The organism is Streptomyces sp. NPDC097640 (assembly GCF_040302705.1).
In the GTDB taxonomy this organism is placed as follows: domain Bacteria; phylum Actinomycetota; class Actinomycetes; order Streptomycetales; family Streptomycetaceae; genus Streptomyces.
Genome location: NZ_JBEOSB010000022.1, coordinates 109428 through 166291 on the forward strand (window position 1 = coordinate 109428; position 56864 = coordinate 166291).

A 56864-nucleotide genomic window follows, 5' to 3' on the forward strand; every position below is an offset into this window, starting at 1 on the left:
CTCGCCGGGGTAGCCGTGCGCGGACAGCAGCTCGCGCACCTCCAGCTCGACCAGGTCGGTGAGTTCGGAGTCGCCCGCGTCGGCCTTGTTGAGGGCGACCACGATGTGGTCGACGCCGACCTGACGGGCGAGCAGCACATGCTCGGCGGTCTGCGGCATGACGCCGTCGAGCGCCGAGACGACCAGGATCGCGCCGTCGAGTTGGGCCGCACCCGTCACCATGTTCTTGATGAAGTCGGCGTGGCCGGGCATGTCGACGTGCGCGTAGTGGCGCGTGTCCGTCTCGTACTCGACGTGCGCGATGTTGATGGTGATGCCGCGCGCCGCCTCCTCCGGGGCGCGGTCGATGCGCTCGAAGGGGACGTAGGTGCCGCCGGCGCCGCGCTCGCTGAGGACCTTGGTGATGGCGGCGGTCAACGTGGTCTTGCCGTGGTCGACATGGCCGATGGTGCCGATGTTCAGATGCGGCTTGGTGCGCAGATAGGCCTGCTTGGACATGGATCCGTTCCTCCTCGGAACAGCGACGCTGAAAGGAGGACCCCAGGGCCGGACCGACCCTCCCCTGGCGGGGTCCCGTCGGAGGTGTCCGAGGAGGGTCAGAGTCGGGCGCCGTCGACGCAGGCGGACGCGCATGCGGCGATCGGAGGTGCGACCTGAAGGACGGCAGCCTTCGGCGCGTCCGCGACTGCGGACGTCGTCACGAGGAAGGACTGCCGGAACATACCGCTGATCGTCGCGTATCGGGGGGCGCCCGTCGAATGGTTTTTCCTCGCCTGGTTCTTCGTCGCCGGGCCCGGCGGCGAACGGCGGCCGACCGCCGGGGGACGGCCGCGGAGCCGCCCAAGGACCGCTTCGGATACGCTCCTTCGATGCTGGATGTCGCCGCCCCGCCCGCCACACCGGCCGAGCGCCGCGCCCGTGCGCTGCTCTCGCCGCGGCTGCGCCTGTGCCTGCTGGTGGCGTTGCTGGCGGGCGCCGCGGGCGCGGTCTGGGCGTGGCAGCCGCACCGGCTGCTGGCCGAGGGGTGGCCGCCGCAGCTGTCCGGCGGCACGGCCGCGGTGATCTTCGCGCTCGCGTACGGGGGGTGTGCCGCGGCCCTGGTGCCGCGGCCGCTGCTGAACCTGGCGGCGGGCGCGCTGTTCGGGGCCTCGACCGGGCTGGCCGCCGCGGTGGCCGGGACGGTGCTGGGCGCCGGGATCTCCTTCGGTCTGGGCAGGCTGCTGGGCCAGGACGCGCTGCGGCCGCTGCTGCGCGCCCGCTGGCTGGTGGCGGCCGACCGGCAGCTGAGCCGGCACGGCTTCCGGTCCATGCTGGCGATCCGGCTGTTCCCGGGCGTACCGTTCGCCGCCGCGAACTACTGTGCCGCCGTGTCACGGATGGGCTGGGTCCCGTTCCTGCTGGCGACCGCCCTCGGCAGTGTGCCGAACACCGCCGCGTACGCGGTGGCGGGCAGCCGCGCCACCACCCCGACCTCGCCGGTGTTCCTGGCCGCGCTGGCCTGTATCGCGGTGCCCGCGCTCGTGGGATGCGTCATGGCGTGGCGCAGGCGGGGCCGGCTGGGCGGCACACGCGAAACGGTTCAGGACACCACCCGGGCCGAGCCGACACCGGCCGAACCGGGTCCGCCCATGGCCGGAAGGCAAGGGCATTAGTAGGCCTCTTACCCGGGGACGGTACGCTGCCCCGACGACCGGCGCTGATCCACAGCGGCCGGTCCTCCCCGTCGGCCACCCCGCCTGACCCGCCGCTGCGCCGGTCAGTGCATGATCAGGCTTTGGATAGTAGACGCGATGTCGTGGTTCGAATCATTCATTCTCGGACTGGTCCAGGGGCTGACCGAGTTCCTGCCGATCTCCTCCAGCGCCCATCTGCGGCTCACCGCCGCCTTCGCGGGGTGGAGCGACCCCGGGCCCGCCTTCACGGCCATCACCCAGATCGGCACCGAGCTCGCCGTGCTGATCTACTTCCGCAAGGACATCGCCAACATCGTCTCGGCGTGGTTCCGCTCGCTCTTCAACAAGGAGTGGCGCGGCCATCATGACGCCCGGATGGGGTGGCTGGTGATCGTCGGCTCGATACCCATCGGCCTGCTCGGCGTGACCCTCAAGGACCAGATCGAGGGGCCGTTCCGTGATCTGCGGCTCACCGCCACCATGCTGGTGGTGATGGGCCTCATCCTGGGCTTCGCCGACTGGCGGGCGGCCCGCGACGAGAAGGGCGGCAAGCACCGCGCCCCCGTACAGCGCAAGACACTGCGCGAGCTCGGTATCAAGGACGGTCTGATCTTCGGCTTCTGCCAGGCGATGGCGCTGGTGCCGGGCGTGTCCCGCTCCGGCGCGACGATCAGCGGCGGTCTGCTGATGGGCTACACCCGCGAGGCGGCGGCCCGTTACTCGTTCCTGCTCGCGGTGCCCGCGGTGCTGGCCTCCGGAGCGTATGAGCTGAAGGACGCCTCGGACGGCCACACGGCGTGGGGCCCGACGATCTTCGCAACGGTTATCGCTTTTGTTGTGGGATACGCGGTTATCGCATGGTTCATGAAGTTCATCACCACCAAGAGCTTCATGCCGTTTGTGGTCTACCGGGTGCTGCTGGGCATTGTGGTGTTCGCGCTCGTCGCGCTCGGCGTGCTGAGCGCGCACGCGGCCGAGTCCGCGGGCTGAGCGTTTGGGGGTGGGCCGCCGGCCGAGGAGGGAGGAGTCCGGCGGCCCCTTCGCCCAGGCCTGGCGCACCTGAGCGGGCTGTATGAAGACTCAACCACCACGCCGCGGGGCGCGGGAGGGTGTGCGGTAGATATATGCATGCACTCTGATCACACGGGGTGCGAATTCATCACACCCCGTGCGAGCCTTACCCAACGCTCCGCGCCGCCCCGATCACCCGGACCAGCTCGGTCAGCGAGTCCACGCGCCAGTCCGCCAAGGCCGCGTCGGCCGAGTCCGCCCACAGACACCCCCACGGTCCGCGCCTCAGATGCGCCGCCCGCAGCCCGGCGGCCTTGGCGGGGCGGACATCGAGCGCCGGGTAGTCGCCCACGTACACGGTCTCGTGGGGCGCGGCCCGGGCCAGCTCCATGACATGGCCGAAGAAGCGGGGATCGGGCTTGGCCACGCCCCATCGAGCCGAGGTCGCGATCTCGTCCACCGGCAGCTCCAGCGCGCGCAGCAGCTCACCCGCGCGCTCCGTCTGGTTCCCGGCCACGGCGACCCGGACCCCGAGCGCCCGCAGCGCGTCCAGCGCCGGCCGCACGTCCGGATACAGATCCGCCTCCTCCAGGTGCTCCCCCCGCCCGGCCGCCTCGCGCGCCCGCCACTCGGCCCGCACATCGGCCCCCGGCCGTGCGAGCCGGATCGCCTCCGTGTCGTCCCGCCCCCGCGCCACCACCGCGCCGACCAGCGCGGACAACGTATGCCGGGGAACCCCCAGCCAGTCGGCCCACGACGCCCAGTACCGGTCCTCACGTACCAGAGTCGAGCCGATGTCGAAGACGATCGCCATGGGCATGGGCATGGGCACGGGGCAGCGCGCCCTACATGCCGCTCCGCGCGCCGCCGCCCGCGCCGCCCTCCCAGTCCGCGTACCGGATCCGGGGGCGCTCCAGCACATCCCCGAGCGTCGCCCACTCGTCCTTGCCCAGCCGGGCCAGCGGACGCAGCCTGGTCACCTCGGGGTGGCCGTCGTCCATGACGTGCTCATCGACGGCGGCGTGCACCACCCGGCCGAACACCACGGTGGAGTCCCCGAGCCGCACCGTGCTGTGCAGCTCGCACTCCAGCGCGACCGACGAGGCCGCCACCCGCGGCGGCTTCACCCGCAGACTCGGCTCCCGCGCGATGCCCACCGCCTCGAACTCCCCGACCTCGGGCGGAAAGTCCGTCGCCGTCTCGTTGATCTGCTCAAACAGCTGCTCGGGCGCGAAGTTCACCACGAACTCCCCGGTCTCCTCCACATTGCGCAGCGAGTCCTTGCGCCCCACGGAGGTGAACTGCACGATCGGCGGGGCCACACAGGCGACCGTGAAGAAGGAGTGCGGCGCCAGATTGCAGGTCCCGGCGGCCGAGACGGTGGACACCCAGGCGATCGGCCGGGGGACGACCACGGAGGTCAGCAGCTTGTAGAAGGGAGTGCGACCTACAGCGTCGGGATCGAATTCAATTCGCATACCGCCCAGTATCCGCACATACGGCGGCCCATCCCAAGGGCGGCTCGCGGTCTCATCCGTCCTGTGGGGAAAGGGGCGCCTCTAGAGGGTCCACGTCCCGACGCGTGCCGGGTCGAGCCCTGTGCGGTCCATCTGCCACGTCACGCTCGCGATCTTCGCGCTCTTCGGCACCTCGAAGATCACCCAGCCGGTGGCCCGTTCCCCCTGCGAGAGAGCCATCGTGATGCTCAGGGACTCGCCGTCGGTGGGATCCCCGGGTTTGCCGTTGTGTGCCGTTCCGGCCGTGTCGACGACCGTCGGCGGGGTGTACGGGGCGTCGCTGTAGGTGGCCTTGCCGGTGTTCACGATCGTGAACTCCGCTGCGACCAGGCGGTTTCCGTCGGCGGCCTCGAAGTAGGCGCCCTGGGACTTCGCGTTGTCCACGAACTTGTTCAGCGTGATGTCGGCCGTGGGCGCGGTCGTTTCACCCAGGCCCACGATTCCTACGAGCGAGAGGGTGTCGCCGAGCTTGCCGGCCGTCGAGCTCGCCTGGCTTGGCGCGGCCTCCGGCGACTTCTCACCGCCGGGTTCGGCGGCGGCGCTGGAGTGGGTGCCCTTCGTCGACCCGGCCTTGTCGCCGTCCCCGTCCGAACCCCCACATGCGGTGAGAGCGGCGGTGAGCGCGACGACCGCCGCGGCGGCAGCGATGGAACGGTGCATGGAATCCCCCGTACATACCGTGAAATCAGATCGGTGGCGACATCCCCAAATTCTTGTACACAACAGTGTGCTTGGGATGTTCGTTCCGTAACTGAACGGTGCCAAACCGGGGTGGGGCGCGAGAGCCGTGCGGCCCCGCGCCCCGGATCGGTCACTTATTGGTCTTGGGCAGGCCCGGCGGGTTGATCTCCGACTTCTCGATGGCCTCGGCCGACAGGCCCCAGCGCCCCAGCACCTTCGCGTAGCTCCCGTTGTCGATGATCTCGTTGAGCGCCGAGTTCACCGCCTTGACCAGTCCGTTGTCCTTCTTGGTGGTGGCCGCGATCAGGCCCTGGAGGGTGGCGCCGGCGCCGGAGTAGGTGCCGACGATCTCGGTCTGCCCGGCGGAGGCCACATGGTAGGCGGCGGTCGGGTTGGGGCCGAGGAAGAGCTCGATCCGGCCGGAGGCGAGCGCGAGGTAGGTGTCGCTCTGGTTCTGGTAGTACTTGATCTTCACCGGCTCACGGCCGGCCTTCACGTTCTCCTCGCTCCACTCGACCAGCAGCTTCTCCTGGTTGGTGCCGGTGTCCACCGCTACGGTTCTACCCGCCACGTCCTTGGGCCCGGTGACCTTCAGGCCGCTGCCCTTCTTCGTCTCGAAGGCCAGGTCGTCCTTGCGGTAGCTGGCGAAGTCGTACTTCTCCTTGCGCTCCTCGGTGTCGGTGATGTTGCTGAAGCCGACGTCGTACTTGCCGCTGTCCAGGCCGACGAAGATGTTCTCCCACGACACGGTGTTGATGTGCGGCTCGAGGCCCAGCACATCGGCCACCAGATAGGCGAGGTCGGGCTCCACTCCGATGATCGTCTTGTTGTCGGTGGCGTAGAAGGTCAGCGGCGCGGCGGAGTCGGAGGAGTCGACGATCTCCAGGGTGCCTCTCCTGCGTATCTCCGCGGGCACCTGCGCGGCGATGGAGTCCACCTTGGGGGTGGTGATGCGTTTCTGGTCCGCACTCAGGTTGATCTTCGTACGGGTGCCGTCCTTGGCCGCGACCTCGGTCGTGCCGCCGTCCGAGGGGTTGCCGCAGGCGGCGAGGGCAAGGGCCGCGGCGAGTGAGAGGGCGGCGGTGGCGAAGCGGCGGGTGGGCATGGTGGATCTCCTTGCTCTACGAATACGGGGATGCGGGCGAGGGCCGGGCCAGGGCCGGTCACAGGACCTTGGAGAGAAAGGCGCGGGTGCGCTCGTGGCGCGGGGCGTCGAGAACAGCCGCGGGCGGACCCTGCTCCACGACGACACCGCCGTCCATAAACACCACCGTGTCGGCGACCTCACGGGCGAAGCCGATCTCATGGGTCACCACGATCATCGTGGTGCCGGTCCGCGCCAGGTCCTTGATCACATCCAGGACCTCGCCGACCAGTTCCGGGTCGAGTGCCGAGGTGGGCTCGTCGAACAGCAGCACTTTGGGTTCCAGGGCCAGCGCGCGGGCGATCGCCACCCGCTGCTGCTGTCCGCCGGAGAGCTGCCGTGGGTAGGCGCCCGCCTTGTCGGCGAGCCCGACCCGCTCCAGCAGCCGGGCGGCGCTCGCCGCGGCCTCCTTGCGCGGGCGGCGGAGCGCGGAGACAGGGGCCTCGACGAGGTTCTCCTCCACGGTGAGGTGCGGGAAGAGATTGAAGTCCTGGAAGACGAACCCGATATGGGTGCGCTGCCGCAGAACGTCCCGCTCCTTCAGCTCGTACAGCCGGTTTCCCGATCTGCGGTAGCCGATCAGCTCGCCGTCGATGCTGATCCAGCCGCGGTTGACCTTCTCCAGGTGGTTGATGGTGCGCAGCAGCGTGGACTTCCCGGATCCGGACGGGCCGAGGACCACGGTGACCTCACCGGTGCGCACCTGGAGGTCCACGCCGCGCAACACCTCCAGCGGCCCGAAGCTCTTGTGGACCCCGCGCACCTCCACCATCACCTCACCCATGACCGCCTCCCAGGGGTGCGCTCGGCGCCACGGGCGAAGTGGCGCTCGACGTAGTACTGCGCGACCGAGAGCACGGAGGTCAGGAACACATACCAGGCGGTGGCGACCATCAGCAGCGGGATGACCATGCCGTTGCGCCCGTAGATGACCTTGACCTGGTAGAAGAGCTCGCCGATGGCCATCACGTAGACCACCGAGGTGCCCTTGAGGAGGCTGATGATCTCGCTGCCCGCGGTGGGCAGGATGGCCCGCATGGCCTGCGGCAGGACGATCCGCCGGATCTGCTGGAGCCTGGGGATGCCGAGCGCCGCCGCGGCCTCCAGCTGGCCCCGGTCGACCGAGAGGACACCGCCGCGGACGATCTCGGCGCAGTACGCCGCCTGGTGGAGCGTCAGGCCGATGAGGGCCGCGCCGATGGTGCCGATCAGGTCGTTGCTGCTGACGGACCAGAACACCGGGCCGAAGGGGATGCCGATGCCCAACTGCCGGTACAGGGCGCCCAGGTTGAACCAGAAGACCAGCTGGACAATCATCGGGATGGAGCGGAAGATCCAGACGTACGTCCAGGCCACGGTCCGCAGCACAGGGCTGGCCGACAGCCGCATGAACGCCAGCACCGTGCCGAGGACGAAGCCGAGCAGCATCGAGTAGGCGGTCAGCTGGAGCGTCACCCCCACGGCGGTGACGATGGTCTCGGACAGCACGTATTCGCCGAAGACCCGCCACTGCCAGACGGGGTTGGTGACCAGCCCGTGGAGGAACTGGGCGGTGAGGACCAGGACGGCGAGGGCCGCGGCCCAGCGGGCGTAGTGGCGGGTGGGCACGACCTTGAGCGAGGCCAGGTCGTCGTGGTCAGCGTCGTGATTCTCGTGTCGGTCGGTGAGGCGCTTTTCGAACGGGAGCGGGCCGATGGTCTCCGGGTCGGCCTCGGTGTCGAACAGCGGGGTGTAGCCGGTGGCCAGATACAGCCCGCGGGCCTCGGGCTGACGCGGCCCGGTGGTCAGATAGATCCGCTGGTAACCCCGGGCGCCCGCCTCGCGCTCCAGCTCGGCCACGACCCGGCGGGCGAGGCCGCGCCGTCGATGCCCGGAGTGCGTCCAGATCCGCTTCAGCTCGGCCGTGTTCTCGTCGTACCGGCGGAAGGCGCCGCCCGCGACGGGTTCGCCGTGCTCCAGCAACAGCAGCAGCACCCCGCCGCGCTCCGTGGTGAACTCCTCGTCGGGGTAGCGGGCGAGTTCGGCGTGGGCGTCCTTGCCGTAGCGGGCCGAGTACTCCTCGCCCAGCTCGCGCAGCAACGGCCGCACGCGCGGGTCGGACACCGGGGCCTGGACGACCGTCAGCTCGGGCGGTTTCAGCCGGGAGGGCGGCGGTTGCGCGACGGAGGTCATCCGTGCTCCCGGGCCGGACGGGGACTTTCCACGGGCATGGGAGTGGCCTTTCGGGGAGGTGGGCGCGGAGCGGGCGCGGGGAGAAGACATGGGTGACCCGGGCGCGGCGGCGCCAACGTGGCCGCGGCGCGCGCGTACGGGTTCAAGGCGCCGTCCGGCCGCGAGTCAGTGCTCGTCCACGGGAACAGCGCGCGATGCGAAGGCTCGGACCGCGACGGTCACGAGCGGAGGTGGACCACTTCGGCGGTCCGCTGCCGAGTCAGGCGCAACAGGTGGCGGACCACACCCGACCGAAGTCGATGTGGCCGCGGGTGACCAAACGCTGCTGGGCAGTCATGGCCATCATTCAGCAGGAGATCGCGCGCCACGTCAACCGCCGGTCGCATACTGGACCGTCGGCGGGTGCCCGTGCCATGAGCCGCCGTCAACTGGCTCCTTGACGGCCCCGCGGAGCGCCACGACACTGGTGGCGACGGCTTCGCGACGCGCGAGCCTCGATGATGGGACCGGTGGAAATGCCCTGGACTGTCGGCATGAGCGGGGAAGCCCGGCGGCTTCTCCAGTCGACGCTCCCGCTCCGCCCTCGCTCCCTCACCCGGCGGCTGCACATCGACCTGCTGCGCGTCTGCGCCGCCTGAGTCCGACCGCCTGACCGAGACCGGTCGACGACGACCGGTCATCGAGCCCCGGCCGGATCGCGGCCTGATCGCGGCCCCATGGTCGCCCGGACACCGGGCCTGCCCTTCCTCCCGCTCCCTCCCGCCCAGCCATTTCGCACGTGGAGAGCCATGCCCGAGACGATTCCGCGCAGTTCAGGACCGGCGGCGCTGCTCGACCCCCGCCCCGGCCACAGCTTCCGCAGCCGCATCGGCGTCGATGTCGCCGGCGGCTTCTACCCGGCACCGCACCGCTATCAGGTGTTCCTCTCCCAGGGCTGTCCGCGCTCACTGCGCGTCTCGATCACCCTGGACCTGCTCCGGCTCCGCGACTCGCTCACCACCGTCTGCCTCCCGTCCCCGGCCGCCGCCCAGGGCCTGCGCGAGGCCTACGAGGCCACCTGGCACCGCTACGACGGCCCGCTGACCGTGCCCGCGCTGTGCGACCGCTGGAGCGGGCGTGTCGTCAGCAACCACACGCCCGACATCCTCCGCGACATCGCCGACCACTTGAGCACGCCCGGCCACGGCCATCTCCCCCGGCTGCGCCCGCCGGCCCTCGCCGCGGAGATCGACGCCGTCGGGGAGCTCATCGAGACACGGATCACGCGGGCCGACCGCCCCGCGACGTCGCTCGCGGCGCTCGATCTGCTCGACCGTCGGCTCGGGCCCGGACCGTATGTCCTGGGCGAGGAGTTGACCGCGGCGGATGTGGATCTGTGGGTGGCGCTGGTCCACTCCGACGCCGCGCCGCTCGTCCCCCGGTACGACCGGCTGCACGCCTACGCACGCCGCCTCGCCGGCCACCCGGCCTTCCCGAAGGGAGTCAGTGGCTGCGGGTACGCGGGGAGCGGTACTGCTCGTCGGTGACGTGCTCGAGCCAAGTGGCCTCGGGCCGGTCGTCGTCGGGTGCGCCGCCTTCCCACAGAGCGAGGTGCTGCATGAAGCGGTCCTCGGTGGCGCCGTGCCAGTGCTCTTCGCCGGGCGGGCAAGCGACGGTCTCGCCGGGGTGGGCCTCGTAGACGGTGCCGTCACGGGTGCCGATCAGGGCGATCCCGGCCACGACGTGGAGGGTCTGGCCGACGACGTGGTGGTGCCAGGCGGTGCGGGCGCCGGGGGCGAAGCGCACCATATTGGCGCGCAGGCGGGAAGGCTCGGTGCCGGCCTGGATGACGTCGAACCAGACGTCGCCGTTGAACCAGTCGGCGGGGCCCTTGCCGGTGGGTTGCGGCTTGACGAACTCCATGGGGTGCTCCTTGCTGTGATGCGGGTCGTACGGGTCGTGCAAAGCGCCAAGTCTGGTCAGCGGTCGACCGGGGCCGCGGCGTCGACGGCGGCCAGGGCGTTGAGGGTCCGGGGGTAGCCGATGAACGGCAGCAGGCCGGTCAGGACGGCGATCAGGGTGGAACGGGGGTTGCCGACGTGGAGGTTGGCCGCGACATGTCCCCTCACCTGTGCGTCCGCTCCCCCGAGCGCGGCGAGCATCGAGAAGGTGAGCAGCTCACGCGTGGGCACGTCGATGCCGGAGCGGGTGTAGTGGTCGCCGAAGCAGTTCCCGCTCAGGAACCGCTGGATGTGCTGCTCGTCGGCCGGGGCGTTCGCGTACATGGCGTCCACGGCCCGGTCGCCGACGATTCTCTTCTGCACCGCCAGGCCCTGTTCCATCCGGGTGTCCGGGCTGGTGGTGGACTGGCCCTCGAGGGGCAGCTCGACGCCGCGGCCGGTCAGGACGTCGTTGGTGGCGTGCAGGAAGTCGAAGACGCGGGCCATCCCGGCGTACGGGACCGCCTGGTACACGATCTCCTTGGTCTCCACCGGTGTGACGCCGGCGGTGAGCGCGGCGCCGAGCATCACCCGGTACTCGGCCACCGCGCCGACGGCGATCATCGCCGCGAGCTGCGTCATCAGCCGGGTGCGCTCGTCGACGTCGCCGGTGTGGCGCAGGACCTCGTCGAAGGCGAAGTTGTCGAAGTACTCGATCAGCTCCGGATCCGTGACGGCGAGCGTGGAGATGTGGCCGGGGAAGAGCCGCTCGTGCGCGGCCGTAGCGGCGGCGTTGGGCTTGCGGGCGGTCACGGGCGCACCAGCACCTTCAGCCGGCTGCGCTCGTCCATGGCCCGGTAGGCGTCGGCGACCTCGTCCAGGGCGACCTCGGCGTCGAAGACCCGGCCCGGGTCGATGCGACCGGCGAGCACATCCGCGATGGCGGGTTCGAGGTAGGCGCGCACCGGAGCAGGTCCGCCGGCCAGCTGGGCGTTCTTCCCGAACAGCGACCCGAAGCCGACCGGGGCCTCCTCGTACTGCGGGACGCCGACGCGGGAGATGATCCCGCCGGGGCGGACGATGGCGTAGGCCTGTTCGTAGGCGGGCATCAGGCCGACGGCCTCCAGCACGACGTGGGAGCCCTCGCCGCCGGTCATGTCCATCACCTTGGCGATGCCCTCCTCGCCACGCTCGGCGACGACATCGGTGGCGCCCCACTCCCGGCCGAGGTCGGTGCGGGAGGTGTGGCGGCCCATGAGGATGATCTTCTCGGCGCCCATGCGCCGGGAGGCCAGCACCGCGGACAGACCGACGGCGCCGTCACCGATCACGGTTACGGTCTTGCCGGATTCGACCCGGCCCATGTGGGCGGCGTGGTAGCCGGTGAGGTACACGTCGCTCAGGGCGAGCAGCGACGGCAGCAGCGCCGTGTCGACGTCGGTGGGGATCTTCACCAGGGTGCCGTCGGCCTGGGGTACGCGGACGGCCTCGGCCTGCGCGCCGCCGACACCGCCGGCGCCGTACCAGCCGCCGTGCGGGCAGGCGGTCTGGAAGCCGTCCCGGCAGATCGGACAGGTGTTGTCGGCGAACGCGAACGGGGAGACCACGAAGTCACCACGCTTGAGACCGTGCACCTCGGAGCCGGTCTCCTCGACGACGCCGAGGAATTCGTGCCCCATCGGCACGCCGTCGTCGGTCTTGTCCATGGAGTGGTAGGGGTGCAGGTCGGAGCCGCAGACACAGGCCAGGGTGATGCGGACGACGGCGTCCGTCGGCTCGACGATCCGGGGGTCGGGCGCGTTCTCGACCCGGACGTCTCGGGGCCCGTACATGAAGGTGGCACGCATGGAAGATCTTGCCTTTCGTGACTTGCGGTGGCTCTGTGAGCCGGGGTGAAGGCCGTCGCACGGGTGCGGGCGGCCCTCGGGGTCAGCGCGGTTCGAGGCGCAGGGTGGAGGCGCGGGCGGCAGCGGTCAGGACGTGCTCGACGATGCTGGTGTAGTGCCCGTACTTCTTCCGGTAGGCGGCGTCCACGCCGGCGTACTCGCCGGGGCCGGCCGCGTGGAAGGTGACGTCCGTGCGGATGCCGCCGGCGTCGATGCGGCCCTGGTGACGGGAGCGCGTGCCCCGGTACCAGGGGCCGTCGGTGCCTTTGACCGAACGGACGTACAGGTGGTCGCCGGAGCGGACCATCCACATGGTCACCGGGTGCCGCAGGGTGCCGTCGGCGCGTTCGGAGGCGAGGTCGAGCTCCTCCGCCGCGGCGATCTTTTCCAGGTCCGTGGCGTTCCAGTCCGTCATGGTGGTTCCTTTCGCGTCAGCGGCGCCGCTGGTCGGCCCGTAGCTCGAAGTCGCCGTAGCTGTTGTCGGCGGGGTTGACGGTCACCCCGGGAGCCACGATCTCGTCGATGCGGTCGAGTACGTCGGCGGAGAGCGTGACGTCGGCCGCGGGAAGGAACGCTTCGAGCTGTTCCATGGTGCGCGGCCCGATGATCGCCGAGGTGACGCCGGGGTGGTTGATCACGAAGGCGACGGCCAGCTCGATCAGGGAGAGGCCGGCCTTCTCGGCCAGGAGCGCGAGCTGCTCGACGGCATCGAGCTTGCGCTGGTTGGCCGGGCTGCTCATGTCGAATCGGGCCTGCGGGCGCGCGGCGGAGGCCGGCCCGGAGGAGGCATCCTTGCGGTAGCGGCCCGAGAGCCAGCCGCCGGCCAGCGGGCTGTAGGTCAGCGTGCCCATGCCGTGGCGGCGCACGGTGGGCAGGACGTCTTCCTCGATGCCGCGGACCAGGATCGAGTACGGCGGCTGCTCGGTCACGAACCGCTCCAGGCGGCGGTCCCGGGAGAGCCACTGGGCTTCGACGATCTGGGAGCCGGAGTACGACGAGGAACCGATGTAACGGATCTTGCCCTGGTGCACGAGGTCGGAGAGGGCGCCGAGGGTTTCGGCGACGTCGGTGTCCGGGCTGGGGCGGTGGACCTGGTAGAGGTCGATGTAGTCGGTGCCCAGGCGGCTGAGGGAGTTCTCGACCTCGCGGATGATCCAGCGCCGCGAACCTCCCCGCTGGTTGGGGTCGTCGTGGTTCATCGGCATGAAGAACTTGGTCGCGAGGACCACGTCTTCGCGCCGGTTCTTGAGCGCCTTGCCGACTATGTCCTCCGAGACCCCGCCGGAGTACACGTCCGCGGTGTCGATGAAGTTGATGCCGGCGTCGAGGGCGCGATGGATGATCCGTATCGAGTCGGCCTCGTCTTCGTTGCCCCAGGGGCCGAACATCATCGCGCCCAGGCAGAGCGGGCTGACCTGCACGCCGGTGCGGCCGAGCGGTCGGTAGTCCATGAAGGTGTTCTCCTTGTCGCGTGGTCAGTCGTTCCGCGAGGGGACGACCGTGCCGGTGCTCGCCCAGCTGGCGAGCAGGCTGAGTGCCTCCCGCTCGGGCGAGTCCGGTTCGGGGGTGTAGAAGTTGAGGCGGAGGCCGGGGTCGGCCGGCAGGTCCATCGCCTCGTAGGGCAGCGCGAGATCGCCGACCAGCGGATGGCGCAGGTTCTTGACGCCGGAGCGGTGGATCTTCACATCGTGACGCGCCCACCGGCGGGCGAAATCGTCGCTCTTGGTCGTGAGCTCCCCGACCAGGTCGGTCAGCGCCTTGTCATGCGGCGCTCGGCCGGTCTCGGTGCGCAGAAAGGCGACCGAGTCGTCGGCGCCCTTGTCCCAGTCGACCCAGAAGTCCTGGCCGGCCGGGTCCAGGAACAGGAAGCGGGCGGTGTTGACCGGCCCGCGCTGGGCGAACAGCGGGGAGTCGAAGACCGGCGCGTACAGTGCCCGGCCCAGCGCGTTGGCGGCCAGGATGTCGAACCGTGCGTTGCGTACATACGCCGGCACGTCGGTCATCGAGTCGAGCAGCCGCAGGATCGTGGGCCGCACGCGGGAAGCGGTCACCGTGGGACGCCGGCCCGAGGGTGTTGACGCACGGGCCAGGTCGTAGAGGTAGGTGCGCTCCGCCTCGTTCAGCTGAAGTGCGTGAGCGAGGCCGTCGAGCACCGAGTCCGAGGCGCCGCTGAGGTTCCCGCGCTCGAGCCGGACGTAGTAGTCCACGCTCATTCCCGCGAGCAGGGCGACCTCCTCGCGGCGCAGGCCCGCGACGCGGCGGTTTCCGCCGTAGACCGGCAGCCCGGCCTGTTGCGGGGTGATCCGCGCCCGCCGGGTGCTCAGGAAGTCGCGGACCTCCGCGGCCAGGCTCTTCTTGTCGATGTCAGCCATGATCAGATCTCGAGGACTTCCTCGGCGGCCCCGATGAGTCGCCGGGCTGCTGTCGGGCGGAAATCCGGGGGCACGGGTGACTCCTCTTGATCGGCGTGATTCTTGTGCCGGCTCCTTCACCGTAAATGCGTCGGGGAGGGCCTGCGAGGTACTGCCATTACCTGGAAGAGCAGTGACTCCCACCTGCGCGCCGTCGCGCGGTTTTCTGGAAAAGGCCCAGGAATCGCAGTCCGAATCCGGGTCTGAAAGCCGCAATCAATCTGAAGGAACACTGTGCGCGCAGCACTCATGTACGCAGCAGGCGACGTCCGCGTCGGGGACGTCGCCGACCCGGCTCTGAAGGAGCCCACCGACGCGCTGGTCCGCATCACCACCGCCTGCATCTGCGGCAGCGACCTGCACCCCTACCACTCCATGTCGGCCTCCGACGGCCCGGTCCGCATGGGCCACGAGTTCATCGGCGTCGTCGAGGAAATCGGTGGCGACGTCACCTCGGTGAAGAAGGGCGACCTGGTCGTCGCCCCGTTCGCGTACTCGGACGGCTCCTGTGAGTTCTGCCGGGCCGGGCTCCAGACCTCCTGCGTGCACGGCGGCTTCTGGGCGAGGAACGGCATCGACGGCGGCCAGGGGGAGGCGGCCCGCGTGCCGCTGGCCGACGGCACCCTGGTCAAGCTCCCGGTCGGCGCCGACGACGCGCTCATCCCCTCCCTGCTCACTCTCTCCGATGTTCTGGGCACCGGGCACCATGCCGCGGTCCGCGGTGGGGTGCGGCAGGGCAGCACGGTCACCGTGATCGGGGACGGCGCCGTCGGCCTGCTCGCCGTGCTCGCCGCCAAGCGGCTCGGGGCCGAGCAGATCGTCCTCATGGGCCGGCACACCGCCCGAACCGACCTGGGTCGCGCGTTCGGAGCGACCGACGTGGTCGCCGAGCGCGGCGCCGAGGGCATCGAGAAGGTTCGCGACCTCACCGGCGGCGGCAGCCTCATCGTCATCGAAGCGGTCGGGCACCGCCCCGCCTACGAGCAGGCCTACGGAGTGGTCCGCCCCGGCGGCACCATCAGCCGCGTGGGCGTACCCCAGTACGAGGAGGCCCCGATCGGCTTCGGCACCCTCTTCGGCCCCAACATCACCCTGACCGGAGGCCCCGCCCCGGCCCGCGCCTACATCGACGAGCTCCTCCCGGACATCCTGGAGGGCCGTATCGAGCCCGGCCGGGTCTTCGACCGCACCGTCGGCCTCGACGGCACGCCCGAGGGCTACCGGGCCATGGACGCGCGCGCGGCCCTGAAGGTGCTGGTACGGCCGTGACCAGGCAATCTGAACTACGACGATGAGGCTGGTGACGCGATGACCATCACCGCACAGCGCACGTCGGTGTCCGCTACGGAGAAGTCGGCCGCGGGGCCGGTCCACGCGACGCTGATCCTCGCGATCATCTGCATCAGCTACTTCATGGTGATCCTCGACAACTCGATCGTCTTCACCGCGCTGCCGCAGATCCGCTCCGCCATGGGATTCTCCGAGACCGGCCTGTCTTGGATCACCAACGCCTACGTCCTGGTCTTCGGCGGGCTGCTCCTCCTCGGGGCCCGGGCCGGTGACCTGTTCGGACACCGCAAGGTGTTCCTGTTCTCCCTCATCGTCTTCTCGTCGACCTCACTTCTGGTGGGGGCCGCGCAGAGCCAGTGGTGGCTGATCGGTGCACGAGCGCTCCAGGGCGTCGGCGCCGCGGTACTGGCCCCCTCCGCTCTGTCCCTGCTCACGCGCAGCTTCGCCGAGGGCCGGGCCCGTAACCGGGCGATGGCCGCCTACAGCGCTGTCGCCGGTCTCGGCGCGGCCCTCGGGCTGGTCGTCGGAGGGCTGGTCGCGGACCTGATCTCGTGGCGGGCCGGATTCTTCCTCAACGTCCCGATCGGCATCGTGATGATGGTGCTGGCGGTGCGGTTCCTGCCCGAGACCGTCCGCTCCGTCCGCCGGCGAGGCCGCTTCGACGTCGCCGGGGCGCTGCTGGCGACGCTGGGCTCGACCGCTCTGGTCCTCGGCATCGTGGACGCCGCCGACGTCGGCTGGACCGCTCCGGCCACCCTGATACCGCTGGTGGCCGGGGTGGTGATGCTGGGACTGTTCGTCCGGGTGGAGCGGCGGGCCGCGCAGCCGATCGTGCCGCTGCGGCTGTTCGCCGGCCGGGAGCGCAGCGGCGCCTACCTCACCCGCATGCTCTACATGGGCGCGATGATGGGGTTCTTCTTCTTCACCGCGCAGTTCGTGCAGAGCGTCTACCACTGGACGCCGCTCCAGGCCGGCCTCGCGTTCCTGCCGATGACGCTGGTCAACTTCGTCTTCGCCGTCCAGGTGCCGAGGCTGCTGGAAAGAGTCCGACGGCCGCTGGTGCTCCTTACCGGCGTCGTCCTGACCGCGGCGGGTATGGCGTGGCTCAGCCGCCTCGGCCTGCACACTTCCTACCTGACGGGAGTGGCGCTGCCGATGCTGCTCATCGGCGCCGGTCAGGGGCTCACACTGGCGCCGCTGACCTCCAGCGGTGTCGACGGCGTCGCCCCCGCAGACGCGGGGGCCGGCTCGGGCCTGGTCAACACCGTCCATCAGATCGGCAGCGCGCTGAGCCTGAGCATCCTGACCGCCGCAGCCGCCGCCGTCTCCACCGGCCACGCGGCCGCCGACATCGCGGCCCGCTCGGGTGCGGCCCTGACCGGCTCCGCCGTCCTGCTGGCGCTGGCCGTCGTGGCCGTCGTCACGCTCATCCTGCCCTCACGGGCAGCCCACATCGAAAGGTCTCTGTGATGCAGATACTCACCCTCAACAACGGCGTCGAGATGCCCGCCCTCGGACTCGGTGTCTTCCAGACCCTGCCCGAGGAGACCCGGGCCGCGGTCACCGCCGCGCTTGAACTCGGCTACCGGCACATCGACACCGCCGCGGCCTACCGCAACGAGCGCGAGGTCGGCCAGGCCATCCGCGACTCCGGGGTCCCCCGCGACGAGATCTTCATCGAGACCAAGATCTGGATCAGCGACTACGGGTACGAGGAGACCCTGCACGGCTTCGACAAGAGCGCCGCGAAGCTCGGGGTCGACCAGATCGACCTGCTGATCCTGCACCAGGCGCTGCCGTCGGACTTCGACCGGACTCTCGCGGCCTACCGCGCCCTGGAAAAGCTCCTGGCCGACGGCAAGGTCCGCGCCATCGGCGTCAGCAACTTCATGGTCGACCACCTGACCGCACTGCTCGCCGCGGCCTCCGTCGTCCCCGCGGTCAACCAGCTGGAGATCCACCCCTACTTCCAGCAGCGCGCCGTCCTCGACTTCGACGACCAGCACAACATCCTCAACCAGGCCTGGTCACCTATCGGAGGCATCACCTTCTACCCCGGCTACGGCGAGAACCGCAGGAGCGTCCTCCAGGACCCGGCTGTCACCGCCATCGCCGACGCCCACGGCAAGAGCCCGGCCCAGGTGCTGCTGCGCTGGGGGCTCCAGCGGGGACGCTCGGTCATTCCCAAGTCGACCAAGCGTGAGCGGATCGCCGAGAACATCGACGTCTTCGACTTCGAGCTCAGCGCCGACGAACTCGCCGCCCTCGACGCCCTGGAGACCGGCCGACGCGGCGGCCCCGAGCCCGAAGCCGTGACCCTCGCCGCCTACGGCCGCGCCATCCCCGAAGCCTGAGTCGCCGCCGTGACGCCGGCCCGCACGGCGTCACGCTCGACAAAATCGGTGGAACCGCATCCCCGTGTGCCGTTACGGTGCTGTCGCCCGCAGTCACCCTGTCAAGGACATGCCGTTGTACACCACGTGAGACTCCCCAAGCGCTGATCCGTCGCGCGTCGCACCTGTGCGCCGTGCTCCTTCTCGCTGCGATCTTCTCACTGGAACGGTGTAACTCTGTGTCCAAGAACTGGGCGTTCATGCCCATCTGCCTGCCGATAGCCGGGCGCCGCGACGTGGGCGGCCCGGGTCGAACCGACCGGCCGGTCTGGCAGTCGCCATACGGTCCACCGCCGCACCGGGCACACCGCGGCCGGTGGGCGCCTGTGCCGGGGCTGGCCGGGTCTCGGTCCGCTGTGCGGCGTGGATACCCGTGCGGCCGGTGCGACTGATCGCTCGTCCGCCGGACAGGTCACTCGTGTCCTGAGTCGGTGTCCGCGCCGGGCGGGCGGCGGCGCCAGTGCTGGGTGGCCTGCTCGAAGGCGTGGCCGATCTGGAGGACGGCGAAGTCCGCCCGGTGCGGTCCCACGATCTGGAGGCCGACCGGCAGCCCCTCGGGGGTGAATCCGGCCGGTACGGACAGCGCCGGGCTGCCGGTCGAGGTGACCAGGTAGGCCGAGCGCATCCAGTCCAGGTAGTCGGTCATGGGCACACCGGCCACCTCGGTCGGGTATTCGGCCGTCACATCGAAGGGCGCCACCTGGCTGACCGGCAGCAGCAGCACGTCGTACCGCTCGAAGAACGCGCGCACCCGGTGGAAGAGCGTGGTGTGCGCCACCTCGGCCCGGCCGAGGGCGGGACCGGTCAGCCGCCGCCCCACCTCCGTGTTCTCGCGGATGGTGCGCTTCAGCGCGTCGGGGTGGTCCTCGGGGCAGCGGTCCATCAGGGGGCCGAAGGAGATCTCGAACAGCCAGGCGCGCAGCGTACGGAACACCTCCTCGCCCTCGGTGAGGTCCGGGCACGCCTCCTCCACCGCACACCCGAGGTCCTCGAAGACCTTCGCCGCCGACTCGACGGCGCGGGCCACGGCGGGCTCCACCGGGACCAGCCCGCCCAGGTCGGGCGACCAGGCCACCCGCAGCCCGCGCAGATCGCGGTCGAGCGGGCGGGCGAAGCGGGAACCGGGTTCGTCCAGGGCGATGGGCGAGCGCGGGTCGGGCCCCGCCATGGCGGACAGCAGCAGCGCGGCGTCGCTCACCGTACGGGCCATGGGGCCCTTGACCGGGAGTGTGCTCCAGGCCGCCGAGGCGGGCCAGGCGGGGACGCGGCCCGGCGACGGGCGCAGGCCGACGACATTGCAGAACGAGGCCGGGTTGCGCAGCGAGCCGCCGGTGTCGCTGCCGTCCGCGAGCGGGACCATGCCGGAGGCCAGCGCGGCGGCCGCGCCGCCGCTGCTGCCGCCCGCGCTGCGGCCCAGGTCGTACGGGTTGTGGGTGGCGCCGAAGATGGGGTTGAAGGTGTGCGAACCGGCCGCGAACTCGGGCACGTTGGTCTTGCCCAGGGTGATCGCCCCGGCGGCCTTGATCCGCTCGATGACCAGGTCGTCCTGCTCGGGCACGCCGTCGGCGAGCCGCGATCCGTGGCTGGTGCGGATGCCCGCGGTGTCGTGGGTGTCCTTGTGGGCGATCGGCAGCCCGTGCAGGGGCCCCAGCGCGGCCGGGTCCGCCCCGGCCGCCAGCCGCTCGTCGGCCTCCTGGGCGGCTTCGAGCGCGCGGTCCGCGACGAGGGTGACGATCGCGTTGACCGCGGGGTTGACCCGCTCGATCCGGTCGAGGTGGGCCAGCAGCAGCTCGCGCGCGGACAGTTCGCGGCGGCGCAGCAGGCCGGCGAGGTCCAGCGCGGGCAGGAAGCAGAGGTCGTCGTCGTTCGGCACCCGGGGGTCACTCTCCCTCTCGTTGAACGCGGCCCACGCGGCCCACGCGGCCTCCGCGGCCTCCGCGCGGTACGTGGCGTCGTACGTCACAGGCTTCCCCGTTTACAGCACCCCGCCCGCCTCGTCGTGGAAGACCTCCGGCCAGTAGCGCCAGTCGTCGTCCTCGCCCGTCGGGCGGCAGGCCACCGGGTCCACCGAGGCCAGCACGGCCGCCATGGTGTCGGCCAGTGGCTGGTACATGTCGTCGGTCAGGTCGTGTTCCTCGTCGATCGCGGCCTCGCGGCGCAGCAGCCATGTCGTGAAGGCCAGCGTGGAGATGTCCGCGTTCAGCGGGCGCAGGGCGGCGTCGGGGATGAACCAGGCGTGGATCGCGCCGGTGTCCGCGTCGATGAGGACGTCCGTGTCCTCGACGAGGTATCCCAGGCGCAGCAGCCGGTCGGGGGCGACGGCCATGTCCTCCGGGAAGCCGTAGAACTCCTCTCCCCGCTCGTCGTCCGCGCGGCACCGGGCGAGCGTGGGCAGCCGCGGCACCTCGGTGTCCGGGTGGAACATGAGGCCGTCCTTGGGCAGCCCGGTCCCGGCCAGGAAGCGCCGCGTCGGCTCGTGGACGAGGGCGGCGGGCAGCTCGGCCGCGTCGAAGCGCACGATCTCCTCCGGCCCGAACTCCTCCTCCAGCAGCCCCTCGGGCAGGTCGAGCAGCAGGCCGCCGCCCGGCCCCGCGATCAGCGCGAGCGGACGGACGAGCGCGACGATGCGCCAGAGCGCGGGGAGGGCGTGCTCCCACTCCTCCGGGTCGCCCGCGCTGCCCCAGCCGCCGCCGTCCCAGTCCGCCTCTTCGAGGACCGACAGGTACAGCGCGGAGGCGTCCGCCACCGCCCGCGCGCCGAAGCGCCCGGCGAAGGGGGCGAACCGGCCCCGGAGCCCGGCCAGTTCGGCGGCCGCGTCGAGGAAGCGGGTGAGGGCTTCCACCGACGGCGCCAGGGGCAGGACCTCGAGCAGGCCGGGGTCCTTCTCGAAGAGCAGCATGCTGAAGACCCGCCCGGTGGCCCCGTCCAGCAGGACGTGCTCGGCCTCCTCGCCCTCGATGAGGAGGTGGCCGATGGCCAGCAGGCCGCCGATGTGCTCGTCGAGCTCGGCCGGGTCGGCGGAGCCGGCGAGCAGCCGCGGGACGGGCACCGGCCGCCCCTCGGCGAGCGGCCGGAACCGCATCAGGTCACTGTCGCCCGGCAGGCCCGCCCCGCTCAGCCACCGCCGCGTCGCCCCGTGGGTGATCGCCGGATGCGACTCGCTCTCCGGGACCCTGATAACCGCCGCTGCCATGCAACCCCCGTGCCGCCCCGGCGCGGTGCCGCCCCGGGTCTCCCCTGCTTGCTCGAAACGTCCTTGCTCGGACGCTCTTGCTCGAACGCTCTTGCCCGAAAACCCTACTGCGCGTCACCGACACTCCGGCGGTCGGCGTTCACACAGGGTTCTTTCCGGATTCCGCCGTCCCCCGTGGCGCGGTCCCGCCAGGGCGGGCGAGACTGCCCCGGTCCCCTGCTCCACCCGGACGCCGAGGAGAGTGGCCGTTCATGTCTTCCCTGGACCGTAGACGATTCATGCAGTTGGCCGGCGGCAGTGCCGCCGCGATGTCCCTGCTGTCCGACAGCATCGCGCGGGCCGCGGAGATCCCCGCGAACCGCCGCACCGGCACCCTGCGGGACGTGGAACACGTCGTGGTCCTGATGCAGGAGAACCGCTCCTTCGACCACTACTTCGGCGCCCTGCGCGGGGTACGGGGGTTCGGCGACCCGCACCCGGTGTCCCTGCCCAACGGCAAGCCGGTGTGGTACCAGCCGGACGGCGCGAAGGACGTGCTGCCCTTCCGGCCCGACGCGAAAGACCTCGGCCTCCAGTTCCTCCAGGGCCTCAACCACGACTGGAACGGCGGCCAGTCCGCCTTCCACCAGGGTGCCTACGACAACTGGATCCCGGCCAAGACCGCCACCACCATGGCGTACCTCACCCGCGAGGACATCCCGTTCCACTACGCGCTGGCCGACGCCTTCACCCTCTGCGACGCGTACCACTGCTCGATCATCGGCTCCACGGACCCCAACCGCTACTACATGTGGAGCGGTTACACGGGCAACGACGGCGCCGGCGGCGGCCCGGTCCTCGACAACGCGGAGGCCGGCTACTCCTGGACGACGTACCCCGAGCGCCTGGAGAAGGCCGGGATCTCCTGGAAGATCTACCAGGACGTCGGCGACGGCCTCGACGCCGCGGGCAGCTGGGGCTGGATCCAGGACGCCTACCGGGGCAACTACGGCGACAACTCGCTGCTGTACTTCCATCAGTACCGCGGCGCCGCGCCCGGTGACCCGCTCTACGACAAGGCCCGCACCGGCACCGACGCCAAGAAGGGCGACGGGTACTTCGACATCCTGCGGGCCGATGTCAAGGCCGGCCGGCTCCCGCAGGTCTCCTGGATCGCGGCGCCCGAGGCCTTCAGCGAGCACCCCAACTGGCCGCCGAACTACGGCGCCTGGTACATCGCCCAGGTCCTGGACGCGCTGACCTCGAACCCGGAGGTGTGGAGCAAGACCGCGCTGCTCATCACCTACGACGAGAACGACGGCTTCTTCGACCACCTGGTGCCCCCGTACCCGCCGTCCTCCCCGAGCAAGGGGGCGTCGACCGTGGAGACCACCGGGGAGCTGTTCCCGGGCTCCGCGTCGAAGGTCGCGGGCCCCTACGGCCTGGGGCAGCGGGTGCCGATGCTCGTGGTGTCGCCGTGGAGCACCGGCGGCTGGGTCTGCTCCCAGACGTTCGACCACACCTCGATCGTCCGGTTCCTCGAGCGGCGCTTCGGGGTGACCGAGCCGAACATCTCGCCGTGGCGGCGGGCGGTGTGCGGCGACCTGACCGCGGCGTTCGACTTCGCGCGGACCGACCCCGGCCTCCCGGCCTTCCCGGACACCAGCGGCTATCTGCCCCCGGACCGCGAGCGCCACCCCGACTACAAGCCCAAGCCCCCGGCGCACGGCTCGCTCCCCGCGCAGGAGCCCGGCACCCGCCACGCCAGGCCGCTGCCGTACGACCTGGCCGCCGACGCCACGGCCGTCGGCGACGCCCTGCGGATCGGCTTCGCCAACCCGGGCCGGGCGGGCGCACACTTCCACGTCACCTCCGCCACCGACGGCGACGGCCCCTGGGGCTACACGGTCGAGGCGGGCAAGCGGCTGTCCGGCAGCTGGTCCACCGCGGAACGGGAGCAGGGGGCCTACGACTTCACGGTCCACGGCCCCGACGGCTTCCTGCGGCGCTTCACGGGCCACACCGCCGACGGCCGCCGGGGGCCCGAGGTGAGTGCGCGCCACGACCGGAAGACGGGGCAGGTGCGGCTGACCCTCACCAACGGGGGCGACACGACCGTGACGCTGACGGTGACCGACGCGTACGGCAAGGCCGCGCCGGCCGCTTACCGGCTGCGGCCGGGCGCGCACGCCGTCCACACGGCCGACCTGCGCCGCAGCCACCAGTGGTACGACCTGTCGGTCGCCTCCGACCACGACCGCGGCTTCCTGCGCCGGCTGGCCGGCCATGTCGAGACGGGGCGGGCGGGGATCAGCGACCCCGCGATCGCGGCCGGCTGACGCCTCCGGTCATCACGCCGCCCGCGCCTCAGGCGCGGGCGGCGTCCATCAGCACCCTGGCGGCCTCGCGGGCCTCGCGCGCCGGTTCGGGGGAGCCCGATATGGCGGCCGTGGTGATCGCGCCCTCGGCCAGCAGGGCGAGGTGGGCGGCCAGCGGGGCGGGCAGCCCGGCGGTCGCGACGAGGCCCGCCACGTACTGCCGGAAGGCCTCCTTGTGGGCGCGGGCGGCCGCGGCGACCTCCGGTGTGGTGGCGCCCAGCTCGCCGTAGGAGTTGATGAACGCGCAGCCCCGGTAGTCGGGCTCGCCGAACCACTCGTACAGCCAGTCGAAGACCGCGGACAGCCGCTTCTCGGGCGGCCCGGGGACCGCCTCGACATACCGCGCGAGCCCGTCGAGCAGGCGGGCGTCGCGGCGCCGCAGATACGCCTCGACCAGGGCGGACTTCGAGGGGTAGAGCTGGTAGAGCCGCTTGAGGGAGACGCCGGAGGCGGTCCGTACGGCGTCCATGCCGACCGCCTGTACGCCGCGGCCGTAGTAGAGCTCCTCGGCCGCGTCGAGGACCCGCTCCTTCGTCGCTTCGAGATCCACCGTCATCCGCCCCTACCGCAAGAGAACCATCGTTCTCCCCACGGTACCTCAGGAGTCCGGCGGCAGGTGCGCGCGGACCGGCGGCGGGGGCTCGGGCCCGTCGTACGGCTCGACCTCCACCCGGGCCAGCTGGCCGGTGCACCCCTGGGCCAGCCGCGAGGTGCCGATGTCGCGGGTCAGCGCGTTGGGGTTGCCGTGGACGCAGGTGGCCACCTCGGGGGCGGACGGGTCGAACCACGCGCCGGTGGCCAGCTGCGCCACGCCGGGGCGCAGCGCGTCGCTGATCACCACCCCGGCCAGCAGGCTGCCCACGGCGCTGCGCACCCGCGCCACATCGCCCTCCCGGAGCCCGCGCGCCGCGGCGTCGTCGGGGTGGAGACGCAGCGGCTCGCGCCCGGCGACCTTGGAGGCGGCGCTCAGCGCGCCGTGGTCGAGCTGGCTGTGCAGCCGGGTCGCCGGGTTGTTGGCGATCAGGTGCAGCGGATGGGCGTCGTCGTCCTCCGGCTCGGGCGGCAGCCAGGTGGGGTGGCCGGGGCAGTCGTCGTAGCCGTAGGAGGCGATGGTGGCGGAGTGCAGCTCGATCCGGCCGCTGGGGGTGGGCAGCGGGCAGGCGTCCGGGTCGGCGCGGAAGCCGGCGTACAGCGTGTGGCGTTCGCGCCGGCCGCGCAGCGCGATGCGGCCGGCCCGCCAGAAGGTGGCGAAGTCCTCCTCGGGCGCGTACTGCGGGTCGAGCCCCGCGCGCCAGCTCTCATAGAGGTGCTCGAGCCAGGCGCGCTCGTCGCGGCCCTCGGTGAAGGCGGCGCCGACGCCCAGCTCATGGGCCAGGTCGCCGAGGATCCGGTAGTCGTCGCGGGCCTCCCCCACCGGTTCGGCGATCCTGTGCATGGCGATGAGCGCCGCGTCGTCCTTGGCGCCGCCGAGGTCGTCCCGCTCCAGGGTGGTGGTGGCGGGCAGGACGATGTCGGCGTGGCGGGCGGTGGCCGTCCAGTGCGGCTCATGGACCACGACCGTGTCCGGGCGGGTGAAGGCGCGGCGCAGCCGGGCCAGGTCCTGGTGGTGGTGGAACGGGTTGCCGCCGGCCCAGTGGACGAGGCGGATGTCCGGGTGGACCAGCCGCTGTCCGTCGTAGTCGCAGAGGGAGCCGGGGTGGAGCAGCAGATCGGCGATTCTGGCGACCGGGATGAAGTCGGCGACCGGGTTGTCGCCCTGGGGCAGGGTGGGCAGCTTGTACGGCAGGCTGCCGGCGCCGATCCCGGCGGTCGCCCCGTATCCATGGCCGAAGCCGCCGCCGGGCAGGCCGATCTGGCCCAGCAGACAGGCCAGGGCGATGCCCGCCCACAGCGGCTGCTCGCCCCGGTGGGCGCGCTGGAGCGACCAGCTGAGCGAGATCATGGTGCGGTGGCGGGGCAGCTCGCGGGCGAGGCCGGCGATGCGGGCGGCCGGGATGCCGCAGATCTCCTCGGCCCAGCGCGGCGTCTTGGCGGGTGACCCGTCCAGGCCCAGGACATGGCGGCGGAAGGTGTCGAATCCCGCGCAGTAGCGGCGGCAGAACGCCTCGTCGTACCGTCCCTCGTCGATCAGCACATGGGCGAGCGCCAGCATCAGCGCGGCGTCGGTGCCCGGCACCGGGGCCAGCCAGTCGGCGTCCAGCTCCGCCGCCAGGTCGTCGCGCAGCGGGCTGACCAGGACGAAGCGCGCGCCGCGGGCGCGGGCCGCGCGCAGCGCCGCCGCGGTGGAGTGGCGGCTGATGCCGCCCGCGTTGACCTGGGAGTTCTTGGCGGGCATCCCGCCGAAGCAGAGGAACAGGCCGGTGTGCTCGGCGAGCACCGGGAAGGTGGTGGGGGCGGAGATCGGGGCGTCGTCGCCGACGACATGGCGCAGCAGCGTACGGGAGGCGCCCAGGCTGTAGGTGTTGACGGACCGGGTGTAGCCGCCCAGGCAGTTCAGGAACCGGTGGATCTGGCTCTGCGCGTGGTGGAAGCGGCCCGCGCTGCCCCAGCCGTACGAGCCGCCGAAGATCGCCCGGTTGCCGTGCCCGGCGCGGACCCGCTCGAACTCCCCGGCCAGCAGGGGAATCACGGTGTCCCAGGAGACCGGCACATAGGTGTCGGCCCCGCGGGCCGGGTCGGGCCCGGGGCCGCGCTCCAGCCAGCCACGGCGGATGTGCGGGCGCAGCACCCGGGCGCGGGGGTCGAGGGCGGCGGGGAGGTTGCGCAGCAGTGGCGAGGGCTCGGGGTCGCCGGGGTCCGGGGTGACCTCCAGGCCGCCGCCGGGGCGGGCGGCGGCGGTGAAGGCGCCCCAGTGGGAGCTGTGCGGGCGGGGCGTGCCGGGCGCGGCGTGGGCGCCGTGCCCACCGTGGCCGTCGTAGGGCGGGCGCTTCGTCACGCTCCCCTCACCCCGCCTCTCCGTCGACCGTCCCGAGGCTCAGCATCAGGCGGTTGGCCCAGCCGAAGAACGACGCGCAGTGTACGAGGTCGACCAGGGCCAGCTCGGAGATCCCCAGCTCGCGCAGCGCCTGGACATCGGCGTCGGCGGCCGTGGCCGGGACCGGGGCAAGTCCGGCGGCCAGGCGGACGATCAGCTTCCAGCGGCGGCCCAGGACGGCCGTGCTGCCGTACTTCAGCAGGCGGTCCACGGGCTCCGGGTCGCCGTGCAGCTGGGCGGCGCGCCGGGCGTGCACCGAGACGCAGTACACACAGCCGCTGTGCAGCGACACGGCGGTGGCCGCCAACTCCCGCTCGGCGCGTGGCAGTCCGCCCTCGGCAGTGAAGGCGGCCAGGTCGATCGCGGTCCGCACGGCCAGGATGCCGAGGTCGTGGCCCAGGGTGCGGAAGTACGGCGTGTCGGGTCGCTTGCCCGCCAGCGCCGTGCGGTGCGCCTCGGTCAGCTCCTCGCGGGCCAGCGGGCGGATGGCGGGGCGCCAGGTCAGCACGTCGGTCGTGAACCGCGGCCCGCCGTCCACCGTCGTGGACGGCGCGCCGGGGTCGGTGCCGGTGCCCGACTCGCCGGTGGCGAGCAGCTGGAGCCCGGCGGCCAGCTGCATCTGGTGGTGGGCGAAGGCGGCGGCCTGGGAGACGGTGACGATCTGCGGGTCCGTGAACCCGGCGGCCCGCAGGGCGTCCAGGCGCGCCTCGGCGGGGGCGCGGGTGAGCTGCCGGGCGTGTGCGACGGCGGCGGCGGTCCGTGGCGGCGCGTGCCCCTCCAGCGGGGCGCGGGCCACGATCCGCTCCGCCACGCCCGGGTCCCTTGTGAGCAGCGCCCGGTAGTGGGACACGGCCGGGGCGCGGCGGTGTTCGACGGCCACCGCGAGCGCCGCGGCGGCGCGTTCGGCGACCGACACACCGGTGCCGGTGCCGGTGCCGGGGCTCTGCGGGTGGAACAGCTCGTCGTACGCGCGCTGTTCCAGGCCGACCAGTTCGGGGCGCAGCGCGCGCAGCCGGGTCACCTCCGGCGCGGCGCCGGCGAACCGGTCCAGGACGTCGTGGCCACGCGTGACCGTTATGGACATGGCTGTGCCTCTCATGACGCGCGGTGGGCCGGGGCGGGCATCGCGTCCAGCAGCGCGCGGGTGTGGTCGCTGACCGGGCGCTCCATGATCTGGTCCCGCTCCCCGACCTCGACGATCCGGCCCCGGTGCAGCACCGCGATGCGTGAGCACATGTGCCGTACGACGGTCAGGTCGTGGGACACGAACAGCATCGCCAGGCCCCGGCTGCGGCGCAGTTCGGTGAGCAGGTTGAGCACCTGTGCCTGGACGGAGACGTCCAGCGCGGACACCGGCTCGTCGGCGACCAGCAGCCGGGGCTCCAGCGCCAGCGCACGGGCGATGCCGACGCGCTGGCGCATGCCGCCGGAGAGCTCGTCGGGGTAGGCGTCGGCCAGCGCGGGATCGAGACCGACCTCGCCGAGCAGGGACGCGACGCGCTCGCGGCGCCCGGCGCGCGAGAGGTCGGTGTGCAGGGCGAGGGGGGCGCCGATGGTGTGGCCGATGCGGCGGTCGGGGTTGAGCGAGCCGTACGGGTCCTGGAAGACCATCTGGACGGCGGGCGCCCGGCCGCGGCGGCGGGCGGGGCGGGTGATGTCCTCGCCGTCGAAGACGACGCTGCCGTCGTCGGGGCGGCGCAGGCCCAGGAGCACGCGGGAGATGGTGCTCTTGCCGGAGCCGGACTCGCCCACGAGGCCGAAGGACTCGCCGGGGGCGATGTCGAAGCTGACGCCGTCCACGGCGCGGTGGGGGGTGCGGCCGAGGCCGCCGCCGGGGAAGGTGACGGTGAGGTCGCGCACGCGGAGGAGGGGGGTGGGGGTGTTCTCCCCGCCCCGCCCCTCCCCACTCCCCGGGGCTCCGCCCCGAGACCCCCCGTCGCTCCGGGCAGCCCCCGGGCTCCGCCCGGAGGCGGCCCGAGGCCCCGGCACATCACCCCGGACCGCGCCCTCCGCCCCGCCCGAGCGGGCCTCCCCCGCCCGGCCGCCAGAGGCGGCGGGCGCGGGGGCGTCGGCCGCCGGGGCCACGGGCGTCTCCGCGGACGCGACGGCTGCCACGGGCGCCGAAGACGGTGCGCCGTCGGCGGAGGACGAAGCGTCGGCCGCCGAGAGTTCGGCCGCAGCGGCCGACACCTCGGTGTCCGCCGCCGGAGCCGGCGCGGCGTCGGCCGCCGGGGGCGTGCCGGTGGGCGCGGGCGACGCGTCACCCGTCGGCGCCGGGTGCCGTGCCTGCGGGATGCGGAGGGCGGGGTCGGCCAGGGACTCTTCGTCTACCGGGCCGATCAGGGACGCCACCGTTTCGGGGACGGTGGGCAGGCGGCTGCCGGGGGTGTCGTCCATGCGGGGGACGGAGGCGACGAGCGCGCGGGCGTACGGGTGGTGGGCGGCGGTCAGGATCTGGGCGGTGGGGCCCTGTTCCACGACACGGCCCCGGTACATGACCACGACGCGCGAGCACATCTGGCCCACCACCCCGAAGTCGTGGGTGACCAGCACCACCGCCATGCCCATCTCCCGCTGGAGCTCGGTGAGCAGCCGCAGGACCTGGGCCTGGACGGTGGCGTCCAGGGCGGTGGTGGGTTCGTCGGCGATGACCAGGTCCGGCTCGTTGACCAGCGCGGCGGCGATCATGACGCGCTGCCGCATGCCGCCGGAGAACTGGTGCGGATAGTCCTTCGCGCGCCGCTCGGCGCGGTCGATGCCGACGCGTTCGAGCAATTCCACCGCGCGGGTGCGGGCGGCGGCCCGGGAGGCGTCGTGGTGCAGCCGGTAGGCCTCGGCGATCTGGGCGCCCACCGGACGGTACGGGTTGAGCGCGTCGAGCGCGTCCTGGAAGATCATCGAGACCCGGCGGCCGCGGATCCGGCGCAGCTCCCGTTCGCCGGCGCCGACCAGTTCCCGTCCGTCGAGCCGGATGCTGCCGGTGATCCGCGCGCCCGGCCCGTGCAGGCCCAGGACGGCGAGTCCCGTGGCGCTCTTGCCGGAGCCGGACTCCCCCACCAGGCCGATGGTCTCGCCGGGGTGCACCTCCCAGGACACGTCGCGCACGGCCCGGACTCCGGCGCCCGGGAAGGCGACGCTCAGGCCGGAGACCTCCAGCAGCGGGTTCACCAGTGCCGTCCTCTCTGTGGGTTGGGCTCAGACCTGGATCAGGTCGCGTCGGGTGTGGGTGAGGAACTCATGGCCGTCCTCGGTGATCACCAGGCTGTCCGAGTGCTGGAGCCCGCCGAAGCTGGGGATGCGCAGGTTCGGTTCGAAGGTGAGGGCCATGCCGGGGGCGAGGACGAGGTCGTCGTGCGGGCCCAGGCTCGGCTGCTCATGGGGGCCGAGGCCCAGGCCGTGGCCGATGCGGCCGGGGAGGTAGTCGCCGTAGCCGTGGCGCACATAGCTCTCGCGGGCCGCCTCGTACACCTCGGCGCAGCTCAGGCCGGGCCGCAGATACGGCTGGACCTCCTCGCGGATGGCCAGCAGCGCCTCGAAGGCGCGCTGCCGCTCGGCGGGGAGCCGGCCGACGGCGACGCTGCGCTCGTTCTCGGCGTGCATGCCGTCGATGGCCGTCCAGATGACGGTCCACTGGATCTCGCCGTCGACCGGGCGGCGGGCGGTGGGCGGGGCGGAGTTCATCGGGACCCGGTCGCCGATCAGGGAGTAGGACCACAGGGCGTTGAAGACGCCGCCCTCGAGGTTGCCGAAGTCCATGGCGAGCCGGTCGGGGTAGAGGCTGCTCCAGACCTCCTGCATGGTGCGCATGGCCGCCGAGGCGACCTCGACCTCGCTGCGGCGCGCGGCGACCGCCTCCAGCGCCGCGTCCATGCCCGCGTCGGCGATCTCGCTCGCGACGCGCAGCGACTCCAGTTCGGCGGCGTCCTTGACGTAGCGGGCGCGCATCAGGGCCTGGCCGGTGTCGGTGAAGGTGGCGGCGGGGAGCGTCTCGGCGAGCCTGCGCTGGTAGTTGTACGGCAGGAACTCGCCCTCGATGCCGATCCTGGCCTCGGTGAGCCCGCGCTCGGCCATCACCTCGGCGAGCACCTGCCACCAGTGGTCGGGGCCGATCTCCTTGGCCCAGCGCCCATAGGGGCGGATGTCGGTGATGGCGGACACCTTGCGGGAGCTGTGGGCGCGCAGGGCGTGCAGCACGAAGACCGGTTCGCCCTCGGCGGGCAGCACGACGAGCACCGGGTGGGAGTAGATCATCGGCGTGTAGCCGGAGAGGTAGAAGGTGTTCTGCGGCTTGACGACGACCATGGCGTCGACGCCCTCGGCGCGCAGATTGGCCTGGACGCGGGCCCAGCGGGCGCGGACGGTGTGGGTGTCGGGGGTCATGCGGTGGTGCTCCTCTTCTCCGAAGCCGGGTTCGCCGTCGCGGTGTTCTTCACGGTCCTGACCGGGCGGCGCCCCGGTCCGCGCCCGGCGAGCCGCTCGCCGAGCAGATTGGCGCCGATCACCAGCGCCACCAGACCCAGGCCCGGCAGCACGGCGACCCACCAGGCGCCCAGCAGCTGGCCCTGGCCCTCGGCCACCATCAGCCCCCAGTCGGCGGCGGGCGCCTGGGCACCGAGGCCCAGGTAGGTGAGGCCGGCCTCCATGAGCACGGCCCGGGACAGATCGAGGGTGGCGGTCACCGCGACCAGCCCGCGCACACCGGGCAGCAGGTCGTACAGCAGCACCCGCCAGGTGGGCATGGACTGGGTGAGGGAGGCCTCGACGTACGGCATGGTGCGCAGGCTGAGCACGCGCGAGCGGACCAGCCGGAAGTACGCGGGCCAGCCGGTGAGCGCGATCACCAGCACCAGCACGGCGGTGCTCTGCCCGCCGAAGGTCAGCACCAGCAGGGCCAGCAGGATCGAGGGCAGGGCGAGTTGGATGTCGGCGAGGCGGGAGAGGACCTGGTCGGCCCAGCCGCGGGCGAAGCCGGACGCCAGCCCGAGGAGGGTGCCGAAGACACCGCCGCACACCACGGCGACCACGCCGACCAGCAACGGGGTGCGGGCGCCGTACAGCAGCCGGCTGAGCAGGTCGCGGCCGAGCTGGTCGGTGCCCAGCAGATAGCCGTGTTCGCCGGGCGCGGCGTTGGTGTGCGCCAGGTCCTGGGCGAGGGGGTCGTGCGGGGCGAGCAGCGGCGCGCACACGGCGAGCAGGGCGACGAGCCCGAGCAGCGTGGCGCCGACCGCCCCGGCGCCGCCGAGACGCGGCAGTCGGGCGCGGCGGCCGCGGGCCGCGGGCGGGGTCTGCGGCTTCAGTGGCAGCGGCTGCAGCGGGTTCATCGGGGTCCCCTTCCCTGGTGGCGGACCCTGGGGTCGAGTACGCCGTAGAGCAGGTCCACGATCAGGTTGACCAGGACGAAGGCGAGGATCAGGAACGTCAGGTCGGCGAGGACCAGCGGGTAGTCCTGGTTCTGGAGCGCGGTGACGGCGAGCTGGCCGACGCCGGGCCAGGAGAACACGCTCTCCACGATCACGGTGCCGCCCAGCAGCGCGCCCGCCTCCAGGCCGAGGACGGTGACGGTGGGCAGCAGCGAGCCGTACGCGGCGTGGCGCACCACCCGGGCGCGGCTCATGCCGAGCGCGGTGCCGGTGCGGGAGTACGGGCGGGCGAGTTCGCCGCGCAGGTTGTTGCGGAACACCCGGGCGAGCGGCGGAAGGACGCCGCAGGCGAGGGTGGCGGCGGGCAGCACGACGCTCGCGGCGGTGGTGGCGCCGGAGGTGGGCAGCCAGTGCAGCCGCACCCCGAAGATCCACACCAGCAGGACGCCGACGTAGAAGCCGGGCACCGACTGGGCAAGGAACACCAGCCACATGGGCCACTCGCGGCGCGCCCCGCCGTCTTCCCGCGACCCGGTCCACAGGCCGACGGCCAGGGCCAGGAGCGCGGCGGCGGCGAGCGCGACACCGGCCAGCAGCGTGGTGGCGCCGAGCCGCTGGAGGACCACCTCCATGGCGGGCTGCTGGAAGGTCAGCGAGTCGGGGAAGTGGCCGCGCAGCGCGTCGCCGAAGAAGGAGAGGTACTGCTCGGCGAGCGGCCGGTCGTAGCCGAGGGCGTGGCTGAGCTGCGCCACCTTCTCGGGCGGGGCGCCGATCGGGGCCATCATGACGGCCGGGTCGCCGGAGGAGTGCAGCACCAGGAAGACGGCGGACAGCGCGCCCCAGACGGCCAGCAGCGTCAGGGACAGGCGGCGGGTGAGGAAACGGATCATCCCGCGGCCCCCTTCCAGGACATGTCGGCGGGGCGCACCCAGTCGTCGGGCCGGGCGCGCCAGTCGAGGCGCTCGGCGGTGGCGGACACGCCGGGCTGCGGGAACAGGAAGAGCACCGGGGCCTGGTCGCGGGCGCGCCGGGCGGCCCGCGCGTACAGGGCGTCGCGCGCCGCGCGCCCCTCGGTGCGGCGGGCCTCGGCGACGGCGCCGGTGAACTCCCGGTCGTCCCAGTAGGCGTACGGGCTGTCGGAGACGAACAGACCGTAGAGGCCGCCGGCCGCGAGGGTGGGCCAGGCCTGGGTGATGTACTGCATGTCGGGCATCGCCCTGTCTTGCAGGTACTTCTGCATGTAGACGGTGAACGGCACGCTGTCGATCTTCACGCTCACCCCGGTCTCGCTCAGCTGTTGCGCCACCGCCTGGACGACCAGTTCGCCCGCCACGTACTGGCCGCTGGGCACGCGGAGGGTCACCTTCAGCGGGTTGCCCTTGCCGTAGCCGGCCTCGCGCAGCAGCGCCCTGGCCCGGTCCGGGTCGTGGGGGTAGCCGTTCAGGCCCTGGGTGTAGCCGGAGTAGTAGTCGGTCAGCAGCTGGCCGGGGCTGGGCCTGACGGTGTTCTTGAGCAGGCTCGCGGTGATCGCCGCCTTGTCCACCGCGTAGTTGACGGCCCGCCGCACCCGCACGTCCCGCATCGGGCCCTTGAGGGTGTTGAGCTTGATGAACGCCATCCGGGTGGTGTCCAGCCGCTGGGTGCGCAGCGCCCGGTCGGCGCGCAGCCGGTCCAGGTCCTGGGGGTCGAGCCCGGCGACGGCGTCGAGTTCGCCGGAGAGCAGGCCGGAGACGCGGGCGGGCTCGGACGGGGTGATCCGGAAGGTGACACGCCGGATGGCGGGCCTGCGGCCCCAGTAGTCGTCGCGGGCGCGCAGCTCGACGGTGCCGCCGGGGCTGTAGTCGGTGATCTCGTACGGGCCTGAGCCCATGGCCTGGGTGGCGGGCTGGTGGCGGGCCGCCCAGCGGGGGCTGAGCAGATAGAGGAACGAGAGCGCGCCGAGCAGGTCGGCGTCCGGGGTGGCGGTGATGAGGTCGACGGTGTGCCGGTCGACCTTGCGCGCCGCCTTCAGGCTGGGGAAGTTGGAGGTCATCCGCAGCGCGTTGGCGGCGTCGAGCAGCCGCTCGACGTTCCAGACCACCACGTCGGCGTCCAGCGGGCTGCCGTCGGCGAAGGTGGCCTTCCGGTGGAGCGTGAACCGCCAGCGGGTGGGTTCGGCGCGCCGCCAGGAGGTGGCGGCGTCCGGGCCGATGGTGAGGTCGGGGCGTCGGGTGACCAGCGAGGAGTACACGCTGGAGAGCACGGACAGATCGGTGCCCACCGAGGTGGTGTTCATCGGGTCGAGGGTGGTGACGGCCGCCGACAGACCGATGGTGACGCGCGAGGCGCCGGCCCGGCCGCGCGGGGTGTCGCCGGGCAGACAGCCGGCCAGGGCGGGGGTGAGTGCGAGCCCGGCGCCGAGGCCGAGCGCACCGCGCCGGGTGAGGCGCCACGGGTGCGGTGCGGACAGGTCCGGGATGGACGGGCTCGGGGTGGGCGGGTGCGGTACGGCGGCGTTCATATCGCGGCCTCCTGGTGTGCGAAGACCGCGCGGTCGGAGGCGCAGGGGTTGCCGAGGGTCACATAGAAGGCGCGGTCGGGCAGCACCGCGATCGACGCGTAGGTGGTCTCGGACCCGGCCCCGTCGATCTGGTGGCGGCACAGCGAGTCCTGCGGATAGCCGTCGTGGTCGGCGAGCAGCTCGGCCAGGGCGCCGGGGGTCAGCCCGCGGGCGGCGTCCAGGGCCCGGCCCGCGGTGTCGGCGCGGTGGTACGAGGAGGAGTTCTCGTCCGGGCCGGGCGCGAGCGGGGCGGTGACCGGACACACGTAGTGGTTGGTGAGCACATGGTGGTCCGCGTCGTCGCGCACCGTCACCCCGGTGGCGGTGGCCTCCAGCGCGAGCCGGCTCCGCGGGTCGGCGAGCGCGATGTTGAGTCCGCTGAGCCTGGGCTGATCGCGCAGCAGGCCGGCGAACTCCTCGGCGGTGCGGGCCCGGCGCAGCAGGTCATGGGAGTTGATGAGGATCCATCCGGTGGCCGAGGCCCGCCAGTCGACGTTCGTGCGCTCGCTCCACACGCCGGAGGTGGACATCGCGAGCCCCGAGTCGTTGACGCCGCTGCCCGGCCACAGCACGCTGCCCGCCACGGTGACCTCGACCAGCCGCCGCCCGTCGGGGTAGCGGCGGCGCAGCACGACGTGTTCGACGAAGTGGCCGGCCATGTCACGGGTCTTGGCGAGCAGCGTGTGGCCGGCCGCGGCGCGGTCCCCTGCGGCCACCAGCTGGCTGCACTCCTGGAGGACCCAGCGCAGCACCATGTGGGCGGGCAGGTTGAGGGCGAGGATGTCGTCGAGCGGGACGTCGGCGCCCTCGGCGATGCCGAGCAGCTCGGCCCACTGCTCGGGGTCGGTGTGGCGGACAAACTCGGCGTTGGCCTCCAGGCACTGGCGGTAGCGGGCGACGGACGCCTCGTCGGCGCACAGCTCGGCGATGTCGCGGCGTACGGCGGCGATGTTGGCGGCGATCGCGTCCCGGGCGGCGCGCCCGTGCTGCCGGCCCTGTTCGGCGGCGTCGCCCGCCAGGTCGAGATAGGCGGGGTCGGCCGCGGCGGTGGCCGACCCCGGGGCCAGGCCCCACTCCTGCCAGCGGCCGGGGTGGGCGGCGGGGACGGCTGCGGCTGCGCGGGTCACGGCTGGCTCTCCTCGATCTGGGGGTATCCGGCGGGTGCGCGGCCTCGGCGTGCGGTGCCACTCGCGCCGACGTCCGCGGGAGCGGGAGCGGGCGGGGGCGGGGTGAGGCCGCGCAGCAGCTCCCGTGCGACGCGGTCGGTCTCGTGGAAGAAGTCGGCGTCGGTGCCGGGGCGGGCGCCGATGGCGGTGGTCCAGCGGACCCCCTCCAGCGGCACGCCGACGGCGAACAGCGCGTGGTGCACGGTGCCGTCGGGGCGCCGTATCCGGCCGTCGCGGGCGCGGACGTCGAGCGCGCCGGTGGGCAGCGGCGCGGCGCCGGGCGCGGCCGCGGGCAGCCGGTGGGCCCGGCCGAGGCCGTCCGCGATCAGGCGGCGGACGAGTCCGGGCCCGTCGGCGCCGACGTCGGTGCCCGGCAGCCAGGCGTCGATCACCGCGTCGGGCCGTACGGTGAGGTCCTCGACGACCGCGGAGGCCGCGCGGGTGCCCGGGCGGACCGGGCCGAGCAGGGCGACCACGCCCGCCGCGAGCAGCGCGCGCAGCTGGCGGACGCGCAGCGCGGGCGGGCCGCCGGAGACGAAGTTGGCGAAGCCGTTGAACCAGCCGAGCACATCGCGCCGGTAGGACTCGCCGCTGAGGTTTCCGGCGGTGATCAGGGTGCGCAGGGCGGGGCGCGCCTGGCGTACGGCGACGGCGAGGGCGGCCCTGGGCGGCAGCCGGGGATCGGTGGCGGCGGCCAGGTCGGCGTCCAGGTGCCCGGCCCACCAGGCGTTCAGCTCCGCGGGGTCGGCGAAGTGGCGGCCGCGCAGCGGTTCGGCGATCGCGTCCAGGTCCAGGCGCAGCGGCTCGGGCACGGCGGCGCGCAGCACGTGGCCGCGGTCCGGGCCCGGCGGCAGGGCGGTCAGGCCGTGGCGCAGCGCGTCGGGGTCGGGCAGGGCGTCGGCGTGGAGCGTCAGCACCCGGTCGTACCAGGCGAGTTCGAGGTCGGCGGTCAGCCAGGGCACGACGTCGGCGTGGAAGTCGAGGCGCTCGCGGGCGGCGAGGGCGGCGACCCGCTCGGGGGTGAGGAAGGCGCTGGGGACCCGGACGCCGGGGGTGTCCACGCGGGCGTGGAAGGGGACACCGCGCCGGGTGGTGATCCAGATGTGGGGTTCGCGGCCGCTGGGGGTGTAGCCGTGTTCGTCGAAGCGGCCGCCGCGGCCCAGGGTCAGCAGGGCCAGCACGTCAAAGGCGTTGAGGCCGCCGCCGCGCAGCAGCACCTCGGCGCCGGGGGCGATGGAGTCGAGGGCGTAGTCGGCGGGGTGGCCGCCGGGCAGCCGGAGCACCTCGGGCGACGGGCCCTCGGGGGCCGGATACGGCGCCTCGAGGTGGCCGGTGGCCAGCACGGCGGCGCGCGCGGTGATCCGGGTGCCGTCGTCGAGCGCGATGTCGTAACCGCCGCCGGAGGAGCCCGCGGAACCCGAAGAGGCCCCGGAATTCCCGGATTTCGACGGGCCCGGCACCGGGGTCACGCTCCGCGCCGCGGCCGTGCGGACCTCGATCCGCACCCGGTCCCCGCCGAGGGCGCGTATCCGCTCCAGGGCGTCCATGAGATAGCTGCCGTAGACCCGGCGGGGCGCGTAGTCGCGGTCATCCGCATGCGCGGCGAATTCCGCGGCGGCGGAATCCAGATGGCCCCGCGCGGCGATGTCCCGGAGCCATTCGGAGAACGTCGGCCCGGTGGCGACGGGCGCGTCGAGACGCACCGATCCATCGGGGAAGACGGTGTTGTCGGCGACCATGGTGTTCATCAGGAGTTGCGGCGGCTGGCCGCGCCACCACACCCGTCCTGCGCCGGGCGGATACGGGTCGACCAGCGTCACCCGCAGCGCGGGGCCGGTCACCGGGGCCCGCGCCACCAGCCGTTCCAGCACCGAGACACCGCGCGGGCCGGCCCCGAGCACCACGGCGTCGGCCGTGGCGCGGGCGGGCCCCGGCGGCGGTGCGGCGGAATCGTTCATAAAGATGTCACATTTCAGGGGCTGTTGATGAAAGGCGGCAGGCCAGGGAATTTTGCGGTCGGCACACCGCCGCGTCAAACGCCCGCTTGGGCAATCTCAAATGCTGACTTGGGGCCCGTCGGGAAAACCCCGGGAGAACGCGCGCTAATCTGATGCATCAGATTTCCCGGCCGCCGGGAATGGCGCGACGGCCCAGGCTTTCGGCGTTGTGTCGGCCGCCGCGCGGCCGCACCTGGTGCATCAGGTCGGCGGCTGTGTGGTCCGTCACACCGGCCCGCCCGAGCCCGGAGGAGACGGAAGAACCGCGATGACCGAACCACCCGCCTACCTTCGTGTGGCCCGGGATCTGCGCCGCCAGATCGAGGACGGCCTGCTGCCCGCCGGGGAGCGGCTGCCCTCCCGCGCCCGCCTCGCCGAGGAGTACGGCGTCGGACCCAATGTGGCGGTGGCCGCGGTGCGGGTGCTGATGGCCGAGGGCCTGGTCTACGGGCGCGCCGGCAGCGGGGTGTACGTACGCGAGCCCGCGGCGCTGCGGCGGATGGTGCGTTCCTGGCACGACGGGAGGCTCAGCGGCGCTCCGTATGTGCTGGACCTGCCGGACCACGGCGCGGGGCGGCGCGAGTGCAGCTCCACCACGGTGGCCGCGCCGCCGGGGATCGCGGAGCGGCTGGGTCTCGCGGCGGGCGCGCAGGTGGTGCGCAGCGCGTATGTGTTCTGGACGGACAGCGCCCGCAGCATGGTCTCCACCAGCTGGGAGCCGCTGGAGCTGACCGGTGGGACGCCGGTCGTGCTCCCGGAGGCGGGTCCGCTGGCCGGGCGGGGGGTCGTGGCGCGGATGGCGTATATCGGGATGCCGGTGGACCGGGCGGTGGAGGCGGTGGTGGCGCGCACGGCCTCGGCGGAGGAGGCCGGGCTGCTGGAGATCGCGGCGGGCTCGGTGGTCGAGGCCCTGGAGCGCACGTACTACAGCGGTGACCGGGCGGTGGAGACCGCCGACATCGTGGTCACGGCCGGGCGCTATCAGCTGGTGTACGAGTTTCCGGTCGCCCCCTGAGGGCCGACGGTCGGTTTTTCCTCCGAGCGGGTATTCACTGGAGAGAGCGGTGGATGGGCAGATGGCCGGATGAGCAGCCGATGCATACTTGAACACGCGGTCAGGTAGCGGCGTGCCTGCTCTCACGACCTCGGCCGGATGTATCCGGCCCGGATGTACCAGGCAGCGTGGGATGAACGACCATGAGGCGACCGGATTCCACACGGGATCGGCCCGTCCGGTCGGCCGACCTCTTTGACGAGGCGGCCACGGCCCGAGCCACCGTCGACGAGCGTGGCATCGTCACGGGGTGGAGCGAGGGGGCCCGCAGGCTCCTCGGCCACCCGAGCGCGGCGGTGGTGGGCAGGCCCGCCGCCCTGCTGCTCGCCGACGGGGCGGCCGCGGACCTGCCCGGTTCCCTGGAGCGGCTGGGCAGGTGGAGCGGGAAGCTGACGCTGCTCCGCCACGATGGCAGTGCGCTGCGGGTCGGCCTGCTGGCGCACCACAGGACGACGGCCGACGGCGGCGCCGAGTGGCTGGTGGTCTCCCCGCTGGACCGTACGGAGCCGGCCACCGACGACGACGGGCTGATCAGGGCCGCGTTCGCGCAGGGTCCTTGCACGACGGCGGTCTTCGACCGCCGGCTGCTGCTGCGCTGGGCGAACGCGGACATGGAGCGCGTGCTCGGGCTCGGCCAGGACCAGATGCGCGGACTGCGCATGTCGGAGATCGTGGCCGACGGGCGCGGCGCCGAGATCGAGCGGCAGATGCGCGAGGCGCTGGAGACGGGCCTGCCGCAGAGGCTGAGCCTGCTGCCGTCGCGCGGCAACGCGGCCTGGACGACCCTGCTGGCCCCGGTGCGCGGCGCCGACGGCCGAGTGCTGGGCGTGGTCCTGTCGGGCCACGACGTCACCGTGCGGTACGAGGCGCAGCGGCGGCTGGCGCTGCTCAACGAGGCCGGTGTGCGGATCGGCACCACCCTGGACGTCGCGCGCACCGCGCAGGAGCTGACCGATGTGGCCGCCCCGGGCTTCGCGGACTTCGCGGTGGTGGATCTGCTCCCCTCGATCCACCCCGGTGGCGACGGGCCGCCCCCCGGCCCGGTGCCCGGCACCGTCGTACTGCGCCGCGTCGCCGCGCAGTCGGCGCTCGAAGGCAGGCCGGACATGGTGATCGAGCTCGGGAAGCTGGCCGTCTACCCGGAGCACACGCCCGCGGCCGAGTGCCTGGCCGCGGGGCGCGGGGTGCTGCTCGAGGTGACACCCGAGGCCGTCGCCCGGTGGGAGGAGGACGACCCCGCACGGGCCGCGCGGCTGCGTGAATTCGGCTTCCACTCCACGATCGCGGTCCCCCTGCGCGCCCGCGGGGCGACGCTGGGCGTCGCCGCCTTCGCCCGCCACCGGAGCCCGGAGCCGTTCGGGGAGGACGATCTGCTCTTCGCCGAGGAGATCACGGCCAGGGCCGCGGTGTGCATCGACAACGCCCACCGCTACACCCGCCAGCGCGAGGCCGCCCTGGCCCTTCAGCGCAGCCTGCTGCCGCGGAGCCTGCCGCGCCACGCCGCGGTCGAGACCGCCTTCCGCTATCTGCCGGCCGGGTCGCTGGCGGGGATCGGGGGCGACTGGTTCGATGTGATCCCGCTGTCCAGCGCCCGGGTGGCGCTGGTGGTGGGCGATGTGGTCGGCCATGGCGTCCAGGCATCCGCCGCCATGGGCCGGCTGCGTACGGCGGTGCGCACGCTGGCCGATGTCGATCTGCCCCCGGACGAGCTGCTCACCCATCTCGACGACCTCGTCACCCGGGTGTCCGCCGAGGCGGGGGGCGAGCCGGGCGGCGATGTCACCGGGGTCACCGGCGCCACCTGCCTGTACGCGGTGTACGACCCGGTCTCGCGGCGCTGCTCGCTCGCCCGCGCCGGCCATCCGCAGCCCGTGCTGACCCGGCCCGACGGCACCGCGGCATACCTGGACCTGCCCAGCGGGCCGCCGCTGGGCCTGGGCAGCCTGCCCTTCGAGTCCCGCGAGGTGGAGCTGGCGGAGGGCAGCGTCCTGTCCCTCTACACCAACGGCCTGATCCAGGCCCCCGACCGCGATGTGGACAAGGCGGCGGAGGCGCTGCGCGCGCTGCTCACCCGGCCCGCCGAGTCCCTGGACGAGCTGTGCGGCACGGTGCTCAGCACGCTGGTCCCCGGCCGCCCCGCCGACGATGTGGCCCTGCTGATGGCCCGTACCCGGGCGCTGGACGCGAGCCAGGTGGCCACCTGGGATCTGCCCTCCGATCCGGCCGTGGTGGCCCGGGCCCGGAAGTACGCCACCGACCAGCTGCTGGCCTGGGGCCTGGACGAGGTGGTCTTCACCACCGAACTGGTGGTCAGCGAACTGGTCACCAACGCCATCCGGCACGCCCAGGGCCCCATCCAGCTGCGCCTGATCCACGACCGCAGCCTCATCTGCGAGGTCTCCGACGGCAGCGACACCGCCCCGCATCTGCGCCGGGCGCGGGTGTTCGACGAGGGCGGCCGGGGGCTGCTGCTGGTGGCCCAGCTCACGGGGCGCTGGGGTACCCGGCACGGTCCGACCGGCAAGACCATCTGGGCCGAGCAGGGCCTGCCTGGTCCCTCCGAATGAGGTCGGCCCTTACGACCTGGGTCGTTACAATCGCCAAGGAAACAAAGCCGGTTCGGCCCGGGGCGCGTGGCACCCAAAAAACGGAAGGCCGCATCTCCATGCGAACTCAAGCCTCGCTCGGCGCCGGCCCGCTGGCCGGCCTGAGCCCCGCCGAATCGGCCCGACTCATGGCCGTCATGCGCGAGGCCGCCCTGAGCCGGGGCCGGCTTCCGCTGCCCGCGCGCCCGGTGATCGGACAGTCCTGGGACCGCATGCTGCGCCTGGGCCTGGACCCGGAGCGCGGCAGCGCCCCGCGGCTGCTGGGCATCGAGGAGCTGGAGCGGCGCCGGCGCCAGACCCGGCTGGTCGAGGTGCTGCCCACCCTGCACACCGGTCTGCTGGAGGCGGCGGAGGCGGCGGGACACATCATGATCATCACCGATGCCGACGGCCGGGTGCTGTGGATCGACGGCCACCGCGGGGTGCGCAGACACGCCGACGGCATCGCGCTCACCGAGGGCGCCCACTGGGCCGAGGACGTCGCCGGCACCAGCGGCATCGGCACCGCGCTGGCCGTCCGGGCGCCCGTCCGGGTGCACTCCTCCGAGCACTTCGTACGCGCCTTCCACACCTGGAGCTGCGCCGCGGCCCCGGTCCACGACCCCCGGGACGGACGGCTGCTGGGCATCGTGGACATCAGCGGCCCGGCCGCCAGCGCCCACCCGACCGTGCTGTCCCTGGTCACCGCGACGGCCCGGTGGGCGGAAGGCGAGCTGCATCTGGCCCACAGCTGGGAGCTGGACCGGCTGCGCGCCGTCGCGGCCCCGGTGCTCGCACGGATCCACGGCAAGGCGGCCGTGGTCGACCCGCACGGCTGGATCGCCGGGGTCACCGGCGTCACCCCGCGGGACCGGCGGCTGCTGCTGCCCAAGGCGCTGCACGACGGGCCGGTGTGGCTGCCCGCGCTCGGGGCGTGCACGGTGGAACCGCTGCCGGGCGGGCATCTGCTGCGGGTGCTCGGCTCCGAGCCCGACGGTCCGGACGAGCCCGGCGGGGCGTACGGGCCGGGCGGCGCGGGCCGGCTGGTGCTGGACGTCCGCCGTCCGCACGAGTGGTCGCTGACCTTCTCGGGGCCCTCGGGCACCTGGACCCACCAGCTCAGCGCGCGCCACGCCGAGATGCTGCTGGTTCTCGCCGCGTCCCCCGAGGGGCGGACGGCGGCGCAGCTGGCCGACGACCTCTTCGGCGACCCGACGCGGACGGTGACCGTGCGCGCGGCCATGTCCCGGCTGCGCCGCAGCTTCGGGGCGGTGCTCGCGCACCGCCCCTACCGCATCGCCGACCGGCTCCACGTCGACGTACGCCACCCGGAACGCCTCCAGGACCTGCTCCCCTTCAGCGCCGCACCGGGCGTGGCGCGCCTCCGCGACGCCGATATCTAGCCTGTCGGGGGGCACCGCCCAGCGGTAGCCGGGGGAGATTGCGGACCGGGCTCCGGGCCGGATCAGCCGCGGCCGGCGATCTCCTCCGGCCGGAGCACCGCCGCGAGCCGGTCCGCCGGCAGCAGCCCCTTCTCCAGGACCAGTTCGGCCACGCCACGCCCCGTGGCCAGCGCCTCCTGCGCGATCGTCGTGGCCGCGCTGTAGCCGATGTGCGGGTTGAGCGCGGTGACCAGGCCGATGGAGTTCTCGACCGTCGCCCGCAGGTGCTCGGCGTTCGCGGTGATGCCGGAGACACAGCGCTCGGCGAGCGTCAGGCAGGCCGCGCGCAGGTGCGTGATGCTCTCCGACAGGGAGTGCAGGATGATCGGCTCGAAGGCGTTGAGCTGGAGCTGCCCGGCCTCCGCGGCCATGGTGATGGTGACGTCGTTGCCGATCACCTCGAAGGCCACCTGGTTGACCACCTCGGGAATGACCGGGTTGACCTTGCCGGGCATGATGCTGGAACCGGCCTGGACCGGCGGCAGGTTGATCTCGTTCAGCCCGGCGCGCGGGCCGGAGGAGAGCAGCCGCAGGTCGTTGCAGCTCTTGGAGAGCTTGACGGCGATGCGCTTGAGGACGCCGGACAGATGGACGAACGCTCCGCAGTCCTGCGTGGCCTCGACCAGGTTGGCGGCGGTGACCACCGGCAGGCCGGTGATGTCGGCGAGGTGGTGGCGCACGGCCTCGGCGTAGCCGGCGGGGGCGTTGAGGCCGGTGCCGATCGCGGTGGCGCCGAGGTTGATCTCGTGTACGAGGCTCTGGGCCTCCAGCAGCCGGCTCTGGTCCTCCTCCAGCATCACCGCGTACGCCGAGAACTCCTGGCCCAGGGTCATCGGCACCGCGTCCTGAAGCTGGGTGCGCCCCATCTTCAGGATGTCGCGGAACTCCTCGGCCTTGTCGGCGAACGCCTGGCGCAGGATCTCCATCGCGGCGAGCAGCCCCTGCACGGCGAGGATGGTGGAGACCTTGACCGCGGTCGGGTAGGCGTCGTTGGTGGACTGGCTGAGGTTGACGTCCTCGTTGGGGTGGATCTCGGTGTAGTCGCCCTTGGCGTGGCCGAGAAGCTCCAGCGCCCGGTTGGCTATCACCTCGTTGGCGTTCATGTTGGTCGAGGTCCCCGCGCCGCCCTGGATCACGTCGACCACGAACTGGTCGTGCAGCCGGCCTTCCCGGATCTCCTGGCAGGCGGCCGCGATGGCGTCGGCCTTGCGGGCCTCGAGCAGCCCGAGGTCCTGGTTGGCCCGGGCCGCGGCCTCCTTGACGGCGGCCAGCGCGCCGATCAGGTGCGGGTAGGCCGCGATGGTGGTGCCGGTGATGGGGAAGTTCTCGGTGGCGCGCAGGGTGTGGATGCCCCAGTACGCGTCGGCCGGCACGTCACGGTCGCCCAGGAGGTCGTGTTCTCGGCGAAAGCCGGTGGCAGTCATCGGTGTGCGGTGTCCCTTGGTGAGGCGGGGTGAGGGTTGAGGGTGGGGGGTGACGTGGGGCGGAGCAAGTCCGGCGAGCGAGCCGAAGGGGCGCGACCCTGTCGAAAGGGAGAGCGCGCACAGGCTGCGAGGAACGAGCAGCCGAGCACAGTCGACCGTCGACAGGGTCTAAGGCGCCCCGGAGGCGAGCCGCCGTGAAAACAAGTCCACCGCGCGCAGGCTACCGACGGGCCGGCCGCCGCCGAGCACCGGGGCCTCGGCGAACTCGGCGAGCAGCCCGGGGTCGACGCCCAGGTGGGCGAGGGCGGCGGCGGTCACCGGCATCCGGGCGCGGTCCGCCCCGTCGGCGATCTTCACGGCGAGCGCCCGCCCGTCGGGCAGCGCGGCCACCTGGACGCCCTCGAAGCCGTCCTTGGCCACGAGGCCGGGCACCGCTCGCATCAGCCGGGCGACGTCCCGCCCGGTCCCGGCGACCATCTCGGGGTGTTCGCGCATGGCGGCCGCGACCCGGCCCTCGGGGGTGTCCGCCGGGGCGGCGGCGATCCGCGCGAGGGCGCGGGCCAGCCCGCGCGGCGAGACGGCGAACAGCGGGGCGCCGCATCCGTCGACCGTCACCTGGGCGACACGCTGGCCGGTCAGGTCCTCGACGGTCTCGGCGATCAGCTGCTGAAGCGGGTGCGCCGGGTCGAGATAGCCCTCCAGGGGCCAGCCGCGCAGCTGGGCGGTGAGCAGCATCGCGGCGTGCTTGCCCGAGCAGTTCTGGGCGAGCCGGGAGGGGCCGTGCCCGGCGCGCAGCCACGCCTCACGCTCGGGGGCGCCGTAGGGCAGGTCGGGGACGTTGCGCAGCAGGTTCTCGGAGATCGGGCCGTGCGCGAGGATGCGCCGGGCCCCGGCCAGGTGGCGCTGCTGGCCGGAGTGGCTGGCCGCGGTGAGCGCCAGCAGCTCGCCGTCCAGCCGCAGCCCGGCGCGCACCAGGGCGACGGCCTGGACGGGCTTGAGCGCCGAGCGGGGGTAGAACGCGACGTCGGGGTCGCCGGCCTGGAGGAGCACCTGGCCGTCGGCGGCCAGCACCACGGCCGACCCGTGGTGGACGCCTTCGATGAGCCCGCCGCGTATCACCTGGACGAGCGGCACATGGCGCGGCTCGCGGATCTCGGGCGCCTCGGCGGGCAGCGGACGGTGGCCGTCGGGATACGTGTGGGGGGAGGTGTTCACGGGGAGGGCGTCCGGAGAGGTGTTCAGGTTGTTCAGGGTGGTGGGGGTGTTGTCGCGGTCGGTCGCGGTCATCGCCGGCCGCTCACCCGGCCGCGTACCGCGTACCAGCCGAGGACCAGCGCCAGCACGATCGCGGGGAGCGCCATGACGGTCAGCCGGCTGGGTCCGCCGTCGGCCCACATCAGGACCAGGACGGAGGTGAGGAAGGCGATGGTGATGATCTCGGTGAACGGCGATCCGGGGAGCCGGTAGCCGGGTCGCCGGACCAGACCGGCCTTGGCCTTCCGCCAGAAGACCAGGTGGCACAGCATGATCATGGCCCAGGTGGAGAGGATGCCGATCGCCGCGAAGTTGAGCACGATCTCGAAGGCCTTGCTCGGCGCCGCGTAGTTCAGGACGACGCCCAGCACACAGAAGAAGGCGGTGAGCAGGATCCCGCCGTAGGGGACGTGGGTGCGGCTCATGACGCCGGTGAACTTGGGCGCGGAGCCGGACTTGGCCATCGAGCGCAGGATGCGGCCGGTGGAGTAGAGCCCGGAGTTGAGGCTGGACATCGCGGCGGTGAGCACGACCAGGTTCATCACCGCGCCCGCCGAGGGCACGCCGATGTTGGACAGCACGGTCACGAACGGGCTCTGGCCGTCCGCGTAGGAGGTGTACGGCATCAGCATGGAGAGCAGCACCACGGAGCCGACGTAGAAGAGGGCGACGCGCCACATGATGGAGTTGATCGCCTTGGGCATGATCTTCTCGGGGTTCTCGGTCTCCCCCGCCGCCACGCCGACCAGCTCCACGGACGCGTAGGCGAAGACGACACCCTGGACGACCAGGAGCATCGGGAGCACCCCGTGCGGGAAGACGCCACCGTGGTCGAAGATCATCCCGGGGCCGGGGGTGTTGCCGTCGATCGGGTGGCGGGTGACCAGCAGGAAGATGCCGATCGCCATGAAGGTGACGAGCGCGCCGACCTTGATGATCGCGAACCAGAACTCCATCTCGCCGAAGAACTTGACCGAGATGAGGTTCACCGCCAGCACGACGGCGAGCGCGATCAGGGCGATCACCCACTGCGGGATGTCGGTGAACATGCCCCAGTAGTGGGTGTAGGTCGCGACCGCCGTGATGTCGGCGATACCGGTGGTGGCCCAGTTCAGGAAGTACATCCAGCCGGCGACGAAGGCACCCTTCTCTCCGAGGAACTCACGGGCGTACGAGACGAAGGCGCCCGAGGAGGGGCGGTGCAGCACCAGCTCGCCCAGGGCCCGCACCACCAGGAAGGCGAAGACGCCGCAGACCGCGTAGGCGATGAACAGCGAGGGTCCGGCGTCGTGGAGCCGGCCTCCGGCTCCGAGGAAGAGCCCGGTGCCGATGGCGCCACCGATGGCGATCATGTTGACGTGCCGGGCCTTGAGGGACTTGCTGTACCCGGCGTCCCCCGCGTCGACATGCGCGGGGGACTGCGTCTTCGGGTGGGGCTCTTGACGGCGTTCATCCTGCCGGAGGGACTGCTCGCTCACTCCTGCTGGCCTTCCATTGGGGATTGCATGTCTCCTGTCGCGCGCCCGGCCTCGGAGCCTGGTCGCACGATGGAGGTGAGGGTTGTTTCGACGCGCTGGAGGTGATGTGACATCGCCGCCGTCGCGTCGGGCTCAGAACCGTCGGACAGCGCCTCGACGATCGCCCGGTGTTCCCGGTTCGCCTGCTCCCGCCGGCCACCGAGCTCGTTGAGGAACGCGGACTGCCGTGCCAGGGCGTCGCGGATCTCCTCGATCACCTTGCGGAATACAGGATTCCGGGCCGCCTGGGCAATGGTCAGATGGAAAAGTGTGTCCATTGCCACCCAGGCGGTGGTGTCGGTCTCCCGCTCCATCCGCTCCAGCAGATGGCTCAGGTGGTCCAGGTCCTCGGCGGTGCGCCGGACGGCCGCGTACCCGGCGACCGGGATCTCGATGTGCCGACGCACCTCGAGCAGGTCGCTCGCCGTGTAGTCGCCGAAGGTGGGGTCCTCCACCGGGCCGTTCGAGATGACGAACGTACCCTTGCCGGTACGCGAGGCGGTGAGCCCCATCGTCTGAAGGGCCCGGAGCGCCTCCCGGAGCACCGGTCGGCTCACCTCCAGCCGGCGGCAGAGTTCCGCCTCGGACGGAAGCTTGTCCCCGACCGCGTATTCACCCTGCTCAATGGCGCGGCGAAGGTGCGCGAGCACCGCTTCCATGGCGCTCACACGACGGGGGACCGACGGGACTGCCTGGCCTGTCTGGCTGTCTGACAAGTTCACGGGCAGATATTCGGCTGGCCACGGAAGCGTTGTCAATAGTTCCGCAACAAAGAGCACCCGACTCTACGGAATGTGCCTTTTGTGCGGCTTATGCTCTATGTGGAGTTTCTTGGTGCGATCCAAGCCGTCCGGGAGGCTCCGGCCGAGGGCACGAGCGACGGGTGCGTGATCAGCCATGACGCAGCAGTTGACGAAGGCGCGTATCACGGCCGTCGACACGCACGACATCCGCTTCCCCACCTCGCGGTGGGGCTGGGGCTCGGACGCCATGAACCCCGACCCCGACTACTCGGCCGCCTATCTGACCATCCGCACCGACGCCCCGGACGGGCTGGAGGGCCACGGCTTCTGCTTCACCATCGGCCGGGGCAACGAGGTGGCGGTCGCGGCGATCGACGCCCTGCGCCCGCACCTGGCCGGGACCGAGCTCGACGAAACCCCGGCTGGCCTGGACACCCGCTACCGCGCACTGGCGGGCGACAGCCAGCTGCGCTGGCTGGGCCCGGAGAAGGGCGTCACCCACATGGCCCTCGGCGCCGTGGTGAACGCCCTGTGGGACCTGTACGCCAAGCGGCAGGGGAAGCCGCTGTGGAAGCTGCTGGCCGACCTCACCCCCGAGGAGCTGGTGGCCGTCGCGGACCTCCGCTACCTCGCCGACGCGCTGCCCCCCGACGAGGCGCTGCTGATCCTGCGCCGCGCGGAGCCCGGCAGGGCGGAGCGCGAGGCCCGGCTGCGGGCCGAGGGCTATCCGGCCTACGCCGCCTCCCCCGGCTGGCTCGGCAACTCCGACGCCCATGTCGCCTCGGCCGCCCGCCGGGCCGTCGCCAACGGCTTCACCCAGATCAAGCTGAAGGTCGGGGCCGATCTGGAGGACGACATCCGGCGCTGCCGGATCGCCCGCGAGGTGGTCGGCCCGGCGGTGCGGATCGCCCTGGACGCCAACCAGCGGTGGGAGCTGGGCGAGGCGGTCGAGTGGACCCGCGCGCTGGCCGGGTTCGACCCGTACTGGATCGAGGAGCCCACCTCCCCCGACGAGATCCTGGGCCTCGCCGCGATCCGGCGTGCCGTTGCACCTGTGAAGGTTGCTGCGGGTGAGCACACGGCCAACCGGGTGGTCTTCAAACAGCTCCTCCAGGCGCAGTCCCTGGACGTTGTCCAGCTGGACGCCTGCCGCGTCGGCGGGATCCCGGAGCTGCTGTCGATCCTGCTGCTCGCCGCGGATTTCGGGGTCCCGGTGTGCCCGCACGCGGGCGGCGTCGGGCTCTGCGAGCTGGTGCGGCACCTGGCCGCCTTCGACTATGTGGCGGTCTCCGGAACGCTCGCGGACCGGACCGTCGAATACGTCGACCATTTGCACGAGCACTTCACCGATCCCGCGGTGATCGCCCGGGGGCGGTACACGGCCCCCTCCGCCCCCGGGTTCAGCTCCACCCTGCGGCCCGAGTCGCTGCGCGCGTATGCCTACCCGGACGGCGGGGTCTGGAGAACCGCATGAGCGCTACGCGCCACCGCGCGGCCGCCGTCGCCACGGTCCTCGCCCTGGCCCTGGGGTCGGCCGCCGCGGGCTGTGGCGGGCGGCCGGCCGGTGGTCGGGGCGGCGGCCGGGTCGGTGTGGTCGTCCCGTTCCTGACCTCGCCGTTCTGGCAGGCGTACAACCAGGACATCCCCCGGCAGGCCGCGGCCCAGGGCGTCCGTGTGCTCCCCACCGTGAACTCCAACGGCGACGCGGGCCAACAGATCACCGACGTCCAGACGCTGCTGTCCGAGGGCGTGAAGGGCTTGGTCGTCTCGCCCATCGACTCCGCCGCCATCGTCCCGGGCCTGCGGGCCGCCCAGCGCGCACACGTCCCGGTGGTCGCGGTCGACGTGGCCCCGCGGAGCGGCAAGGTGGCGATGGTGGTCAGGGCCGACAACCGGGCGTACGGCCGCAAGGCCTGCCAGGTCCTGGGCCGGGCCGTGAAGACCGGCAAGGTGGTACAGATCCAGGGCGATCTGGCCTCGGTCAACGGCCGGGACCGCACGTCCTCCTTCTCCGGGTGCATGGCGCGGCGCTACCCGGCGATCAAGGTGCTGAACATCCCCGCCCGGTGGCAGGCGGACAAGGCCGCGGCCGGCCTTGAGGCCCTGTACACCGCCAACCCCGGCATCAAGGGCATCTATCTCCAGGCCGGCGGGGTGTATCTGGCGCCCACCCTGCGAACCCTCCAGCGCCACAACGCGCTGGTCCGCGCGGGCAGCCCCCGCCACATCACCATCGTGTCGAACGACGGCATCCCGCAGGAGCTGACCGCGATCCGCCGGGGCCTCATCGACGCCACCGTCTCCCAGCCCGCCGACCTGTACGCGAAGTACGCCATGTACTACATCAAGCGGGCGATGGCCGGAAAGACCTTCCACACCGGCCGCACCGACCACGGCAGCACCGTCGTCGAGCTGCCCGGGGGCATCCTCCAGGACCAGCTCCCCGCGCCACTGGTGACCCGGCACAACGTCGACGACCCGGCGCTGTGGGGCAACCGCCGATGAACACCGCCCGGCCGCCGCTCGTCGAGGCCCTCGGGATCACCAAGCGGTACGGGCCCACGGTGGCCCTGCTGGACGCGGGGATCGCCGTCGCGGCGGGCGAGTCGCACGCCCTGGTCGGCCGGAACGGGGCGGGCAAGTCGACGCTGGTGTCGGTCCTCACCGGGCTGACGAGGCCGGAGCGCGGCACCGTGCGCTACGACGGCGAGCCCGCGCCCGCCGTCGCCGACCGGGCGGCCTGGCGCCGCCGGGTGGCCTGCGTCTACCAGCGGTCGACGACCATCGGCGAGCTGTCGGTGGCGGAGAACCTGTTCCTGGGGCGTCAGCCGGTCACCCCGCGCGCCCGGGTGATCAGCCGGCGGCGGATGCGGCGGGAGGCCCGCGCGCTCCTGGACGAGTGGGGCGTGCCGGTGGACGAGACGGCCCGGGCCGGCGGGCTGAGCGTCGAGGAGACCAAGCTGGTGGAGATCGCGCGTGCGCTCTCGCTCGGCACCCGCTTCATCGTCCTGGACGAGCCGACGGCCCAGCTGGACAGCCGGGCCACCGGCCGGCTCTTCGCCCATATGCGGCGGCTCCAGGAGGCCGGGGTCACCTTCCTCTACATCTCCCACCACCTGCGGGAGGTGTACGAGGTCTGCCAGGCCGTCACCGTCCTCCGCGACGCCCGCCGGATCGTCACCGCGCCGGTCGGCGCGATGCCCCCGGGAAAGCTGATCGAGGCGATGACGGGCGAGCCCGGCGGTCTGCCGGTCCCCCGCACCGCACCGCCGCGGCCCGCACAGCCCGCCCCCGCCGCCGTACGCCTGGACCACCTCGGCAGTCCGAGCTTCCACGACGTCTCCCTGACCGTCGGGGCCGGTGAGGTGGTGGGCCTGGCCGGGCTGGCCGGCTCCGGCAGCCATCAGCTGGGGGCCGCGGTGGCCGGTCTGCACCGGACCTCCGGCGGCCGCGTTTGGATCTTCGGCCGCCCGCTGCGCACCGGGAGCGTGCCCGCGGCCCTGGCCGCCGGGGTCGGCTGTCTACCGCGCGACCGGCATCACGAGGGGCTGGTCCCGCAGCTGTCGGTGGCCGAGAACATAACCCTGCCCATCGGTGGACGGCTCGGCCCGCTGGGCCTGATCAGGCCCGGGGCGCGGGACGCCGCGGCCCGGCGGGCGATCGCCGGCCTCGGCATCGGCACCACCGGGCCCGCCCAGCCGATCGGCGCGCTGTCCGGCGGCAATCAGCAGAAGGTGGTCCTGGCGCGCGCCCTGGCCACCGACCCCAGAGTGCTGGTGCTCATCGACCCGACGGCCGGGGTGGACGTACGGGCCGAGCGCACCCTGCTGGCGGCGGCGCTCCGGGCCGGGGCCGAGGGGCGCGCGGTGCTGATCGTCTCCGACCAGCTCGAGGACCTGCGCGTCTGCGACCGCGTCCTGGTCATGTTCAACGGCTTCGTCTCGGCCGAGTACCCGGCGGGCTGGCGGGACGGTGAACTGCTCGCCGCCGTCGAGGGGGTGACGGCCGGCCATGGGTGACCCGGCCGCATCGCCGCCCGGCCCGGCCGCTTCCCCGCCCGGCCCGAGCCGCCGCGCCGCGCTGTTCCGGGTCCGCGACCTCGCGCTGCTGCCCGCGGTGGTGCTGCTGCTGGTGATCGGCGCGCTGACCAACGACACCTTCCTGGAGCGGGAGAACCTGATCAACATCCTGGGCGCGTCGTCGGCGCTCGGGCTGCTGGTGCTCGCCGAGGCGATGATCCTGATCAGCGGCCGGATGGATCTGTCCCTGGAGTCCATCGCGGGCCTGGCGCCCGCGCTCGGCTTCCTGGTCGTGATCCCCGCCGCCTCCGGCGGCTTCGGCACCCGCTGGCCGACGTGGCTGGGTCTGCTGATCATCCCCGTGGCCGGGGCGGTGGTCGGCGCGGTCAACGCCGCCCTGATCGTGGGGCTCGGGCTCAACGGCTTCATCGTCACGCTCGCCATGAACATCGTGCTGCGCGGGGTCCTGATCGGCGTGGTCTCGGGCAGGACGCTGTTCGACGCCCCGCCCGCGTTCTTCGCCCTGGGCTCCGAGAACTGGCTGGGCCTGCCGCTCTGTGTCTGGGTGAGCGCCGGGTGCTTCGCCGTGGCCGGATTCTGTCTGCGCTACCACCGCTTCGGCCGCGCGGTGTACGCGGTCGGCGGCAACGCCCCGGCCGCCCGCGCGGCGGGCATCCGCGTGGCGCGGGTGGGCTGGGCGGTGCTCGTGGTCGGCGGGGCGCTGTCGGCCGTCGCCGGCCTGGTCATCGCCGGACGGGTCGGCGCGGTCGACGCCAACCAGGGCAGCGGCATGATCTTCACCGTCTTCGCGGCCGCGGTGATCGGCGGGATCAGCCTCCGGGGCGGCCGCGGCTCCCTGCTCGGCGCCCTGCTGGGCACGCTGCTGCTGGGGATGCTGGAGAACCTGCTCACCCTCGCCCAGGTGTCGTCGTTCTGGATCGAGGCGATCTACGGCGGCATCATCCTGCTCGCTCTGATCGTCGCCAGGCTCACCTCCGGCGAGGCACAGGAGTCATAGTATTAAGGGAAATCTCTCCGCAGATGGGACGGGCGATGACCAGCCCCGAGGGAATCGTTCCAACCGAAGCGCACGTCCCGTTCGACATGGCCGACGCGGCGACCGCGGTGGTCGACGCGGCGGGCACCGTAGTCGGGTGGACCGCCGCCACGGAGCGCCTCCTCGGCTACCCGGCGGCCGAGGTGCTGAACGAGCCTGCCGCGAAGCTGATGGCGGCGCCCGAGGATGCACAGAACGCGCTGAGCATCGTGGAGCAGTGCCGCGACCAGGGCAGTTGGGGCGGTCTGGTGACGCTGCGGCACCGCTCGGGGCACCCGGTCGAGGTCGGCCTGCGGGTCTCGGGGATCGAAGGGCTCTCCGGGACGTCCGAGTGGAGCGGCAGCGGATGCTGGCTGGTCTCCGCGATCGATCTGTCCAAGATCCCCTCATGGGCGCTGAGCGGATCGCTGCTCCAGGCATTTCTCGTCCGCTCGCCCATCGGCATGGCCGTCCTCAGCCCGGATCTGCGCTATGTGTGGCTGAACGACATGCTGGAGCGCTACGGCGGGGTGCCGCGCGATCAGCGGCTGGGCCGCCGGATGGCGGAGTCCCTGCCCGGCCTGGACACGGAAGCGCTCGAAGCGCAGATGCGCAAGGTGCTGGAGACCGGCAAGCCGGTGATCGACTACGAGTACCGGGGCTGGACCATGGCCGATCCGTATCGCGAGCACGCGTACTCGACCTCGTTCTTCCGGCTCGACAACTCCGACGGCCACCCGGTGGGCGTGTGCTACATGGGCATGGACGTGACCGACCGGTGGCGGGCGCGGGAGCGCCTGGCGCTGCTGAACGAGGCCGGGGCGCACATCGGCAGCACCCTGGACGTCATGCGGACCTCCCAGGAAGTGGCCGACTTCGCGGTGCCGCGGCTGGCCGACTTCGTGACCGTCGACCTGCTGGAGTCGGTGGTGCGCGGCGAGGAGCCGGTGCCCCCGGCGCAGCGGACGCTGCCCGCGTTCCGGCGGGCCGGACAGACCTCCATCCACGAGGGCACCCCCGAGTCCGTCGCCGCGCCCGGGGAGCCCGTCACCATCTCCCCCGACTCGCCCTTCGCGTCCTGTTTCTTCTCCGGACGGGCCCTGCTGGACCCGGTGATGGACGTCGCCGTCACCGCGTGGACCGGCGACGACCCGGTCCGGGCCCGGAAGGTCCGCGAGTTCGGGATGCGCTCCCTGATGGTCGTGCCGATCCGCGCGCGCGGCACCATCCTGGGCGTGGCGTCGTTCGTCCGCTCCCGCCACCCGGACCCGTTCGAGGAGGACGACCTGCTGCTGGCCGAGGAGCTGGTCGCGCGGGCCGCGCTGTGCGTGGACAACGCCCGCCGCTACACCCGCGAGCACACCGCGGCCCTGGCCCTCCAGCGGAGTCTGATGCCGCACAACCTGCCCGACAGCCCGGTCCTGGAAGTGGCGTCGCGCTATCTGCCGACCGACATCCGCAACGGCGTGGGCGGCGACTGGTTCGATGTGATCCCGCTGTCCGGGGCCCGGGTGGCCCTGGCCATCGGCGATGTGGTCGGCCACGGCATCAACGCCGCGGCCAGCATGGGCCGGCTGCGTACCGCGGTGCACACGCTCGCGGACATGGACCTGCCGCCCGAGGAGCTGCTGGCCCACCTCGACGACCTGATCATGCGGCTCGGCGAGGAACGGGTGGGCGAGGAGAACATCGCCGCCGCGCTGCTGGGCGCCACCTTCCTGTACGCGATCTACGACCCGGTCACCCGGCGGTGCACCATGGCCCGGGCCGGGCATCCGGCGCCGGCCGTCGTGGCCCCGGACGGCGAGGTCACCTTCCTCAGCCTGCCCGCCGGGCCGCCGCTGGGCCTGGGGTCGCTGCCGTTCGAGTCCGCGGAGCTGGAGCTGCCCGAGGGCAGTCTGATCGCCCTCTACACCGACGGCCTGATCGAGACCTGCGACCAGGACATCGACGTCGGCCTGGCCCGCCTGAGCAACGCCCTCGCCCAGCCCGGACTGCCCCTGGAGGACCTCTGCTCCACGGTGGTCGACGCCCTGCTGACCCGCCCGCCGTCCGACGACGTCGCCCTGCTGCTGGCCCGTACGCACTCGCTGCGCCCCGGCCATGTCGCCTCCTGGGACCTGCCCACCGACCCGGCCGTGGTCGCCAGCGCGCGCTCCCTGGCGGTCCGCCAGCTCGCCGGGTGGGGGTTGGAGGAGCTGATGCCCACCACGGAGCTGATCGTCAGCGAGCTGGTCACCAACGCCATCCGCCACGGCACCGGCCCCATCCGGCTGCGCCTGATCCGGCACGACGTGCTGATCTGCGAGGTCGCCGACGCCAGCAACACCTCGCCGCGGCTGCGCCACGCCCGCACCACCGACGAGGGCGGCCGCGGGCTGTTCCTCGTCGCCCAGCTGACCCGCCGCTGGGGCACCCGCTACACCGAGGGCGGCAAGCTCATCTGGGCCGAGCAGGATCTTCCGGCTCCGTCATGAGGCGCACCCCGGCGCACCCGCGCCCTGTTCGTGATCGTGTCCCTGTCCCACACTGGGCCTCGGGCCCTGGCGGGTCGGGCACCGGGAGGGGGGACGGCGTGCGGAAGTCGTTCGGCCGCGGCGGCCGGTGGCAGAGCCGGTGGCAGTGCCGGTGGCGCTCCGGGCTCGCCTCCCGGTGGATCCGCGGCGCCGTGCTGCTGCTCGCGGGGGCGCTGCCCGCGCTGGCGTTCCCCGAGCCGTCGCTGTGGTGGCTGGCGTACGGGGCCCTGGTGCCGTGGATCCTGCTGGCCCGCTCGGCCCCCACCGGCCGGCGGGCGGCCCTGGACGGCTGGCTGGGCGGGACGGGCTTCCTGCTCGCGGTGCACCACTGGCTGATGCCGAGCCTGCATGTGTTCATCGTGGTGCTCGCGGCGCTGCTCGGGCTGTTGTGGCTGCCCTGGGGCTGGCTGACGTACCGGCTGCTGCACGGCCGGCCGGGTCCGGGCCGGGCGGCCGCGGCCCTGGTGCTGCTGCCCGCGGCGTGGCTGCTGGCGGAGCTGGTGCGGTCCTGGCAGTACCTGGGCGGGCCGTGGGGTCTGCTCGGCGCCAGCCAGTGGCAGGTGCCGCCCGCGCTGCGGCTGGCCTCGGTGGGCGGGGTATGGCTGCTCAGCTTCCTGATCGTGCTGGTCAACGTCTCGTTCACGCTGCTGGTCGCGGTGGCCGGGGCGCGCCGGGTGGCGCTGGCCGGGCTCACGGCGTGCACCGCGGTGACCGCCGGGGTGTGGAGCTGGGCGCCGGTGCCCAGGCCGGCCGGCACGGTGCGGATCGCCGTGGTGCAGCCGGGGGTGATCAACGTCCCCGGGCCGCGCTTCGACCGCAGCGAGCAGCTGACCCGGCGGCTGGCGGGCCGCCACCTCGACCTCGTCGTCTGGGGCGAGAGCAGCGTGGGCCAGGACCTGGCCGCGCGCCCGGACCTGAGCCGGCGGCTGGGCGCGCTGTCCCGGAAGGTCGGCGCGGATCTGCTGGTCAACGTGGACGCGCGGCGCAGCGACCAGCCGGGGATCTACAAGAGCTCGGTGCTGATAGGGCCGCACGGCCCCACCGATCAGCGGTACGACAAGATGCGGCTGGTGCCGTTCGGCGAGTACATCCCGGCCCGTTCGGTGCTGGGCTGGGTCACCTCGGTGGGCAAGGCGGCGCCCGAGGACCGCAGGCGGGGCACGAAGCAGGTGGTGATGCGGCTCCCGGACGGGCTTCGGATCGGGCCGCTGGTCTGCTTCGAGTCGGCGTTCCCCGACATGAGCCGCAATCTGGCGCGGGACGGGGCGCAGGTGCTGGTCGTGCAGTCCGCGACCTCCACCTTCCAGCACAGCTGGGCGCCCGCGCAGCACGCCTCGCTGGCCGCGCTGCGCTCCGCGGAGACCTGGCGGCCGATGGTGCACGCGACCCTGTCCGGGGTGAGCGCGGTCTTCGGGCCGCGCGGCGAGCCGGTGGGCGGCCGGATGGGCACCGACACCAGCGCGGCCATGGTCTACGAGGTGCCGCTGGCCCGGGGCACCAGCCCGTATGTGCACACCGGACCGTGGATCGTGTACGGCTCGCTGGGCGCGCTCGCGGGCTTCGGCGCGGTGGAGGGCGCGGGCGCGCTCAG

45 protein-coding genes (2 of these 45 cut by a window edge) are annotated in these 56864 nt (G+C 72.7%); 16 read left to right on the forward strand and 29 right to left on the reverse strand.

Going from position 1 to position 56864, the window contains the following annotated elements; translation table 11 throughout:
* Nucleotides 1–498, reverse strand: partial view of an elongation factor Tu gene (gene tuf / locus ABTY62_RS30790; RefSeq protein ID WP_352132688.1) — the 5' end (the start) only. The gene continues 684 nt to the left of window position 1, outside the view; the window shows 498 of its 1182 coding nt (coding positions 1–498); the start codon lies at nt 496–498; its stop codon lies off the left edge, out of view.
* A gap of 371 nt (nt 499–869) precedes the next feature.
* On the opposite strand from tuf, the gene ABTY62_RS30795 reads away from it, so the two are divergent.
* Both ABTY62_RS30795 and ABTY62_RS30800 read left to right on the forward strand, forming a co-directional pair.
* Nucleotides 870–1652, forward strand: a complete 783-nt coding sequence (locus ABTY62_RS30795; protein ID WP_352132689.1) for a TVP38/TMEM64 family protein — start codon at nt 870–872, stop codon at nt 1650–1652.
* A 138-nt stretch (nt 1653–1790) separates the two neighbouring features.
* On the forward strand, nt 1791–2663 hold the full coding sequence (locus ABTY62_RS30800; RefSeq protein ID WP_352132690.1) for an undecaprenyl-diphosphate phosphatase: 873 nt from the start codon (nt 1791–1793) through the stop codon (nt 2661–2663).
* A gap of 187 nt (nt 2664–2850) precedes the next feature.
* Here ABTY62_RS30800 and ABTY62_RS30805 read toward each other — a convergent pair whose 3' ends face one another.
* The 6 genes from ABTY62_RS30805 to ABTY62_RS30830 form a co-directional block, all read right to left on the reverse strand.
* Nucleotides 2851–3504, reverse strand: coding sequence for an HAD family hydrolase (locus ABTY62_RS30805; RefSeq protein WP_352132766.1), 654 nt, complete (start codon nt 3502–3504; stop codon nt 2851–2853).
* 25 nt (nt 3505–3529) lie between these two features.
* Nucleotides 3530–4162, reverse strand: coding sequence for a flavin reductase family protein (locus ABTY62_RS30810; RefSeq protein ID WP_352132691.1), 633 nt, complete (start codon nt 4160–4162; stop codon nt 3530–3532).
* Between the two features lie 81 nt (nt 4163–4243).
* Nucleotides 4244–4861 (reverse strand): DUF4352 domain-containing protein, encoded by a 618-nt coding sequence (locus ABTY62_RS30815; RefSeq protein ID WP_352132692.1) that lies wholly within the window; start codon nt 4859–4861, stop codon nt 4244–4246.
* A gap of 151 nt (nt 4862–5012) precedes the next feature.
* Nucleotides 5013–5987, reverse strand: a complete 975-nt coding sequence (locus ABTY62_RS30820; protein ID WP_352132693.1) for an ABC transporter substrate-binding protein — start codon at nt 5985–5987, stop codon at nt 5013–5015.
* Between the two features lie 58 nt (nt 5988–6045).
* On the reverse strand, nt 6046–6810 hold the full coding sequence (locus ABTY62_RS30825; protein ID WP_352132694.1) for an amino acid ABC transporter ATP-binding protein: 765 nt from the start codon (nt 6808–6810) through the stop codon (nt 6046–6048).
* Nucleotides 6798–8198: a GNAT family N-acetyltransferase gene (locus ABTY62_RS30830; RefSeq protein ID WP_352132695.1), complete on the reverse strand. Its 1401-nt coding sequence runs from the start codon at nt 8196–8198 to the stop codon at nt 6798–6800. Before ABTY62_RS30830 ends, ABTY62_RS30825 begins: the two co-directional genes overlap by 13 nt.
* A gap of 788 nt (nt 8199–8986) precedes the next feature.
* On the opposite strand from ABTY62_RS30830, the gene ABTY62_RS30835 reads away from it, so the two are divergent.
* Complete coding sequence (locus tag ABTY62_RS30835) at nt 8987–9724, forward strand: glutathione S-transferase C-terminal domain-containing protein (protein ID WP_352132696.1); 738 nt, start codon at nt 8987–8989, stop codon at nt 9722–9724.
* Here ABTY62_RS30835 and ABTY62_RS30840 read toward each other — a convergent pair.
* The 6 genes from ABTY62_RS30840 to ABTY62_RS30865 form a co-directional block, all read right to left on the reverse strand.
* Nucleotides 9681–10100: a (R)-mandelonitrile lyase gene (locus ABTY62_RS30840; protein ID WP_352132697.1), complete on the reverse strand. Its 420-nt coding sequence runs from the start codon at nt 10098–10100 to the stop codon at nt 9681–9683. The genes ABTY62_RS30835 and ABTY62_RS30840 overlap by 44 nt on opposite strands.
* 56 nt (nt 10101–10156) lie before the next feature.
* On the reverse strand, nt 10157–10930 hold the full coding sequence (locus tag ABTY62_RS30845) for a carboxymuconolactone decarboxylase family protein (RefSeq protein WP_352132698.1): 774 nt from the start codon (nt 10928–10930) through the stop codon (nt 10157–10159).
* The gene (locus ABTY62_RS30850) at nt 10927–11964 is read right to left on the reverse strand and encodes an alcohol dehydrogenase catalytic domain-containing protein (protein ID WP_352132699.1); all 1038 of its coding nucleotides are present in this window, start codon (nt 11962–11964) and stop codon (nt 10927–10929) included. The genes ABTY62_RS30845 and ABTY62_RS30850 overlap by 4 nt, the downstream gene beginning before the upstream one ends.
* An 82-nt stretch (nt 11965–12046) precedes the next feature.
* Nucleotides 12047–12418 carry a DUF2255 family protein gene (locus ABTY62_RS30855; RefSeq protein WP_352132700.1) on the reverse strand — a complete coding sequence of 124 codons (372 nt, stop codon included), beginning with the start codon at nt 12416–12418 and terminating at the stop codon, nt 12047–12049.
* Nucleotides 12419–12434: 16 nt separating this feature from the next.
* On the reverse strand, nt 12435–13454 hold the full coding sequence (locus tag ABTY62_RS30860; RefSeq protein ID WP_352132701.1) for an aldo/keto reductase: 1020 nt from the start codon (nt 13452–13454) through the stop codon (nt 12435–12437).
* Nucleotides 13455–13478: 24 nt separating this feature from the next.
* Nucleotides 13479–14375 carry a helix-turn-helix domain-containing protein gene (locus tag ABTY62_RS30865; RefSeq protein ID WP_352132702.1) on the reverse strand — a complete coding sequence of 299 codons (897 nt, stop codon included), beginning with the start codon at nt 14373–14375 and terminating at the stop codon, nt 13479–13481.
* Nucleotides 14376–14648: 273 nt separating this feature from the next.
* Here ABTY62_RS30865 and ABTY62_RS30870 point away from each other — a divergent pair, with 273 nt between their 5' ends.
* Genes ABTY62_RS30870 through ABTY62_RS30880 form a run of 3 tightly spaced genes read left to right on the forward strand, consistent with a single transcriptional unit; the run spans nt 14649 to nt 18058 of the window.
* Nucleotides 14649–15683, forward strand: coding sequence for an alcohol dehydrogenase catalytic domain-containing protein (locus tag ABTY62_RS30870; RefSeq protein WP_352132703.1), 1035 nt, complete (start codon nt 14649–14651; stop codon nt 15681–15683).
* Nucleotides 15684–15722: 39 nt separating this feature from the next.
* Nucleotides 15723–17174: an MFS transporter gene (locus ABTY62_RS30875; protein WP_352132704.1), complete on the forward strand. Its 1452-nt coding sequence runs from the start codon at nt 15723–15725 to the stop codon at nt 17172–17174.
* Nucleotides 17174–18058, forward strand: a complete 885-nt coding sequence (locus ABTY62_RS30880) for an aldo/keto reductase (RefSeq protein ID WP_352132705.1) — start codon at nt 17174–17176, stop codon at nt 18056–18058. Before ABTY62_RS30875 ends, ABTY62_RS30880 begins: the two co-directional genes overlap by 1 nt.
* Before the next feature lie 451 nt (nt 18059–18509).
* Here the strand turns inward: ABTY62_RS30880 and ABTY62_RS30885 are convergent, their stop codons facing one another.
* Together ABTY62_RS30885 and ABTY62_RS30890 are read right to left on the reverse strand one after the other, a co-directional pair.
* Entirely contained in the window at nt 18510–19970 is a 1461-nt protein-coding gene (locus ABTY62_RS30885) for an amidase (RefSeq protein WP_352132768.1), read from the reverse strand.
* 102 nt (nt 19971–20072) lie between these two features.
* Entirely contained in the window at nt 20073–21290 is a 1218-nt protein-coding gene (locus ABTY62_RS30890; protein WP_352132706.1) for an SUKH-4 family immunity protein, read from the reverse strand.
* Nucleotides 21291–21541: 251 nt separating this feature from the next.
* Between ABTY62_RS30890 and ABTY62_RS30895 the strand changes: the two genes are divergently transcribed.
* On the forward strand, nt 21542–23608 hold the full coding sequence (locus ABTY62_RS30895) for a phosphocholine-specific phospholipase C (RefSeq protein ID WP_352132707.1): 2067 nt from the start codon (nt 21542–21544) through the stop codon (nt 23606–23608).
* Nucleotides 23609–23636: 28 nt separating this feature from the next.
* On the opposite strand, the gene ABTY62_RS30900 is transcribed toward ABTY62_RS30895, so the two are convergent.
* From ABTY62_RS30900 to ABTY62_RS30945, 10 genes are read right to left on the reverse strand one after another with little or no spacing between them, the layout of a single operon-like run.
* Nucleotides 23637–24203: a TetR/AcrR family transcriptional regulator gene (locus tag ABTY62_RS30900; protein WP_352132708.1), complete on the reverse strand. Its 567-nt coding sequence runs from the start codon at nt 24201–24203 to the stop codon at nt 23637–23639.
* Nucleotides 24204–24245: 42 nt separating this feature from the next.
* Entirely contained in the window at nt 24246–26582 is a 2337-nt protein-coding gene (locus tag ABTY62_RS30905) for a molybdopterin-dependent oxidoreductase (protein WP_352132709.1), read from the reverse strand.
* A 7-nt stretch (nt 26583–26589) separates the two neighbouring features.
* Complete coding sequence (locus tag ABTY62_RS30910; RefSeq protein ID WP_352132710.1) at nt 26590–27705, reverse strand: peroxidase-related enzyme; 1116 nt, start codon at nt 27703–27705, stop codon at nt 26590–26592.
* A gap of 11 nt (nt 27706–27716) precedes the next feature.
* Nucleotides 27717–29789 carry a dipeptide ABC transporter ATP-binding protein gene (locus ABTY62_RS30915; protein ID WP_352132711.1) on the reverse strand — a complete coding sequence of 691 codons (2073 nt, stop codon included), beginning with the start codon at nt 29787–29789 and terminating at the stop codon, nt 27717–27719.
* Nucleotides 29790–29816: 27 nt separating this feature from the next.
* Nucleotides 29817–31001, reverse strand: a complete 1185-nt coding sequence (locus ABTY62_RS30920) for a M24 family metallopeptidase (RefSeq protein ID WP_352132712.1) — start codon at nt 30999–31001, stop codon at nt 29817–29819.
* Complete coding sequence (locus ABTY62_RS30925; protein WP_352132713.1) at nt 30998–31942, reverse strand: ABC transporter permease; 945 nt, start codon at nt 31940–31942, stop codon at nt 30998–31000. The genes ABTY62_RS30920 and ABTY62_RS30925 overlap by 4 nt, the downstream gene beginning before the upstream one ends.
* Nucleotides 31939–32871 carry an ABC transporter permease gene (locus ABTY62_RS30930; protein ID WP_352132714.1) on the reverse strand — a complete coding sequence of 311 codons (933 nt, stop codon included), beginning with the start codon at nt 32869–32871 and terminating at the stop codon, nt 31939–31941. Before ABTY62_RS30930 ends, ABTY62_RS30925 begins: the two co-directional genes overlap by 4 nt.
* Nucleotides 32868–34481 (reverse strand): ABC transporter substrate-binding protein, encoded by a 1614-nt coding sequence (locus ABTY62_RS30935; protein ID WP_352132715.1) that lies wholly within the window; start codon nt 34479–34481, stop codon nt 32868–32870. The genes ABTY62_RS30930 and ABTY62_RS30935 overlap by 4 nt, the downstream gene beginning before the upstream one ends.
* On the reverse strand, nt 34478–35647 hold the full coding sequence (locus ABTY62_RS30940; protein WP_352132716.1) for a C45 family autoproteolytic acyltransferase/hydrolase: 1170 nt from the start codon (nt 35645–35647) through the stop codon (nt 34478–34480). The genes ABTY62_RS30935 and ABTY62_RS30940 overlap by 4 nt, the downstream gene beginning before the upstream one ends.
* On the reverse strand, nt 35644–37644 hold the full coding sequence (locus ABTY62_RS30945; RefSeq protein WP_352132717.1) for an FAD/NAD(P)-binding protein: 2001 nt from the start codon (nt 37642–37644) through the stop codon (nt 35644–35646). Before ABTY62_RS30945 ends, ABTY62_RS30940 begins: the two co-directional genes overlap by 4 nt.
* Nucleotides 37645–37951: 307 nt before the next feature.
* Between ABTY62_RS30945 and ABTY62_RS30950 the strand changes: the two genes are divergently transcribed.
* The 3 genes from ABTY62_RS30950 (at nt 37952) to ABTY62_RS30960 (ending at nt 42725) form a co-directional block, all read left to right on the forward strand.
* Complete coding sequence (locus ABTY62_RS30950; protein ID WP_352132718.1) at nt 37952–38698, forward strand: GntR family transcriptional regulator; 747 nt, start codon at nt 37952–37954, stop codon at nt 38696–38698.
* Nucleotides 38699–38880: 182 nt separating this feature from the next.
* On the forward strand, nt 38881–41304 hold the full coding sequence (locus ABTY62_RS30955) for a SpoIIE family protein phosphatase (RefSeq protein WP_352132719.1): 2424 nt from the start codon (nt 38881–38883) through the stop codon (nt 41302–41304).
* A 98-nt stretch (nt 41305–41402) separates the two neighbouring features.
* Nucleotides 41403–42725 carry a GAF domain-containing protein gene (locus ABTY62_RS30960; protein ID WP_352132720.1) on the forward strand — a complete coding sequence of 441 codons (1323 nt, stop codon included), beginning with the start codon at nt 41403–41405 and terminating at the stop codon, nt 42723–42725.
* A 62-nt stretch (nt 42726–42787) separates the two neighbouring features.
* Here the strand turns inward: ABTY62_RS30960 and aspA are convergent, their stop codons facing one another.
* The 4 genes from aspA to ABTY62_RS30980 form a co-directional block, all read right to left on the reverse strand.
* Nucleotides 42788–44188, reverse strand: coding sequence for an aspartate ammonia-lyase (gene aspA / locus ABTY62_RS30965; RefSeq protein WP_352132721.1), 1401 nt, complete (start codon nt 44186–44188; stop codon nt 42788–42790).
* Between the two features lie 168 nt (nt 44189–44356).
* On the reverse strand, nt 44357–45475 hold the full coding sequence (locus ABTY62_RS30970; protein ID WP_352132722.1) for an asparaginase: 1119 nt from the start codon (nt 45473–45475) through the stop codon (nt 44357–44359).
* Nucleotides 45472–46920, reverse strand: coding sequence for an amino acid permease (locus tag ABTY62_RS30975; RefSeq protein WP_352132723.1), 1449 nt, complete (start codon nt 46918–46920; stop codon nt 45472–45474). The genes ABTY62_RS30970 and ABTY62_RS30975 overlap by 4 nt, the downstream gene beginning before the upstream one ends.
* A complete protein-coding gene (locus tag ABTY62_RS30980; RefSeq protein ID WP_352132769.1) occupies nt 46917–47681 on the reverse strand; it encodes a FadR/GntR family transcriptional regulator in 765 nt (254 codons plus the stop codon). Before ABTY62_RS30980 ends, ABTY62_RS30975 begins: the two co-directional genes overlap by 4 nt.
* Before the next feature lie 175 nt (nt 47682–47856).
* On the opposite strand from ABTY62_RS30980, the gene ABTY62_RS30985 reads away from it, so the two are divergent.
* The 6 genes in view from ABTY62_RS30985 to lnt are tightly spaced (at most 35 nt apart) and all read left to right on the forward strand, a layout consistent with a single transcriptional unit that may run on beyond the window.
* Nucleotides 47857–49176, forward strand: coding sequence for an enolase C-terminal domain-like protein (locus ABTY62_RS30985; RefSeq protein WP_352132724.1), 1320 nt, complete (start codon nt 47857–47859; stop codon nt 49174–49176).
* Complete coding sequence (locus ABTY62_RS30990; protein ID WP_352132725.1) at nt 49173–50207, forward strand: sugar ABC transporter substrate-binding protein; 1035 nt, start codon at nt 49173–49175, stop codon at nt 50205–50207. Before ABTY62_RS30985 ends, ABTY62_RS30990 begins: the two co-directional genes overlap by 4 nt.
* Nucleotides 50204–51721, forward strand: a complete 1518-nt coding sequence (locus ABTY62_RS30995) for a sugar ABC transporter ATP-binding protein (RefSeq protein WP_352132726.1) — start codon at nt 50204–50206, stop codon at nt 51719–51721. The genes ABTY62_RS30990 and ABTY62_RS30995 overlap by 4 nt, the downstream gene beginning before the upstream one ends.
* Complete coding sequence (locus ABTY62_RS31000; protein WP_352132727.1) at nt 51714–52739, forward strand: ABC transporter permease; 1026 nt, start codon at nt 51714–51716, stop codon at nt 52737–52739. The genes ABTY62_RS30995 and ABTY62_RS31000 overlap by 8 nt, the downstream gene beginning before the upstream one ends.
* Nucleotides 52740–52774: 35 nt before the next feature.
* The gene (locus ABTY62_RS31005) at nt 52775–55234 is read left to right on the forward strand and encodes a SpoIIE family protein phosphatase (RefSeq protein WP_352132728.1); all 2460 of its coding nucleotides are present in this window, start codon (nt 52775–52777) and stop codon (nt 55232–55234) included.
* Nucleotides 55231–56864, forward strand: partial view of an apolipoprotein N-acyltransferase gene (lnt, locus tag ABTY62_RS31010; RefSeq protein WP_352132729.1) — the 5' portion only. Its footprint extends 37 nt past the window's final position; the window shows 1634 of its 1671 coding nt (coding positions 1–1634); its start codon is at nt 55231–55233; its stop codon lies off the right edge, out of view. Before ABTY62_RS31005 ends, lnt begins: the two co-directional genes overlap by 4 nt.

Bases quoted from the DNA above. Each gene is read 5' to 3' on its own strand.
- ABTY62_RS30895 (WP_352132707.1), top strand. From the start codon at position 21,542: ATGTCTTCCCTGGACCGTAGACGATTCATGCAGTTGGCCGGCGGCAGT.
- ABTY62_RS30930 (WP_352132714.1), bottom strand. From the start codon at position 32,871: ATGATCCGTTTCCTCACCCGCCGCCTGTCCCTGACGCTGCTGGCCGTC.
- ABTY62_RS30910 (WP_352132710.1), bottom strand. From the start codon at position 27,705: ATGTCCATAACGGTCACGCGTGGCCACGACGTCCTGGACCGGTTCGCC.
- ABTY62_RS30995 (WP_352132726.1), top strand. From the start codon at position 50,204: ATGAACACCGCCCGGCCGCCGCTCGTCGAGGCCCTCGGGATCACCAAG.
- ABTY62_RS30825 (WP_352132694.1), bottom strand. From the start codon at position 6,810: ATGGGTGAGGTGATGGTGGAGGTGCGCGGGGTCCACAAGAGCTTCGGG.
- ABTY62_RS30820 (WP_352132693.1), bottom strand. From the start codon at position 5,987: ATGCCCACCCGCCGCTTCGCCACCGCCGCCCTCTCACTCGCCGCGGCC.
- ABTY62_RS30880 (WP_352132705.1), top strand. From the start codon at position 17,174: ATGCAGATACTCACCCTCAACAACGGCGTCGAGATGCCCGCCCTCGGA.
- ABTY62_RS30890 (WP_352132706.1), bottom strand. From the start codon at position 21,290: ATGGCAGCGGCGGTTATCAGGGTCCCGGAGAGCGAGTCGCATCCGGCG.
- ABTY62_RS30970 (WP_352132722.1), bottom strand. From the start codon at position 45,475: ATGACCGCGACCGACCGCGACAACACCCCCACCACCCTGAACAACCTG.
- ABTY62_RS30960 (WP_352132720.1), top strand. From the start codon at position 41,403: ATGCGAACTCAAGCCTCGCTCGGCGCCGGCCCGCTGGCCGGCCTGAGC.
- ABTY62_RS30860 (WP_352132701.1), bottom strand. From the start codon at position 13,454: ATGGACTACCGACCGCTCGGCCGCACCGGCGTGCAGGTCAGCCCGCTC.
- ABTY62_RS30805 (WP_352132766.1), bottom strand. From the start codon at position 3,504: ATGCCCATGGCGATCGTCTTCGACATCGGCTCGACTCTGGTACGTGAG.
- ABTY62_RS30850 (WP_352132699.1), bottom strand. From the start codon at position 11,964: ATGCGTGCCACCTTCATGTACGGGCCCCGAGACGTCCGGGTCGAGAAC.
- aspA (WP_352132721.1), bottom strand. From the start codon at position 44,188: ATGACTGCCACCGGCTTTCGCCGAGAACACGACCTCCTGGGCGACCGT.
- ABTY62_RS30835 (WP_352132696.1), top strand. From the start codon at position 8,987: ATGCCCGAGACGATTCCGCGCAGTTCAGGACCGGCGGCGCTGCTCGAC.
- ABTY62_RS30900 (WP_352132708.1), bottom strand. From the start codon at position 24,203: ATGACGGTGGATCTCGAAGCGACGAAGGAGCGGGTCCTCGACGCGGCC.
- ABTY62_RS30985 (WP_352132724.1), top strand. From the start codon at position 47,857: ATGACGCAGCAGTTGACGAAGGCGCGTATCACGGCCGTCGACACGCAC.
- ABTY62_RS30855 (WP_352132700.1), bottom strand. From the start codon at position 12,418: ATGACGGACTGGAACGCCACGGACCTGGAAAAGATCGCCGCGGCGGAG.
- ABTY62_RS30800 (WP_352132690.1), top strand. From the start codon at position 1,791: ATGTCGTGGTTCGAATCATTCATTCTCGGACTGGTCCAGGGGCTGACC.
- ABTY62_RS30950 (WP_352132718.1), top strand. From the start codon at position 37,952: ATGACCGAACCACCCGCCTACCTTCGTGTGGCCCGGGATCTGCGCCGC.
- ABTY62_RS30925 (WP_352132713.1), bottom strand. From the start codon at position 31,942: ATGAACCCGCTGCAGCCGCTGCCACTGAAGCCGCAGACCCCGCCCGCG.
- ABTY62_RS30840 (WP_352132697.1), bottom strand. From the start codon at position 10,100: ATGGAGTTCGTCAAGCCGCAACCCACCGGCAAGGGCCCCGCCGACTGG.
- ABTY62_RS30935 (WP_352132715.1), bottom strand. From the start codon at position 34,481: ATGAACGCCGCCGTACCGCACCCGCCCACCCCGAGCCCGTCCATCCCG.
- ABTY62_RS30865 (WP_352132702.1), bottom strand. From the start codon at position 14,375: ATGGCTGACATCGACAAGAAGAGCCTGGCCGCGGAGGTCCGCGACTTC.
- ABTY62_RS30920 (WP_352132712.1), bottom strand. From the start codon at position 31,001: ATGACCCCCGACACCCACACCGTCCGCGCCCGCTGGGCCCGCGTCCAG.
- ABTY62_RS30945 (WP_352132717.1), bottom strand. From the start codon at position 37,644: ATGAACGATTCCGCCGCACCGCCGCCGGGGCCCGCCCGCGCCACGGCC.
- ABTY62_RS31005 (WP_352132728.1), top strand. From the start codon at position 52,775: ATGACCAGCCCCGAGGGAATCGTTCCAACCGAAGCGCACGTCCCGTTC.
- ABTY62_RS30830 (WP_352132695.1), bottom strand. From the start codon at position 8,198: ATGACCTCCGTCGCGCAACCGCCGCCCTCCCGGCTGAAACCGCCCGAG.
- ABTY62_RS30990 (WP_352132725.1), top strand. From the start codon at position 49,173: ATGAGCGCTACGCGCCACCGCGCGGCCGCCGTCGCCACGGTCCTCGCC.
- ABTY62_RS30795 (WP_352132689.1), top strand. From the start codon at position 870: ATGCTGGATGTCGCCGCCCCGCCCGCCACACCGGCCGAGCGCCGCGCC.
- ABTY62_RS30875 (WP_352132704.1), top strand. From the start codon at position 15,723: ATGACCATCACCGCACAGCGCACGTCGGTGTCCGCTACGGAGAAGTCG.
- ABTY62_RS30810 (WP_352132691.1), bottom strand. From the start codon at position 4,162: ATGCGAATTGAATTCGATCCCGACGCTGTAGGTCGCACTCCCTTCTAC.
- ABTY62_RS30955 (WP_352132719.1), top strand. From the start codon at position 38,881: ATGAGGCGACCGGATTCCACACGGGATCGGCCCGTCCGGTCGGCCGAC.
- ABTY62_RS30815 (WP_352132692.1), bottom strand. From the start codon at position 4,861: ATGCACCGTTCCATCGCTGCCGCCGCGGCGGTCGTCGCGCTCACCGCC.
- ABTY62_RS31000 (WP_352132727.1), top strand. From the start codon at position 51,714: ATGGGTGACCCGGCCGCATCGCCGCCCGGCCCGGCCGCTTCCCCGCCC.